The 52621-nt window shown below is 64.1% G+C and carries 52 protein-coding genes and 2 pseudogenes; 25 read left to right on the top strand and 29 right to left on the bottom strand.

Annotated elements, in window-relative coordinates; all coding sequences use genetic code 11:
* Positions 1–213: 213 nt before the first annotated feature.
* Together AC07FD_RS26900 and AC07FD_RS26895 are read right to left on the bottom strand one after the other, a co-directional pair.
* Complete coding sequence (locus AC07FD_RS26900) at positions 214–354, bottom strand: hypothetical protein (protein WP_478352308.1); 141 nt, start codon at positions 352–354, stop codon at positions 214–216.
* A 50-nt stretch (positions 355–404) separates the two neighbouring features.
* Positions 405–734, bottom strand: coding sequence for a hypothetical protein (locus AC07FD_RS26895; RefSeq protein ID WP_478352307.1), 330 nt, complete (start codon positions 732–734; stop codon positions 405–407).
* On the opposite strand from AC07FD_RS26895, the gene ku reads away from it, so the two are divergent.
* Together ku and ligD are read left to right on the top strand one after the other, a co-directional pair.
* Entirely contained in the window at positions 733–1605 is an 873-nt protein-coding gene (ku, locus tag AC07FD_RS26890; protein ID WP_478352306.1) for a non-homologous end joining protein Ku, read from the top strand. The genes AC07FD_RS26895 and ku overlap by 2 nt on opposite strands.
* 13 nt (positions 1606–1618) lie before the next feature.
* A complete protein-coding gene (gene ligD, locus AC07FD_RS26885; RefSeq protein WP_478352305.1) occupies positions 1619–4168 on the top strand; it encodes a DNA ligase D in 2550 nt (849 codons plus the stop codon).
* A gap of 61 nt (positions 4169–4229) precedes the next feature.
* Here ligD and AC07FD_RS26880 read toward each other — a convergent pair whose 3' ends face one another.
* Entirely contained in the window at positions 4230–4904 is a 675-nt protein-coding gene (locus AC07FD_RS26880; protein ID WP_478352304.1) for an ArsR/SmtB family transcription factor, read from the bottom strand.
* Positions 4905–4972: 68 nt separating this feature from the next.
* Between AC07FD_RS26880 and AC07FD_RS26875 the strand changes: the two genes are divergently transcribed.
* From AC07FD_RS26875 to AC07FD_RS26865, 3 genes are all read left to right on the top strand, one after another.
* Positions 4973–5182 (top strand): DUF1127 domain-containing protein, encoded by a 210-nt coding sequence (locus AC07FD_RS26875; RefSeq protein WP_478352303.1) that lies wholly within the window; start codon positions 4973–4975, stop codon positions 5180–5182.
* 97 nt (positions 5183–5279) lie between these two features.
* Positions 5280–5612: an NIPSNAP family protein gene (locus AC07FD_RS26870; RefSeq protein WP_184872816.1), complete on the top strand. Its 333-nt coding sequence runs from the start codon at positions 5280–5282 to the stop codon at positions 5610–5612.
* Positions 5609–5953 carry an antibiotic biosynthesis monooxygenase family protein gene (locus AC07FD_RS26865; RefSeq protein ID WP_478352302.1) on the top strand — a complete coding sequence of 115 codons (345 nt, stop codon included), beginning with the start codon at positions 5609–5611 and terminating at the stop codon, positions 5951–5953. Before AC07FD_RS26870 ends, AC07FD_RS26865 begins: the two co-directional genes overlap by 4 nt.
* A gap of 163 nt (positions 5954–6116) precedes the next feature.
* Here AC07FD_RS26865 and mbfA read toward each other — a convergent pair whose 3' ends face one another.
* Entirely contained in the window at positions 6117–7100 is a 984-nt protein-coding gene (gene mbfA, locus AC07FD_RS26860; RefSeq protein WP_478352301.1) for an iron exporter MbfA, read from the bottom strand.
* A 174-nt stretch (positions 7101–7274) separates the two neighbouring features.
* Between mbfA and AC07FD_RS26855 the strand changes: the two genes are divergently transcribed.
* Entirely contained in the window at positions 7275–7598 is a 324-nt protein-coding gene (locus tag AC07FD_RS26855) for a hypothetical protein (protein ID WP_478352300.1), read from the top strand.
* 382 nt (positions 7599–7980) lie between these two features.
* Positions 7981–8958, top strand: a complete 978-nt coding sequence (locus AC07FD_RS26850; RefSeq protein ID WP_478352299.1) for a threonine/serine dehydratase — start codon at positions 7981–7983, stop codon at positions 8956–8958.
* Positions 8959–9070: 112 nt separating this feature from the next.
* On the opposite strand, the gene AC07FD_RS26845 is transcribed toward AC07FD_RS26850, so the two are convergent.
* From AC07FD_RS26845 to AC07FD_RS26830, 4 genes are read right to left on the bottom strand one after another with little or no spacing between them, the layout of a single operon-like run.
* On the bottom strand, positions 9071–10207 hold the full coding sequence (locus AC07FD_RS26845) for an ABC transporter permease (RefSeq protein ID WP_478352298.1): 1137 nt from the start codon (positions 10205–10207) through the stop codon (positions 9071–9073).
* On the bottom strand, positions 10204–11124 hold the full coding sequence (locus AC07FD_RS26840; RefSeq protein WP_478352297.1) for an ABC transporter ATP-binding protein: 921 nt from the start codon (positions 11122–11124) through the stop codon (positions 10204–10206). The genes AC07FD_RS26845 and AC07FD_RS26840 overlap by 4 nt, the downstream gene beginning before the upstream one ends.
* Complete coding sequence (locus AC07FD_RS26835) at positions 11121–12074, bottom strand: HlyD family secretion protein (RefSeq protein WP_478352296.1); 954 nt, start codon at positions 12072–12074, stop codon at positions 11121–11123. Before AC07FD_RS26835 ends, AC07FD_RS26840 begins: the two co-directional genes overlap by 4 nt.
* Before the next feature lie 13 nt (positions 12075–12087).
* A complete protein-coding gene (locus AC07FD_RS26830) occupies positions 12088–12780 on the bottom strand; it encodes a CerR family C-terminal domain-containing protein (RefSeq protein WP_478352295.1) in 693 nt (230 codons plus the stop codon).
* Positions 12781–12884: 104 nt separating this feature from the next.
* On the opposite strand from AC07FD_RS26830, the gene AC07FD_RS26825 reads away from it, so the two are divergent.
* The 3 genes from AC07FD_RS26825 (at position 12885) to AC07FD_RS26815 (ending at position 15222) form a co-directional block, all read left to right on the top strand.
* Complete coding sequence (locus tag AC07FD_RS26825) at positions 12885–13358, top strand: CYTH domain-containing protein (protein WP_478352294.1); 474 nt, start codon at positions 12885–12887, stop codon at positions 13356–13358.
* On the top strand, positions 13355–14296 hold the full coding sequence (locus AC07FD_RS26820) for a CHAD domain-containing protein (RefSeq protein ID WP_478352293.1): 942 nt from the start codon (positions 13355–13357) through the stop codon (positions 14294–14296). The genes AC07FD_RS26825 and AC07FD_RS26820 overlap by 4 nt, the downstream gene beginning before the upstream one ends.
* Before the next feature lie 98 nt (positions 14297–14394).
* On the top strand, positions 14395–15222 hold the full coding sequence (locus tag AC07FD_RS26815; protein ID WP_478352292.1) for a C40 family peptidase: 828 nt from the start codon (positions 14395–14397) through the stop codon (positions 15220–15222).
* A 71-nt stretch (positions 15223–15293) separates the two neighbouring features.
* On the opposite strand, the gene AC07FD_RS26810 is transcribed toward AC07FD_RS26815, so the two are convergent.
* Both AC07FD_RS26810 and AC07FD_RS26805 read right to left on the bottom strand, forming a co-directional pair.
* Complete coding sequence (locus AC07FD_RS26810) at positions 15294–16664, bottom strand: adenylate/guanylate cyclase domain-containing protein (protein WP_478352291.1); 1371 nt, start codon at positions 16662–16664, stop codon at positions 15294–15296.
* Between the two features lie 353 nt (positions 16665–17017).
* Positions 17018–17818, bottom strand: coding sequence for a helix-turn-helix domain-containing protein (locus AC07FD_RS26805; RefSeq protein ID WP_478352290.1), 801 nt, complete (start codon positions 17816–17818; stop codon positions 17018–17020).
* Between the two features lie 113 nt (positions 17819–17931).
* Between AC07FD_RS26805 and AC07FD_RS26800 the strand changes: the two genes are divergently transcribed.
* The 4 genes from AC07FD_RS26800 (at position 17932) to AC07FD_RS26785 (ending at position 20913) form a co-directional block, all read left to right on the top strand.
* Positions 17932–18786: an SMP-30/gluconolactonase/LRE family protein gene (locus AC07FD_RS26800; protein WP_478352289.1), complete on the top strand. Its 855-nt coding sequence runs from the start codon at positions 17932–17934 to the stop codon at positions 18784–18786.
* Positions 18787–18875: 89 nt separating this feature from the next.
* On the top strand, positions 18876–19256 hold the full coding sequence (locus AC07FD_RS26795) for a nuclear transport factor 2 family protein (RefSeq protein WP_184872803.1): 381 nt from the start codon (positions 18876–18878) through the stop codon (positions 19254–19256).
* An 18-nt stretch (positions 19257–19274) separates the two neighbouring features.
* A complete protein-coding gene (locus tag AC07FD_RS26790; RefSeq protein ID WP_478352288.1) occupies positions 19275–19877 on the top strand; it encodes a DNA-3-methyladenine glycosylase in 603 nt (200 codons plus the stop codon).
* Positions 19878–19986: 109 nt separating this feature from the next.
* Entirely contained in the window at positions 19987–20913 is a 927-nt protein-coding gene (locus AC07FD_RS26785; protein WP_184872801.1) for a DMT family transporter, read from the top strand.
* Positions 20914–20925: 12 nt separating this feature from the next.
* On the opposite strand, the gene AC07FD_RS26780 is transcribed toward AC07FD_RS26785, so the two are convergent.
* The 6 genes from AC07FD_RS26780 to AC07FD_RS26755 all read right to left on the bottom strand — a co-directional run bounded on the left by AC07FD_RS26780 (position 20926) and on the right by AC07FD_RS26755 (position 27131).
* On the bottom strand, positions 20926–21399 hold the full coding sequence (locus AC07FD_RS26780) for a VOC family protein (protein ID WP_478352310.1): 474 nt from the start codon (positions 21397–21399) through the stop codon (positions 20926–20928).
* 186 nt (positions 21400–21585) lie between these two features.
* Positions 21586–22734: an amidohydrolase gene (locus AC07FD_RS26775; RefSeq protein ID WP_478352287.1), complete on the bottom strand. Its 1149-nt coding sequence runs from the start codon at positions 22732–22734 to the stop codon at positions 21586–21588.
* A gap of 127 nt (positions 22735–22861) precedes the next feature.
* On the bottom strand, positions 22862–23758 hold the full coding sequence (locus tag AC07FD_RS26770) for an aminoglycoside phosphotransferase family protein (RefSeq protein ID WP_478352286.1): 897 nt from the start codon (positions 23756–23758) through the stop codon (positions 22862–22864).
* Between the two features lie 226 nt (positions 23759–23984).
* Positions 23985–25118, bottom strand: a complete 1134-nt coding sequence (locus tag AC07FD_RS26765) for a substrate-binding protein (RefSeq protein ID WP_478352285.1) — start codon at positions 25116–25118, stop codon at positions 23985–23987.
* Positions 25119–25188: 70 nt separating this feature from the next.
* A complete protein-coding gene (locus AC07FD_RS26760; RefSeq protein ID WP_184872797.1) occupies positions 25189–25461 on the bottom strand; it encodes a hypothetical protein in 273 nt (90 codons plus the stop codon).
* Between the two features lie 92 nt (positions 25462–25553).
* A complete protein-coding gene (locus tag AC07FD_RS26755; RefSeq protein ID WP_478352284.1) occupies positions 25554–27131 on the bottom strand; it encodes an HD domain-containing phosphohydrolase in 1578 nt (525 codons plus the stop codon).
* 200 nt (positions 27132–27331) lie between these two features.
* On the opposite strand from AC07FD_RS26755, the gene AC07FD_RS26750 reads away from it, so the two are divergent.
* Positions 27332–27751 (top strand): DOPA 4,5-dioxygenase family protein, encoded by a 420-nt coding sequence (locus AC07FD_RS26750; protein ID WP_478352283.1) that lies wholly within the window; start codon positions 27332–27334, stop codon positions 27749–27751.
* Here AC07FD_RS26750 and AC07FD_RS26745 read toward each other — a convergent pair.
* From AC07FD_RS26745 to AC07FD_RS26715, 7 genes and pseudogenes are all read right to left on the bottom strand, one after another.
* Complete coding sequence (locus AC07FD_RS26745) at positions 27748–29013, bottom strand: RNA polymerase sigma factor (protein ID WP_478352282.1); 1266 nt, start codon at positions 29011–29013, stop codon at positions 27748–27750. The two genes, AC07FD_RS26750 and AC07FD_RS26745, sit on opposite strands and share 4 nt — an antisense overlap.
* A gap of 115 nt (positions 29014–29128) precedes the next feature.
* Positions 29129–29500 carry a YciI family protein gene (locus AC07FD_RS26740; RefSeq protein WP_478352281.1) on the bottom strand — a complete coding sequence of 124 codons (372 nt, stop codon included), beginning with the start codon at positions 29498–29500 and terminating at the stop codon, positions 29129–29131.
* A 191-nt stretch (positions 29501–29691) separates the two neighbouring features.
* A complete protein-coding gene (locus AC07FD_RS26735) occupies positions 29692–30189 on the bottom strand; it encodes a GNAT family N-acetyltransferase (RefSeq protein ID WP_478352280.1) in 498 nt (165 codons plus the stop codon).
* A 208-nt stretch (positions 30190–30397) separates the two neighbouring features.
* Positions 30398–32112 (bottom strand): annotated as a pseudogene (locus AC07FD_RS26730) (SulP family inorganic anion transporter).
* A 67-nt stretch (positions 32113–32179) separates the two neighbouring features.
* Positions 32180–32458 carry a helix-turn-helix domain-containing protein gene (locus AC07FD_RS26725; RefSeq protein WP_477392663.1) on the bottom strand — a complete coding sequence of 93 codons (279 nt, stop codon included), beginning with the start codon at positions 32456–32458 and terminating at the stop codon, positions 32180–32182.
* 285 nt (positions 32459–32743) lie between these two features.
* Positions 32744–33463 (bottom strand): phosphatase PAP2 family protein, encoded by a 720-nt coding sequence (locus AC07FD_RS26720; protein WP_095083840.1) that lies wholly within the window; start codon positions 33461–33463, stop codon positions 32744–32746.
* A 14-nt stretch (positions 33464–33477) separates the two neighbouring features.
* Positions 33478–33819, bottom strand: a complete 342-nt coding sequence (locus AC07FD_RS26715) for a hypothetical protein (protein WP_478352279.1) — start codon at positions 33817–33819, stop codon at positions 33478–33480.
* Positions 33820–33988: 169 nt separating this feature from the next.
* Here AC07FD_RS26715 and AC07FD_RS26710 point away from each other — a divergent pair, with 169 nt between their 5' ends.
* Positions 33989–35380 (top strand): sensor histidine kinase, encoded by a 1392-nt coding sequence (locus AC07FD_RS26710; protein WP_095083842.1) that lies wholly within the window; start codon positions 33989–33991, stop codon positions 35378–35380.
* Positions 35377–36039 carry a response regulator gene (locus tag AC07FD_RS26705; RefSeq protein ID WP_095083843.1) on the top strand — a complete coding sequence of 221 codons (663 nt, stop codon included), beginning with the start codon at positions 35377–35379 and terminating at the stop codon, positions 36037–36039. Before AC07FD_RS26710 ends, AC07FD_RS26705 begins: the two co-directional genes overlap by 4 nt.
* A 211-nt stretch (positions 36040–36250) precedes the next feature.
* On the opposite strand, the gene AC07FD_RS26700 is transcribed toward AC07FD_RS26705, so the two are convergent.
* The gene (locus tag AC07FD_RS26700; protein WP_478352278.1) at positions 36251–36790 is read right to left on the bottom strand and encodes a hypothetical protein; all 540 of its coding nucleotides are present in this window, start codon (positions 36788–36790) and stop codon (positions 36251–36253) included.
* A gap of 315 nt (positions 36791–37105) precedes the next feature.
* Positions 37106–37612, bottom strand: a complete 507-nt coding sequence (locus AC07FD_RS26695) for a hypothetical protein (RefSeq protein ID WP_478352277.1) — start codon at positions 37610–37612, stop codon at positions 37106–37108.
* A gap of 322 nt (positions 37613–37934) precedes the next feature.
* On the opposite strand from AC07FD_RS26695, the pseudogene AC07FD_RS26690 reads away from it, so the two are divergent.
* Positions 37935–39937, top strand: a pseudogene (locus AC07FD_RS26690) (PhoX family protein).
* A 131-nt stretch (positions 39938–40068) separates the two neighbouring features.
* Positions 40069–40293, top strand: coding sequence for a hypothetical protein (locus tag AC07FD_RS26685; protein WP_379094209.1), 225 nt, complete (start codon positions 40069–40071; stop codon positions 40291–40293).
* On the opposite strand, the gene AC07FD_RS26680 is transcribed toward AC07FD_RS26685, so the two are convergent.
* Complete coding sequence (locus tag AC07FD_RS26680; RefSeq protein ID WP_478352276.1) at positions 40285–41475, bottom strand: flavin-containing monooxygenase; 1191 nt, start codon at positions 41473–41475, stop codon at positions 40285–40287. The two genes, AC07FD_RS26685 and AC07FD_RS26680, sit on opposite strands and share 9 nt — an antisense overlap.
* 349 nt (positions 41476–41824) lie before the next feature.
* Here AC07FD_RS26680 and AC07FD_RS26675 point away from each other — a divergent pair, with 349 nt between their 5' ends.
* The gene (locus tag AC07FD_RS26675; protein WP_478352275.1) at positions 41825–42862 is read left to right on the top strand and encodes a phosphatidylglycerol lysyltransferase domain-containing protein; all 1038 of its coding nucleotides are present in this window, start codon (positions 41825–41827) and stop codon (positions 42860–42862) included.
* Between the two features lie 13 nt (positions 42863–42875).
* Here AC07FD_RS26675 and AC07FD_RS26670 read toward each other — a convergent pair whose 3' ends face one another.
* Positions 42876–43637, bottom strand: a complete 762-nt coding sequence (locus tag AC07FD_RS26670) for an ABC transporter permease (protein ID WP_477280725.1) — start codon at positions 43635–43637, stop codon at positions 42876–42878.
* Entirely contained in the window at positions 43634–44560 is a 927-nt protein-coding gene (locus AC07FD_RS26665; protein WP_478352309.1) for an ABC transporter ATP-binding protein, read from the bottom strand. The genes AC07FD_RS26670 and AC07FD_RS26665 overlap by 4 nt, the downstream gene beginning before the upstream one ends.
* A gap of 269 nt (positions 44561–44829) precedes the next feature.
* Here AC07FD_RS26665 and AC07FD_RS26660 point away from each other — a divergent pair, with 269 nt between their 5' ends.
* Together AC07FD_RS26660 and AC07FD_RS26655 are read left to right on the top strand one after the other, a co-directional pair.
* On the top strand, positions 44830–46191 hold the full coding sequence (locus tag AC07FD_RS26660; RefSeq protein ID WP_478352274.1) for a cytochrome ubiquinol oxidase subunit I: 1362 nt from the start codon (positions 44830–44832) through the stop codon (positions 46189–46191).
* 10 nt (positions 46192–46201) lie between these two features.
* On the top strand, positions 46202–47206 hold the full coding sequence (locus tag AC07FD_RS26655) for a cytochrome d ubiquinol oxidase subunit II (protein ID WP_478352273.1): 1005 nt from the start codon (positions 46202–46204) through the stop codon (positions 47204–47206).
* Positions 47207–47259: 53 nt separating this feature from the next.
* Here the strand turns inward: AC07FD_RS26655 and AC07FD_RS26650 are convergent, their stop codons facing one another.
* A complete protein-coding gene (locus tag AC07FD_RS26650; RefSeq protein WP_478352272.1) occupies positions 47260–49854 on the bottom strand; it encodes an ATP-binding protein in 2595 nt (864 codons plus the stop codon).
* A 215-nt stretch (positions 49855–50069) separates the two neighbouring features.
* Here AC07FD_RS26650 and AC07FD_RS26645 point away from each other — a divergent pair, with 215 nt between their 5' ends.
* From AC07FD_RS26645 to AC07FD_RS26635, 3 genes are all read left to right on the top strand, one after another.
* Positions 50070–50342 carry a DUF4242 domain-containing protein gene (locus AC07FD_RS26645; protein WP_478352271.1) on the top strand — a complete coding sequence of 91 codons (273 nt, stop codon included), beginning with the start codon at positions 50070–50072 and terminating at the stop codon, positions 50340–50342.
* Positions 50320–50583, top strand: a complete 264-nt coding sequence (locus tag AC07FD_RS26640) for a hypothetical protein (RefSeq protein ID WP_478352270.1) — start codon at positions 50320–50322, stop codon at positions 50581–50583. The genes AC07FD_RS26645 and AC07FD_RS26640 overlap by 23 nt, the downstream gene beginning before the upstream one ends.
* Positions 50584–50890: 307 nt before the next feature.
* Positions 50891–52531 carry an ABC transporter substrate-binding protein gene (locus tag AC07FD_RS26635; RefSeq protein WP_478352269.1) on the top strand — a complete coding sequence of 547 codons (1641 nt, stop codon included), beginning with the start codon at positions 50891–50893 and terminating at the stop codon, positions 52529–52531.
* Positions 52532–52621 lie beyond the last annotated feature (90 nt).

Below are 52621 nucleotides of genomic sequence, written 5' to 3'. Positions count from 1 at the left end.
GGTAACTCCAGTCTCCCCGGTCCGGTCCGAATGGACAACCTCCTGAAAGCTCACAACTAGGACACTAAGCCAGCCGGAGGCGGTATCAAAGCCGAGGCGATGTCGCGCGCCGCCTGTCGGCGAGAGCGGGACGCTCGGCGCGATAGGTGGTGGCGCGGGATTCGGCGGCCGGCCGGCAGATCCGGCTGTCGTGGCGGCTCTCGAAGGTCATGGTTAGCGCGCGCCAAGCGAATTGCCACGACGGGCGCTGGCCGGGCCAGGGCCGCGCATGTAGTAGCGCTCCGGCCGATAGGTCGGCGCAACGAATTCGCGGATGGCGGCGGCATAGCCGATGAGGTGCGTGAGGAAGTTCATTTTACCTGTCCCTGTCCCGATTTTCGGATGTCCCTTCCGAATTGCGGGCATCATAGCGTCGAGGCGTGAATAGTCGGTGAACACGATGTTAATATCTGGTCGAAAAGGCCCTGGTTCGTGGCCGGAATGCGGCTGATTCGGGGTCTTTCCGTGCGGTTCGTCGACATTTCGGCCAATGTGACTTTTGCATCACATATGTTTCGTTTGAATGTCGCCTGCGCGCGGTTCTGTTTCAATTCTTGCCGCGCTCGGGAAATTTCCTTGCTGGCCGACGCAGCGCCGGAAATCCCAGCCTGGCATGCTGACAGGGATCGGTGACGGAACTGGAACAGGTTCCAGTCGTTCTGGATTTCGAGACCTGTTGCGAAGGGAATTGTCATGGCGCCGCGTCCGGCCTGGAAGGGTTATCTGAAGCTGTCGTTGGTCACCTGTGCCGTCGAATTGACCAACGTCGTCACCCAAGCCGAGAAGGTCTCGTTCCGGGTGCTGAGCCGCAAGACCGGCAACACCGTGAAACGCATCTATGTCGATGCGGAAAATGGCAAGCCGTTGCGCGAGGGGGACGAGATCAAGGGCTATGAAGTCGATGACGGCGACTTCGTCCGCATCGAGGAAGATGAGATCGAGGCGGTGCAGATCGAGTCCTCGCACACGATGGCGCTCGACGGTTTCGTCGACAAATCCTCGATCGAGCAGATCTATCTCGACACCCCCTACTATGTGACGCCCGCCGACAAGGTGTCGGAAGAGGCTTTTGCCGTCATCCGCGATGCGATGGCGGACAAGAAGATGGCCGGGCTGGCGCGCATCGTGCTCTACAACCGCGAACGCCCGGTGGTGATCGAACCGCGCGGCATGGGCATGGTGCTGACGACGCTGCGCTACAACAACACGGTGCGCGAACCGGACTCCGTCTTCGGCGAGATCAAGGATGTGAAGACCGACCCGGAGATGACCGATCTGGCCGAACGGATCATCGACAAGAAGAAGGCGAAGTTCGATCCCTCGCAGTTCGAGGACAAATACGAGAACGCGCTGCTGGAGCTGATCCGCGCTAGGAAGGCCGGCAGGAAGGCGCCAAAGGCCAAGGCAGAGCCCAAGCCGTCAAACGTCGTCAATCTGTTCGACGCGCTGAAGAAGAGCCTGTCTTCGGATGCCGGCGCATCGAAGGCTTCCACGCCGGCAAAAGCAAAACCGGCGGCCAAACGCACCAAGCCGAAAGTCGGCGCGTCCAAGCGCAAATCGGCCTGAGGATCAGAGACCAATGGTCAGCCTCGAACAGTATCATTCCAAGCGTGATTTCAAGAAGACATCCGAACCGGCCGGCAAGGTCGCGCGCGGCGAGAACGCCAAGGCGGGCGGCATCTTCGTCATCCACAAGCATGCGGCGACACGGTTGCATTACGACCTTCGCCTGGAGCAGGACGGCGTGCTGTGGAGCTGGGCGGTGACGCGCGGCCCGAGCCTGGACCCGCATGAGAAACGGCTGGCCGTGCATGTCGAGGACCATCCGATCGACTATGCGCCGTTCGAGGGCACCATTCCCAAGGGCGAATATGGCGGCGGGTCGGTGATCGTCTGGGACGAGGGTACCTGGGTTCCCGAAATCGACCCGGCCAAGGCGATGAAGAAAGGCCATATCAGCTTCGAACTCAAAGGCCACAAGCTGCATGGTCTCTGGCATCTGGTGCGGCTGAAGCCGCGCGCGGGCGAAAAGCGCGAGAACTGGCTGCTGATCAAATCGGACGATGCCGCGGCGCGCCCTGGCGAGGACATTCTGAAAGAGGCGCCGGAATCGGCGAAGTCGGGCCTGACGATCGAGGAAGTCGGCGAAGGCAAGGCGGCCAAGGGCGAGAAGCCTGATGTCTGGCATTCCAACAAGCCGGCCGCCGGCAAGGCAAAGACCGACACGCGCCTCGACTTCGTCGAACCGCAGCTTGCGACGCTGGAGCGAGACGCACCGCCGGGCAAGGACTGGCTGCACGAGGTCAAGTTCGACGGCTATCGCATGCAGGCGCAGATTGCCGGCACGGAGGTGCGGCTGCTCACCCGCACCGGCCTCGACTGGACGGAAAAGTTCGGCGACGAAATTACCGCGGAACTCGCCAGCCTGAAATACAGCGACGCCATCATCGATGGCGAGGTCGTCGTGCTGGCCGACAGCGGCGTGTCGTCCTTCGCGTTGCTGCAGGCCGACCTCTCCGCGAAACGGACAGATCGCTTCATCTACTATGTGTTCGACCTGATGCGGCTCGATGGCAAGGATTTGCGCGGCGAGCCGCTGGTCGAGCGCAAGCAGGTCCTGCAGGACCTGCTTGGCAAGCAGCCGGAGAACTCGGCCGTCCGTTTCAGCGACCATTTCGCCGAGCCCGGCAAGATCATGCTGGAGCATGCCTGCCGCATGGGGCTAGAAGGCGTCGTCTCCAAGCGCGCCGATGCGCCCTATCGCAGCGGGCGCGGTCCGTCCTGGGTGAAGTCGAAATGCACGGCGCGACAGGAATTCGTTATCGGCGGCTATTTGCCGTCGGACAAGACCGGGCGCGGGCTGCGCTCGCTGCTGGTCGGCTATCACGAGAATGGCGAACTGCACTATGCCGGCCGTGTCGGCTCCGGCTTCTCGGCCAAGACGGCCACCGATCTGAAGACAAAACTCGATGTACTGAAGGCGGAGCATTCGCCCTTCGACAAGGCCGTGCCGAAAGGCAAGGGCCTGGTCTGGGTGAAGCCCGAACTGGTCGGCGAAGTGGAGTTCCGGAGCTGGACATCCGACCGTATAATACGCCATGCCTCGTTCCAGGGATTGCGCGAGGACAAGCTGGCGGAGGAAGTCGTGCAGGAAAAGCCCCAGTCTGCGGCAGGGAAGTCTTCGACCGGGGAGGCTTCGACAGGCAAGGCAGGCAAGAGCCCGCCCACGGCGAAGCCGGTATCAGGCAGCGCTGGCAAACCTGCCGGAGCGATGACGACCAGCGTGAAGCTTTCCCACCCCGACAAGCTGCTGTGGCCCGGGGAAAAGATTTCCAAGCAGGGCCTGCTCGACCACTACGCGTTGGTGTGGCCACGCATGGAACAGTTCATCGTCAACCGACCGCTCAGCCTGGTCAGGGCGCCAGACGGCGTCGGCGGCCCGCGCTTCTTCCAGAAACATGCCTCGGCCGGCATGAGCGACAAGATCGCCCGGATGAAGGACCCGACCGACGGCGAGGAGATCCTGTTCATCCGCGATTTCGACGGCGTCGCTGCGCTCGTCCAGTATGGCGTGGTCGAGATCCACATCTGGGGCTGCACCGTCGATGCGCTGGAACAGCCGGACCAGATCATCTTCGATCTCGATCCCGATGAAGGCGTCGACGTCAAGGCGGTGCGCGAGGCCGCACTCGATATCAGAGGCAAGCTTGATGAGCTGTCGCTGCCGAATTTCGTCAAGACCTCAGGCGGCAAGGGTTATCACGTCGTGATGCCGCTGAAACCATCGGCGGACTGGGACGCAGTGAAAACCTTTGCGCATGATTTTGCCAAGGCGCTGGAACAGGCCTCGCCCGACCGCTACACGGCGACGTTGTCGAAAAAGGCGCGCACGGGAAAGATCTTCGTCGACTATCTGCGCAATGGCCGGGGCTCGACGACGGTCGCGCCCTATTCGTCACGCGCCAAGAAGGGCGCCACCGTGTCGATGCCGGTGACCTGGGCCGAGATAGAGGCGGGACTGGCGCCGAATGGTTTCCCGATCGGCGACAAGACGACGCTGAAGCAGCTGGGCGAAGCCGATCCGTGGGCGGATTTCTTCAGGCAGGGGAAGGTGCTGAGGCGGGGTTGATATCTCCATCCGTTCGTCATCCTAGGGCGGAGCGAACGTAGAGCGGAGCGCAGACCACATCTCAGCCCAAAAACACCCTCTCGAAAGCCTGCTTGCCCGGCGGTGAGAAGATGACCGCGCGGCTGTCCTTCTCGCGGCGCGCCCATTTTTCGGCGAGGATCTTGTCGAGGATAGCGGCACCCAGCGTGCCGGCGAGGTGCGAACGGCGCACGCTCCAGTCGAGGCAGGCGCGGCAGACCGGCCGGCGCGGCTTGGCATCGACATCGATGCCGATGGCGGCGAAATGCGATGTCGCCGATGGCCCGAGCCTGATCTCCTTGTCGTCGCGCAGCAGGATTTCCTTTTCGACGAAACGGTCGAGCATCGCCACCGCCTGTTCGCCGGCGAGGTGGTCGTAACAGACGCGCGCCACGCGCATGGCGCCGTCACGCGGGCCCGGCCGCACGCGCTTTGGCCCAACGGCTTCCGCGACGCCGGTGATGGCCTCGATCATGCCCGCCACCTGGGGTCCAGCGAGGCCGTAATAACGGTGCCTTCCCTGGCTCGCCAATGTCAGCAGCCCGCCCTCCATCAACTTGGACAAATGCGAGCTCGCAGTCGGCAGCGACACGCCGGCCTCGAGCGCCAGTTCGCTCGCCGTCAGAGCCGTGCCGCCCATCAGGGCGTTGAGCATGTTTGCCCGCGCCGGATCGCCGACCAGGCTGGCGATGCGGGCGATGTCAGGTCCTTCACGCATAGTTCGTTCCTCATCGAAGCATTCTTGTCAGGTAAGCATTATTCTCAGGCCAGATCAAGGAGACGACGATGACAACCGCTTCCATTTCCGCACCGCTCCCCAGCCGCCGATCGTTCCCGTTCGTCACCTGGTTCCGTTTGCGGCTGCTGGCTCGCTGGCATGACCGCCATGTCCAGCGCCTCGACCTCGCCGAGATCGACGATCATTTGCTGCGCGACCTCGGCCTTTCGCCGGAAGACGTGCGCCGTGAATGCGCGAAATCCTTCTGGCAGGCATGACCCGCAAGGGAATTGCCTAGCACATCGACCCTGGGGATGCTTCGACCCCGCTCGAAATGTCGCCGCAAGAAGACAGCAACCCGCCAAGGAGACCGCCATGACCATCACCTGCTTCATCCGTTATGAGATCGACCCGTTCGGCAAGGCGGCCTTCGAGGAGTATGCCCGCAACTGGGGCCAGGTCATTCCGCGCTGCGGCGCCGACCTGATCGGCTATTTCGCGCCGCATGAGGGTTCGGCGACGACGGCCTACGCCGCCTACAACATCGACAGCCTGGCGGCCTACGAGGCCTATCGCGCCCGGCTTGCCGCCGACCCTGCCGGCAAGGCAAACTACGAGTTCGCCCGCCGCGAAAAGTTCATCCATAGGGAGGATCGCATGTTCCTGAAACTGGCTTCCGGCCCACACGCGAAACTGGTGCTGCCGTGATCGCCGTCATCTTCGAGGTCGAACCGGCGGCGGGCAGGCGCGATGCCTATCTCCGCATCGCTGCTGACCTGCGCCCTTTGCTCGACGGCATCGACGGGTTTGTCTCGATCGAGCGCTTCCAGAGTCTCTCCGACCCGAACCGCATCCTGTCCTTATCGTTCTGGCGCGACGAGGAGGCGGTCAAGGCCTGGCGCAACACCGAGGAGCACCGGCAGGCGCAGAAGGCCGGCCGTGGGGGTATCTTTGCCGGCTACCGTCTGCGTATCGCCCATGTCGTGCGTGACTACGGCCTGACGGAGAGGGCCGAGGCGCCGGTGGATAGCCGCGCAGTGAATGGATGAAGGTTAGCGGGTAGGTGTCGGCGTTGCCCCTCATCCGCCTGCCGGCACCTTCTCCCCGTAAGGGACGGGAGAAGGGAAGCGCTCCAACGCTGGCGACCCCCTCTCCCCGTTCTTCACGGGGAGAGGGTAAGGGTGAGGGGCGGCGCCGACCCCTGTCGTCAAATTAAGCATTCCCGATCAGCACGCCGGCCGCGAACACCAGCGCGCCGCCTAGCACCACCTGGAAGGCCGCGCGCAGGAAGGGCGTCTGCATGTAGCGGTTCTGGACGAAGGCGATCGCCCACAATTCGAAGAACACCACCACCGCGGCGACCGCCGTCGCCGTCCAGAACTGCGGGATGAGATAGGGCAGGGCGTGACCGAGCCCGCCGAGAGTTGTCATGATGCCGACAGTGAGGCCGCGCTTGATCGGCGAGCCGCGGCCCGACAGCTTGCCATCGTCGGATGCGACCTCGGTGAAGCCCATCGAAATGCCGGCGCCGATCGAGGCGGCGAGGCCGACAAGGAGCGTCTGCCAGGTATCATGCGTGGCGAAAGCCGCGGCGAAGATCGGCGCCAGCGTCGACACCGACCCGTCCATCAGCCCGGCCAGCCCCGGCTGCACATAGGTGAGGATGAACTGGCGCTGCTCGGCAACGGCCTCTTCGTCCTTCACCTCGCCCGGCACGTGCTTTTGTTCCAGACGCTGCGCCAGCGTTTCGTGGCCCTGCTCGGCCACCGCCAAATCGTCGAGCAGTTTCCGGGTGGAAGCATCGGTGGTGCGCTTGGCCGCCTCGACGTAGAACAGATAGGCGCGCCGCTCCATTGCCTCGGCCTGGCTGCGCACATGCTCGATGCCGAGCGGTCTCACCAGCCAGTCAGGCTTGCGTTCGAAGTAGCCTTTCACATGTTCGCGCCGGATCAGCGGAATGCGATCGCCGAAACGCCGGCGGAAAAGCTCAATCAGCGAGTCGCGATGGCCATCCTCTTCCTCGGCCATCTCCTCGAACACCTTTGCCGATTGCGGAAAGCTTTCCGCCAGTCCGTCGGCGTAGGCCCGGTAGATGCGCCCGTCATCCTCTTCGGACGAAATGGCCAGCGCCAGGATCTCCTGTTCGGAGAGCGATTCGAAGGGACGGCGGCCGAAACCGAAAACACGGGAAAGCATGAGGAATTCACCCTAGTTTAGAATGGTTCTAAACTATGGTTTGATGTGCTCCAGGTCAATGCGCGCCTGGGTCGCGGTCAACAATTGTTGAAGCCCGCGCGCGAGCCGCACCTCTTCATTATCAGCGAATGTTCACCTATATTTGGCGCTAAGCTAAGGAAAAGGATTCCGCAGATGACGGCAAAACAGCCCCCGCAACATTATGACCCCAAGCCCGTTCTCAATCTCATAGCCAGCATCGAGGCCGATCTGCAGCGCCTGAAAGGCCTGGTCGAGCAGCAGGTCGAGAAATTCGATCCCGCCAACCCGCACAACAAGGCCCCGGACGGCAAGTTGACGGAGGAAGGCGTCGAGTGCTGCTACCGCATGTTCGACGAAGGCAAGTCGCGCTATTCGGTCGCCCAGCAGATGAAAATCTCCTTCGCCGCCGCCACCCACCGCTTCAACAGCTGGCGCAAGCTGGGTGGCACCAGGCGGCAGCGGGCGTTGTTGGGATAAGCAACATGGCTTCGTCATCCACGGGCGAAGCAAGGAGCGAAGCGACGCAGCGCAGACCCGAGGATCCATGCCGTGACGGCGAGGAAGAACCCAACGGCGCAGAATAGAGCTTGTTCTGTAGCCTCTCCGCCCTGCACCAAGCTTGCACCGCCGTCGCGCGGAGAGATATCACGGCAAGGATCCCAGGGTCTCCGCGACGTCGCTTCGCTCCTGCTCCGCCCAGGGATGACGAAGTTGGATGGCTTCGGCCAATTTCGAAGGTTGTCGCTGAAAAGAGGTCTGACTGTTTCGGGGTTGATTTTGTAACCGTCACATTTTTTCGTTGGTGTCGCGCGGCCGTTTCCGTGCACCATGGTCGGACCATCTTTTCGCAGGATCCGCCATGGCCACCCCTCCCGGCATAGAAGACATCCACCGCGCCGCAGCCCGGCTTTCCGGCCTGATCGTCGAAACGCCGTTGATCGAATCGCAGGAGTTGAACAAGCGCTTCGGTGCCCGCATCCTGTTCAAGCCCGAGACGCTGCAGCGCACCGGCTCTTTCAAGTTCCGCGGCGCCTACAACAAGCTCTCCTCACTCAGCGAAGAGGAGCGCAGCCGTGGCGTGGTCGCCTTCTCGTCGGGTAACCACGCGCAGGGCGTCGCGGCGTCGGCGGCGATGTTCGGCGTCAAGGCGGTCATCGCCATGCCGGCCGACGCGCCGGCGATGAAAGTCGGCAATGTCCGCAAGATGGGGGCCGAGGTGGTGCCGTTCGATCGCTTTCGCGACGACCGCATGACCGTGGTGGGCCCTTACATCGAGAAAGGCATGGTTTTGGTGCCGCCCTTCGACGACCCGGCCATCATCGCCGGCCAGGGCACGATCGGCCTCGAATTGATGCGCCAAGCGAAAGCGCTTGGCGCCAGCCTCGACGCGGTGGTCATCCCTTGCGGCGGCGGCGGCCTGTCGAGCGGCATTTCCGTCGCCGTCAAGGACGCCTCGCCCAGCACTTCGGTTTGGGCGGTGGAGCCCGAGCATTTCGACGACACCCGCCGTTCGCTGGCCGCCGGCGCCAGGGTTTCGAACGAGCCGGGCCACAATTCGATCTGCGATGCGATCCTGACCGCCGAACCCGGCGTGATCACCTTCGAGATCAACCGCAGGAACCTAGCCGGGGCCATCGCCGTCTCCGACAAGCAGACGGCACAGGCGATGCGCGATGCCATGGCCTACCTCAAGCTGGTGGTCGAACCCGGCGGCTGCGTAGCGCTGGCGGCACTGTCATCGGGCGAGATCGAGCTCTCAGGCAAATGCGTCGCGGTGGTGTTGTCTGGCGGCAATGTCGATTTCAGGACTTATGCGGAGATCATGGCGGCGGCGTAGGCGAAGAACGCGGCCGCCCAGAAAGGAAATCGTCCGTCGCGATCCTTCGCGCCCCCCTCTGTCCCGTCGGCCTCCAAAACTTCCTCAAAAGCTTACGCCACCGGCGTGGCATCTAATCCAGCGTCCGCCTGAACCGGACCAGGGCGACGCCGGCAAACAGTGCCACGAACACCACCAGCCAGCCGATCTCCGTCGCCACCGCCGGCAGTTCGGCGCCCTTGAGCATCACCGCGCGGATGATGCGCAGGAAGTGTGTCAGCGGCAGGATCTCGCCGAAGACCTGCGCCCAGCCCGGCATGCCGCGATAGGGGAACATGAAGCCGGACAGCATGATCGACGGCAGGAAGAAGAAGAAGGTGAGCTGCAGCGCCTGCATCTGCGTGCGGGCGATGGTCGAAATCGTATAGCCGAGCAGCACCAGCGCCAGCACGAAGATCAGCACGGCGGTCAGCAGCAGCAACATCGACCCGGTGAAGGGGATGGCGAACAGAAGCTTCGCCGCCGCCAGCACCACCACTACTTGCACGCCGCCGACCGCCAGATAGGGCAGTACCTTGCCCAGCATGATCTCGAGCGGGCTGGACGGCATCGCCAGCAGGTTCTCCATCGTGCCACGCTCGGTCTCGCGGGTCAGCGCGATCGAGGTCATCATCACCATCGTCATCTGCAGGATGACGCCGAGCAGGCCGGGCACGATGTTGTATTGCGAAATGCCTTCCGGGTTGTAGCGCCGGTGCACCACCACTTCGAGCTGGCCAAGTGCTGCCTCGGCGGCCGCCTCCTGCATGCCGCGCGCCCTGAGCAGCGCCTGGCTGGCGACGGTGCCGAGCGTCGAGATGGCGCCGCTGGCGACAGCCGGGTCGGTGGCGTCGGCCTCGATCAGGATCTGCGGGCTGTCGCCGCGCTCGACCCGCCGGGCAAAATCGGCGGGGATGGTGACGACGAAGGCGACATCGCCGCGCGACATCAGGAATTCTGCATCGGCCGCACTCTGCGAGACATGGTCGAAACGGTAGTAGCCTGTCGTCTGCAGCGCCGAGACCATGGCGCGCGTGTAGGGGTCGCTGCTGGTCGCAACCAGCGCGGCCGGCAGGCTCTTCGGGTCGTTGTTGATGGCATAGCCGAACAACACGAGCTGCATCAGTGGCACGCCGAGCATCATGGCGAAGGTGATGCGGTCGCGCCGCATCTGGATGAACTCCTTGGTTAGCAGCGCGCCAAGGCGGGCGAAGGAAAAGACGCTGTTCATGCCATGTTGTCCTTCGAGCCGGACATGAACTGGATGAAGACGTCCTCGAGACTGGTTTCGCCCGGCGCCACCGTCACGCCCTTGTGCTCCTTCTCGACATCGGCGAGCGCGGCTTCCAGCTTCTTCCGGTCGGAACCGACGACATGCAGCGTCGCGCCGAACGGCGCCACCTGGTCGACCCCGGGGCGGCCCTGAAGCGCTTCAGCCACCTGGTCGAGCCGTGGGCCCTGCAGGACGAACGTGGTCAGCCCGGCATTTTTCACCACCTCGGCGACGGTGCCGGTGGCCAGCATCTTGCCGTAGGAGATATAGCTGATGCGGTGGCAGCGCTCGGCCTCGTCCATGTAGTGGGTGGAGACCAGCACGGTCAGCCCGCCGCTGGCGAGGCGATGGATCTCGTCCCAGAATTCCCGCCGCGCCTTCGGATCGACGCCGGCAGTCGGCTCGTCGAGCAACAGCAGCTTCGGCTTGTGCATGATGCAGGCGGCCAGCGCCAGCCGCTGCTTCCAGCCGCCCGACAAGGTGCCGGCCAGCTGGTTGCGGCGCGTCGTCAGGCCGAGTTCCTCGAGCGTGCGGGCGACATGCTCCTCGACCGGCCTCAGCCGGTAAAGCCGCGCCACGAATTCGAGATTCTCGCCGATCGTCAGATCCTCGTAGAACGAGAATTTCTGGGTCATGTAGCCGACTTCGCGCTTGATGCGCAGGCTGTCGGTGCGGATGTTGAAGCCGAGCACCGTGCCTTCGCCCTCGTCGGGCGTCAGCAGGCCGCACATGATGCGGATGGTGGTGGTCTTGCCCGAACCGTTGGGGCCGAGAAAGCCGACGATCTCGCCTTCGGCGACCGTCATCGTCACATGGTCGACGACGGTCTTGTCGCCAAACCGCTTGACCAGGCCATGGACGTCTATGGCGTTCATTTTCCGCCATCCGCGAGATCGACATCGACGATCTGGCCCGGCTGCAGCGGGCCGGCGTCGCCCTCTGGCCGTGCCTCGACCAGATAGACCAGCTTCTGCCGGTTCTCCAAGGAATAGATCACCGGCGGGGTGAATTCGGGATCCGGCGAGACGTAGCTGACCCGTGCCTTCACGTCCGGGCCGCAGCCGTCGCAATGGACGCCGAGCAAGGTGCCGACCTTGACCGAGGAGAAGGCGGCTTCAGGGATGTAGACGCTGAGCTTTACGGCGCCGTCGGGCAGGATCGAAATGACCGGTGAGGTCGGGCCAGCGGTGTCGCCCGGATTGCGGATGACATCGTTGACGCGGCCCGGCGACGGCGACCCCAGCACCCGCTTCGACAGCCGCCACCGCGCCTGCTCCAGGGTTGCCTGCGCCTGCTTGACCTGGTTGTCGGCGGCCTTGATCGTCTCCGGGCGCGCCGGCAGGCCGCCGACAGCGAGATTGGCATTGGCCTGGCCGACCTGCGCGTTGGCTGTCTCCAGCGTCGCCGAAGCGGTGTCGAAATCGGCCTGCGTGCCGGCGCCGCGCTTGAACAGATCGGCGGCGCGGTCGTATTTGCGCTTGGCGTCGGCGGCCTGCGCGCTGGCCATGTCGACCTCGGCCCTGAGCACCGCGATCTCTTCCGGGCGCTTGCCGATCTGCAGGTCGGCCAATTGCGCCTGGGCCTGGGCTAGGCCGGCCTCGGCCTGGGCGACCGCGATCTTGGCATCGGCGCTTTCCAGCGTCACCACGGTCGTGCCGGGCACCACACGATCGCCGCGCTTGACGGTGACGGTCTCGACCTGCGCCACCTCGATCGGCGCCAGCAGCACATAGTCGCCCTCGACATAGCCGACGGCCAGCGGCGCTGCCGGCGCACAGGCGCTGAAAAGCTGCGCGGCGAGCGGCAGCGAACACAGAAAGCTCATGGTCTTTGCCCCTTCATCCCTGGCCCTTGCGGGCAGCCAATATGGCCTTGAGATTGCCCGATGTGACCGCCACCACCTTGGCTGCCTCGGCGGCGCCAATGTCGTTCCAGCCCATGCGGCGCATCACCGCCTCGCGGCCGATGCGGAAATAGATGACCTGGCCGATCAGCGTGAACACGGTGAGCCTCGTGGCCTCGCTTTCGGCCGGCTCTCCCGTCGCCTGCTCCCAGAGCTGGCACAGCCGGCGGTGCGTCGGCTCGAACACGCCGTCATAGATGCGGTCGAGCGCTGCCGTCGGATGCGACAGCTCGCGCAACACGAACTGCACGATCTCGCCGGCCTGCGGGCTGGCAACGACAAAGCCGACCATCCGCTCCAGCGCCGCGAAGAGCAGCGCTTGCGCCGCCTCCGGACTGGCCGGTCCCGTTGTGGGTGTCTGCACATTTCCGAGCGCCGGGCCGGCAACCGTCTGGATGGTCTCGACGATAAAGTCGGCGGCGGCGGCGCGAAGGCCCTCCTTGCCGCCGAAATGATAGGCGATCGAGCCGATATTGGCTTGCGCCTCGGCCGCGATCTGGCGCGTCGAGGTGCCGTCGAAACCCTGCCGTCCGAACAGTTTCAGGGCCGCATGGACGAGAGCCGCGCGCGTCATCTCGGCGGGTGACGTCCCGCGGCGGGGACTTCCGGTGTCGGGCAACTTGATCATGAGCGCACTTTAATCAAACGATTGATTAAAGTCAATCGATTGAGTCAAACTTGTGTACGCAACCATCTTGCCACGACCGGCCGTTAACGCTTTAGTGCGCGGCCATGGGCAAGGAAGTCGAACGCAAATTCCTGGTCTCCGGCACAGCATGGCGGGATCTGGTCGAGGCGGATATCCGCATTCGCCAGTTCTATCTTGCCGCGACCCCCGGTCGAACCCTGCGCATCCGCATCAGCGACGACGCTTCCGCCAAGCTGACACTCAAATTCGGCAGCAGGGCGCGCGTGCGCGACGAATTCGAATATCCGATCCCGCTGGCGGACGCCATGGAGATGCTGGCCTTCGCGCTCGGACGTGTCATAGAGAAGACACGCCACCATGTTAGCCATCGCGGCTATCTCTATGAGGTCGATGTCTTTGGCGGCCCTCTGGCGGGACTTGTGGTCGCCGAACTTGAGACGCCGGAGGATGTGCCTGCCGAAATGCTGCCTGACTGGCTCGGCCGCGAGGTCACTGGCGAGTCTGAATTTTACAACGCGTCGCTCGCCCTCGGGGGGATTCCGGAGATCGCCGCATGAGTTTTCGCATCGATCCGCGCCTGCCGCTGACCGGCGAGGTCAGGCGTATCCTTGCCGAGGAAATCGGCAAGGCATTGGCCCATCTTGAGGCCGCGCGCAGCCGGCCGGAACAGGGGCTGCACAAATGCCGCAAGCGGCTGAAGAGCGCGCGCGCCTTGCTGCGGCTTGTTCGTTCCGGGGACGACACATTCTGCGAGACCGAGAACCAATGCTACCGTAACGTGGCGGGCCTGCTTGCCGGGCCGCGCGAGGCGACGGCGCTGATCGAGACCATCGACCGGCTGGCGGCAGGCTTTCCCAAGGAGAGCGCCGACGACGGGCTGGCGGCGGTGCGCGACAGGCTGATCGCCCGCCAGCATGAATTGCACGAAGGCCCGGGGCTCGACGCGGCAATTGCTGCTGCCACCGCCGCTTGCGAGGAAGGCCTGCACCGGATCGAAACCCTCACTCTGCCCGATCAGCCGGAACAGGCCGCCGATGTGCTTGCCGAAGGCGCCCGCAACACGTTGCGCCGGGCCAGGAAAGCGCTCGACAAGGCCGGATCGCGCGGCGCGGCCAATGATTTCCACGATCTGCGCAAGGCGGCCAAGACGCACGGCATGCATCTGTCACTCCTCGGCAGGCTATGGCCGACGCCGATCAAGGCCAGGCGCAAGGCGGTCGACGCACTGGGTGAGCGGCTGGGCGACCTGCATGATCTGTTCGTCATGCGCGACCTGCTCGAGGCCGATGACCGTCCGCTCGGACCGGCCGAAGACACCAGGCTCCTGGGCAAGCTTCTGAAGCGGTCGGAAAAGCAGCTGAAGAAGTCCTGCCTGGCCGAGGCAGCCGAGCTGTTCGGCGACAGTCCCAAACGCTCGACACGCAAACTGGCCCGCAAGGCGCGCGACGATCTGGCCGAGGCGGCCCAAGACGATCTTATCGCAACCACCGGCTGACCGTCCTCTCCCTTCTCCCCTCGTGGAGGGGAGCTGACGTCGGCGCAACCACCCTCCCGCTGGAACCCAGCGCCTGCCCGTGCTAATCGGCATTTGGCATGACCGAGCTCAGAGACACGCTTCTGGATCGACTTGGCCGCCGGCTCGCCGGCGCGCTGCAGGAAGAGTCTTCCGGCTACGAACCCTATACCCCGTCCGATGCCGAGACGCTGCGCCGTGCGCTGGAGCCCGGCGACATCCTGCTGATCGAGGGCAACCAGAAGATCTCGGCGGTGATCAAGTACCTGACCCAGTCGACCTGGTCGCATGCGGCCCTTTATGTCGGCGACGCGTTGCCCGAGCCGCAAGACGGAACGGAGCGGCCGCGGCTGATCGAGGTCTCGATGGGCGAAGGCTGCGTGGCCGTGCCGCTGTCGCGCTATCGCACCTACAACACCCGCATCTGCCGGGCGAGCGGCCTGGCGCCGGAGGACCGCGACAGGGTCGTCGCCTTCATGGTCGGCAAGCTCGGCCTGAAATACGATCTCAAGAACATCCTCGACATGCTGCGTTATTTCCTGCCGGCACCGCCGGTGCCGGTGCGCTGGCGCCGTCGCATGCTGGCATTCGGCTCCGGCGACCCGACACGGGCCATCTGTTCCTCGCTGATCGCCGAGGCCTACGGCCAGATCCGCTATCCGATCCTGCCCGAAATCACCCGCGCGCCCGGCCGTGCTTCGGCGCAGTCCAACTATTCACGCAGGGAAATCCTGCATATCCGCCACCACTCGCTCTACACGCCGCGCGATTTCGACCTGTCGCCCTATTTCCGCATCGTCAAGCCGACGCTGGAATATGGTTTCGACTACCGGGCGGTGACGTGGGACGACAAGGCAAGCTCAGACGCCGCAGCCGCAAAGGCTGGGGCAATCGCCTCAGACACGTGATGGACATGCCCCTTATGGCGCGGCCCACCGCCATCCAGCCGGGATGCAGGCGTTTCACATGGCGGCCTACATTACGCCGAAACCGCACCCTGGTTTTCGGCTCTATGTTCGATCCAGACATGGACCGGTTCGTCCCGGCCCCGGATGCTCACCGGTCCATGATCGCGCGCATTCAACTGTGTCGTGGGCGATTCCGCCTTCGCGGCGTCAATCAGTCCTGACCCAAAGCAAATATTCGCCCGGAGCTCACGGCATAGTGATTGCAAACGGCTGGCGACGTTGACGGTGTCGCCAACCACCGCGAAGGACAGATTGCGCTCGCTGCCGACCGCGCCGATGACAACTGCGCCATATTGTGCACCAATCCGAACGTCCAGCGGCGGGTATCCCCTGGACACCCGCTGTACATTCCAGTCTTCGAGAGCGGCGACCATCGCTTCAGCGCACTGGATGGCCCGAGTCGCGTCGTCATGGCTGGCTTGCGGAACCCCGAATGTCGCCATGATGCAATCGCCGATATAGTTATCGACGGTGCCATGGTGATCGAAAACGACCTGTTCCATGCGACGGTGGAACTGACGCAGAAGTTCGAACACTGCTTCGGCCGGATGATCCTCGGAATAGTGTGTGAAGCCGACGATGTCGGCGAACAGCACCGCGATATCCTGCCTGCGGACCGGGCCGAAGGGCTCGTCATCGGTGGCGAGCTGGTCGACGACATTGGGCGAAAAATGCCGGGCGAGATTGGCGCGGGCGCGCTCTGCCTTCACATAGTCTTCCGACAGATGTCGGGAACGAAAGACGACCAGCGCCATGATCGCGCCGATAATCAGCACAACCAACACGTTGGTCGCCTGCGCAAATGTATCGACGAAATTGGGGTTGAGATAAAGGTTCAGTCGCTCTGTCATCGGCAGCGAATAGAGGTTCGTCGCCGGAATGACGGTTCCCGGATGATAAATCACCCATCCCACCCCGATCGCCCATGTCAAGGCCGCGAGCGCGCCAAGATAGAGCGCCAATCGTGTCGAAAGGGTCAGCGCGCCAAGGCATACGAAAATCAGCAGGAATTTGAAGCTGCCCTCGCGCAGTTGCATCGCGGCCGGCGCGACCTCCAGGGAAAACGGGTTGGGCGTTACCAGCAGAACGGTCAACAGAATGATGTCCAGCGTACCGACGAGGTAACCGATCCACCATCGCGCCGTGCGACGGCGCGCAAAGAGAAACTGGATCAGGCCGATGAGCTGGAACAGCACGAGGCCCGTCAGCACGAAGAGCAGCGAAGCATCCCAGCGGCTGATCAATGAAAAGAAGCAGGCGATCACAGCGAGCGATGCCGTACGCGCCCAGAACTGCAATGCAGCACCCTGGCGTTCTGCGCGCGCCCGCAAATTTTTCAGGCGCGAATGGCGGCGAAGTTCAAGTGTTGGCGCGGTCGGCATAGGATCACTTCGATTTCACGGGGGTCGTGCCACGCATTCGGCAAACCCGCCCTCTACAGTCTGACAAATCAGTGCGCGAACTCTATCATGAATGTGATTTCATTCTGAAACGCGGCTGCAGAGAGCAATAATATCCGGAAAAAAGATCATGGTGAAAACCGAAGCAGGACAGGCGGAACCTCCCTGTTCAGGTCACCAAAAAACCGCAGCGCCCGGCGTTATTCTCTGCATGGATGCGTTCGGCCGGCGCTGGGCGGCATGGCGGAACGCTGGGCTGCAGAGGGCTATACCGTGTTGGTGCCGGATCTGTTCTATCCCAACGCGCCCTATCCTGCTCGGGATGATTGGCCGTGTCAGGCCGGTAACGGGCGGCGTCCCTTTGCAGGGGCGGCGGGCCGATCGAACGCTCCGGCATCGCGCGGATGCGGCCCAATCGGCATGATCGCCGGAAACGGTGTTGCACCAAACGCGAACGTCCATTTGTAGCCGACCAATCCATCCTCCGGCGTGGTGTGCTGGTCGTGGTGGGCAAGCAATTTGACACGCCCGGCGAGCTCCTCCGCCTCGCGCCGCACCATCTCCGCCGTCTCCGGCCGCATCCGCCTGGAGAAGCTGACGAAGGTTGCTTCCCGCTCGAGATGGGTGATGGCCCAGCCGATGAAATTCTTGTTGGTCATCTCGAACAGGGGCCTCAGCGGCCCTTCGAAATTCCACTGGATCGGCGTCTCGACCAGCAATCTTGCCGTGAGACCCCGGCCGAGGGCGATCAGACCGAGTTCCTCCAGATCGCGCAGATAGAGGAACATCGAGGCCTCGCTCAGGCCTTGCGAGCGCATGATGCCTTCGGGGGTGAATTTTTCCGACAGCATGACGAAGATGAACAGCAGCGCCGGCCGGCCGGCGAGCCTGCGCTCGATGTCCGGCGCGATGTGGTTGACCGGCCCCGGCCCGCGGTTCATCGAGCCGAGAACGTTTTCCAGTTCGACCCCGGCCGCACTGCAGATCTCCATCAGCCGGTCGAGCTTGCAGTTGCGCTCGTGGAAGATGCGCTTCACCGTCGGTTCGGAAACGCCCATGCGTTCGGCAAGCTGGCGATAGGTGACGCCTTTGGCCCTCAGCGTCCGCTTCAGTGCCTCGAAGATCAAACCGTTCATCGGATGCACCTCTTGCCGGCAGTTTGGTATCGATTTACGATACTAGCGGTAATCGGCCTTTTCGGAAAGTATCGAGAACCGTAGCTCTTCCCCGTCATCACAGGAGAGCACTCATGAACCGCTTCATCCCCCTTTTCGCAGTCATCGGCATCGTGGCGGCGCCTGCCGCCCAGGCTGGCGAGCTCTGGCGCGCGACAGGCCTCGAACAGCCGGAATCGGCGATGTTCGACGCCGCCAACAACCGCATCATCGTCTCCAACATCGTCGGCAATCCCGGTGATGCCGACGGCAATGGCTATCTCTCGGTGCTGTCCACTGACGGCAAGACGGTCACCCGGCACTGGACCGACGGCATGGATGCGCCCAAGGGCATGGCGATATCGGGCGGCAAGCTCTATGTCGCCGACATCACCAAGGTCCGCGTCGTCGATCTCGCCAGCGGAAAACTGGTTTCCAGCATCACGGTACCGAATGCGGTCTTCCTCAACGACATGACATCAGACCGATCCGGCAAGGTCTATGTCACCGACATGCTGGCCGACGCCATCTACCGCATCGACGGCGACCAGCCGGAGCTGTTCGTCAGGGATGCGGCGCTGGCTTCGCCCAACGGCGTCTTCGCCGACGGCAGCCGGCTGATCGTGGCCTCCTGGGGCAAGGGCATCAAGCCCGATTTCAGCACGGCCGAACCGGGCGGGCTGCTGTCGGTCGATCTCGCCAGCAAGGCGGTTTCGCCTCTGCCCGGCGCGCAGAAATTCGCCAACCTCGACGGCGTCATCGCCATCGGCGACACCATCTACGCCACCGCCTACATGACCGGCACGCTCTACCGCTACCGTGCCGGCGCCGCTCCCGAAACGCTGGCGCATTTCAAGCCAGGCAGCGCCGACATCGGCACCGACGGCAAGTCGACCATTTTCGTGCCGCTGATGAATGAAGGCGAAGTGGCTGCACTGACACTCGACTGAGAGCTGTCTCGCGGTATTGTTAGCCGGCTCGTCCCGGCCCAGGCCGGCATACGATACGCCGGCCCCATCGGCGGTGAAGGAGTTTCGATATGGACGACGGGGAGATTCGCGCGGCTCTGGATCGCCATTGGGCGGCCTCAGACGCGAACGATTTCGAGGCGGAGCACGAGATTTACCGGGAGGATGCGGTGCTCGATTATCCGCAATCGGGCGAGCGCATCCGCGGGCGGCGCAAGATTCAATCGTCTCGCGCAGCACAGCCGAACCGGAAGCGCTTCACGGTGCGGCGGATCACCGGTGCGGGCGACCTCTGGGTCACTGAATATGTCCTGGCCTATGACGGGCGGCCGTCCTACACGGTGAGCATCATGGAGTTCCTCGATGGCAAGGTGGCCCGCGAGACGCAGTATTTCGGCGATCCGTTCGAGCCGGGGCCTTCGCGCGCGCAATGGGTCGAGCGGATTCCCTGAACCCTGGCCGCCATAAGGATGGTCATCCAACGCCCACTCGCCCGCCCGGAGCTGCCTAACGATACGGCCGCTCTCGCCCGCTATCTCATAGGCAAGGTGGTGGTGCGGGAGTTACCGGAAGGCATCGCCAGCGGCCGCATTGTCGAGACCGAGGCCTATGTCGTGGGCGATGCCGCCGGGCATGGCTACCGGGGGATGACCCCGCGCAACCGTTCGCTGTTTCTCGAGCCCGGCCACGCCTATGTCTATCTCGCCTACGGCATCTCATACATGCTGAATGTCTCGAGCGACGTGCCCGGGATCGGAACCGGCGTCCTGATTCGGGCGCTCGAGCCGCTCGAAGGCATCGCCATCATGCGGCTCAATCGCGGCATCGAGCGCTTGCGCGACCTGGCGCGAGGACCGGGAAGGCTCGCCACGGCGTTGCGGATCGATCGTTCGCTCGACGGGCTCGATCTTTGCCAGCGCGGCCCGCTGTGGCTCGGACATGGTGACGACGACGAGCCCGGCGAAATCGGGCAGAGCACCAGGATCGGTATTTCGCGGGACGCGAGCCGCCTGCTCCGATTTTACGTCAGGGGGAGCCCGTTCGTCAGCGGTCCGAGATCGCTCAACGAATAGGGAGCACCACCCCCTGACTCGGCGGACAAAAAGCCGGTCGGGATTGGACCGCCATATGGACGGGGCTGCCATCTGGTCCTGCCGTTTCCTCTGAGATATCCGGCTGCACATGAGTGAAGCCGTCAAGACCCCCAGCCTGGCCGGCGCCGTTGCCCCGATGACGCCGGTGCTGGTGTGCGCGTTCGCGATCTTCCTGCTGTCGGGGATGGATGCGGCGATGAAGACCCTGGTCATCGCCGTCGGCGTCTACAACACCGTGCTGTGGCGCAGCATGGTCGCGACCGTCGTCGCCGGTGCGGCTTGGTCTGCTGGGCCGCGCTCAAAGCCAACCCTTGCGGTGCTACGGTTGCATGCGCTGCGCGCCGCTGTCGTCGGCATCGTCCTGATGTGCTTCTTTTGGGGTCTGGCCAGGCTGCCGCTGGCGGAGGCGATCGGGCTCAGCTTCGTCGCGCCCCTGTTCGCCCTCTTCCTCGCCGCGTTGTTGCTGGGCGAACGAATCCGACGGCAGGCGATCTGGGCATCGCTGGCCGGCATTGCCGGCGTCGCGATCATAATGGCCGGCCAGTTCGGGCGGGAAAGCTATTCGCAGGATGCCATGCTGGGCACGGCGGCGGTGCTCGTATCGACGGTGTTCTACGGCTACAATCTGATCCTGGCGCGGCAACAGGCGCAGTTGGCCAAGCCAGTCGAGATCATGTTGTTCCAGAACCTTTGCGTGGCCATCCTCCTCGGCCTAGCCGCGCCGTGGCTCGCGGTGGCGCTGCCGACCAATCTTTGGCTTCCCCTGGCCGGGGTAACGGTGCTGTCGCTTGCCGGGCAATTCCTGATGAGCTGGTCCTACGCCCGCGCCGAGGCGCAATATCTGATCCCGACGGAATACTCGGCCTTCATCTGGGCGATCGCGCTTGGCTGGTTCTTCTTCGACGAGGCGGCGACCTGGACCACGCTGACAGGAGCATGCCTGATCGTCGCCGGCTGCCTGATCGCGGCACGCGCAAACCCGAAGCTTGCCGAGCCGATCGAGGCGACAGTCTGACAGGGCCTGTCGTCAGTTGCGCCGCGCGGCCTCGATGGCGGCGACGTCGATTTTCTTCATGTCCATCATCGCATCAAAGGCGCGTTTTGCTTCATCGCCGCCGGCAGCCATCGCCTCGGTCAGCACGCGCGGCGTGATCTGCCAGGAGACGCCCCATCTGTCCTTGCACCAGCCGCATGCGCTTTCCTGGCCGCCATTGCCGACGATGGCGTTCCAGTAGCGGTCGGTCTCCTGCTGATCGTCGGTGGCGATCTGGAACGAGAAGGCTTCGTTGTGCTTGAACACCGGCCCGCCATTGAGGCCGAGGCAGGGGATGCCGGCGACCGTGAATTCGACAGTCAGCACATCGCCCGCCTTGCCGGACGGGTAGTCGCTGGGCGCACGATGGACGGCACGCACCGCGCTGTCAGGAAAAGTCTCGGCGTAGAAGCGGGCTGCAGCCTCCGCATCCTTGTCGTACCACAGGCAGATCGTGTTCTTGGCAATTGCCATTGCTTGTCCCTTTCCCTTTTGTATCAGTTGCGGCCCGATTTCCCACGCACCCCGGCGACGATTCACAGTCGGCCTCGACGGTGCGAACACAGAAATGCGCTCATGCCATCGGATGTTCCGTCCACGAAACGATGTTCCTGTGAGCCGGGTTTCCTCCATTCGAGTTGACCGTGGCCGGCGTTAGCCAAGAAGGTTTCGCAGCGTCCGCATGAATACTTTTGAACCGATCGGGATCAGGTCGTCCGGAAAATCATAATCGGGATTGTGCAGCGCCGGGTGCCGTTCGCCCGCGCCAAGGAAGAACATCGCCGATGCCGCCTTGTGGCCGAACACGCCGAAATCTTCCGAGGCACGCATCGGCAGGTTTTCTTCGCCGTGGGGGACGCCCTCCTCGTCGAGTGCTCGCCGCAGATGCTCCACCGCCTCCGGTGCGTTGACGCTGGCCACGAACACCTCATGATAGTCCCACCGGGGCGACAAAAGATGCTCGGCGGCGACGCGCGTGACCAGGGCTTCCGCGGCGGCGCATAAATTGGCCATGCGGTCGTCGCGCCGGGTGCGCAGCGTCGCCCAGATCTCGGCCTGGCCGGGCGCGATGCCGAACACGGCTTCGCCCATCTCGGCATGGGTGACGGTGACCATGCTGAAGTCGTCGTCGGCAAAAGTTCCGCTGCCGAGCGCAGGCAGGGCCGGCATCAGCCGGCTGATTGCCATCATGGGCGAGATGCCGGTCTCGGGCATCGACGAATGCGCGGTCTTCCCCTCCAGCACGATGCGCATGCCGCGCGAGGCACAGTTCACCACGCCCGTCTTGAGCCGGACCTCGCCGAGCGGCACGCCCGGCAGATTGTGCAGTGAGAACGCGAGATCCGGCGCAATAGCGCCGAAGCGCGGATCGGCGACGACGCCGGCCGCGCCATTGCCGGTTTCTTCCGCCGGCTGGAACATCAGCACGACACGGCCGCGGGCCGGCCTCTCGCGCCCCAGCTGACGGCCAAGTGCTGCCAGGATCGCGGTGTGTCCGTCATGGCCGCACATGTGCGACTTGCCAGGCACCAGCGATGCATGTGGCGCGCCCGAAAGTTCGTGGATCGGCAGCGCATCGAGCTCCGAGCGGAACAACAGCGTCGGTCCCGCCTTGCCGCTTGCGTAGACCGCCGCGACGCCGTGCCCGCCCAAGCCGGTGAGCACCTCGTCCGGCCTCGTATCGGCGAGGAAGTCGACGACCTCTTTCGCCGTCCTCTCCTCTTCATTCGAGATTTCCGGACGCTGGTGCAGCTGGCGCCGCCATGCCGTAAGCTCGACGATGTCTCGATTGGTCAAGGTCACGTTGTCCGTCTCCGCTTACGCTCTGCATAACACACGCAGCGAAACTTCCGCCAACCGACAGAGGCGGTCAATCCGCAGCGGTCGTGCCAGAGCGAGTTCCGGAATGGCGCGCCCCGACTACCAGAGTTCAGATGTCAGGATCATCGAGAATGCGAGAGATCGTGCTGCGCCCAAGCGCACTCATGGCGGGGTTGGTGCGATGGTAATACCAGACGAGACCCATTGCCTGCTGGAATGCCCAAGCTGCACCACGCATCCACCAAAGGTCCTCAACTTGAAGGCCGCGCCGAAAGGTCGCCCTTCGCTCGCGGTCCAGAAGATGCCACGCGACGACCAAATCCAGCGACGGGTCGGCTGGACCGAAACTGCCGCCATCAAGCACACCGACAAGACGCTCGCCCTGCACGAGAAGGTTTGCTGGGATAAGGTCCTTGTGACTCATCACGACAGGCCCAGCGGATGGCAGCTCGCGGAAGCGAGCCCACAAATCGCGCAGTCTGATCACATCGAGAAGGCCCTCGCTGTTTTCAAAGCAAACATTCATCCAATCGTCATGATCGGAGAGTTGTCCACCACGTCCTTGCCCATCGAAGGGTCGGCCCCGTGTGTCCGCTTGGCGCAACGATGCCACGAGGTGTGCAAGGTCCAGGGCGAACGCCGTCGATGCACTTAGCCCTTGCGGCGTGGCGACCTCGCCTTCAATCCACGTTTGCAATGCCCATGGCATTGGATAGTGGGGACCTGGCCCGCCGAGCCCAATCGGTTGAGGCGTCGGAAACAGGCAATGTTCTCCAAGCTCGACCATGGCGGCGGCCTCCGACCGAAGCATATCGGCGCATTCGGCCGGACTCATCGCCCGCAGTGGGAACCGCGCCGTGCTCTTCGAGCCAATGCGGAAGATGGCATTGACGGTTCCCGACGATCTGACTGGGGTGATGTCCTCATGACGATACTGGGGAAACTGATCGCGGATCATCTGGCGGGCGATATCGATGTCGATATCCACCTGATCGTCATGCATCATGAGTTCTCGTCCTGCCGAGCTCGGCATGAAGGGTACATCGTTTGGTGATTTTAGCGAATGCAGGGACCAAGGTCCGCTTCCAAGTCTTCGCACTAGATCCCAAAATGTCTGGAACAGGCGCTTTTCAGACCGGCAGCCCAGGGCCGGGAACGGACTGGCGGCTTTCGGTCTTGGAGCCGCCGGTCGCCCGGCCCGAAACAGGAAGCCGCCCCCCGCCGCCGCCCAATCACCCCGCCTTGCTTGGCTGGAATTCGTCGCTAAGCACGCGCTCGTTGGGATCGATCGGACCCAAGTTCTTGACCACCCGGAATCGACCGCCCTTCGCCTGTGCGATGTACATGTTCATGCGAACATGGTGCTGGCCCGGAACCATTTCGGCCGGGCCGCCGGGCCCCTCGCTTATGCGGGCGTGATCGAGCGCCCGGATGACCGCGTCGCGCTCCACCGTGCCGGCTTCCTTCGCCGCCGCTTCCCACATCCTGATCGCGCGGTAGTGGCCCGTGCAGCCGCTGCCTGCGGTCAACATCGCGCTGCCGGGGAATCGATCGCTGTAGCGACGCAGGAGCGCGCGGCCAAACGGATCGTCGAGTTCCTGGTAATAGTCGAGGCAGCTGTAGAGACCCTCGATCTGCTCCGACGGCACAAGGTTGAAGAAGTTCTCGTCGAAGTAGGTGCAGACGATCTTGCCGCCCCGCTTGCCAAAACCGGCCTTGTGCAGTTCGTCAAGGAATGGCGTCAGGCCCGGCGGGACGATGGTGTTGAAGACCACGTCGGCGCCGCTCGCCATGATCTGCTGCACCGTTCGCCGGAAATCGACGGTGTCGAGCGGAAAATACTCCTCGCCGACGATCTCGCCGCCGTTGGCGCGCACCACCCGGCTTGCCGCCTTGTTCAGCAGATGGGGCCAGATGTAGTCGGCCGACGGAAAATAGAACCGCTTCGCCCCGGTGCTTTTCATAAGCCATGGGATCAACGGTTCGACCTGCTGCGCGGGCACCGGACCCGTGCAGAAGATCAAGGGATCGTTTTCCTGTCCCTCGTACTGCTCGGTGTAGATATAGAGCGTCCTGCCTCGCGTTACCGCCTCGCTCTTGATGGCCTGGCGGGTCGAGCTGTAGATGCCGCCAACGACCACATCGACCTTGTCGACGTCGATCAGTTTCGCGGTCCTTGCCTTGGCAACGCTTTCGACGGTTTCGCCATCCTCGATGACCAGCTTCACCGGCCGGCCGAGAAGACCGCCCCCGGCGTTGATGTCGTCGACGAGCATTGTCGTGAGATTCGCGTTGGCGATGCCCATGAAGGACAAGGGGCCGGTGAGTTCGGCGATAAGGCCGATCTTGATGGGTTTCGGATCCATTTGATTTCTCCAAATCTGGGCGGTTGGTCAAGCGCGCCGCCGGACGCCAGGCGGCGCGCAGTGCGGGACCTCAGGCCTCGTAGTGGCCGAGCAGCAGTGCGGCCTGCGGCTTGCCGACATGGCCGGCTTCCTGCAGGATCGCCGGCACCTCCGGATCCGACACGAAATTCTTCCAGCCCTCGGCATCCCAGTCGAAGATGGCCCAGACGCGGTCCGCCTCGCTGGGGTCGCGGAACACGGTTGCGCCGTTCGAGCCGTGCAGCCGGCGCTTGTCGGCGCCCTTGGTCGAAAAGATCCGGATGAAGCGGTCGACATCCGCCACCTTGGTCGTTGCGAGAAGCATCGGTTTACCCTCCTATCAGTCGCGGCCACCATTGATCCGTCGACAGGATCCACGATGCGCGCACTGGAGCAGGCGCGCATGGGGTGGATTCCCTATGCCTGCGTTTCGCCCGGTCGGATAAGGCCGTGCTCGACCGCGTAGAGCGCGGCGGCGGCGCGGGTGGTCACGCCGATCTTTGAATAGACGCTCTGGATATGGTGGTCCGCCGTCTTGGGCGAGATGTCGAGCCTGCGTGCCGCCTCCTTCGCGGTGAGGCCAGCGGCGATCAGGCGCAGAACCTCGATCTCGCGAGGCGTCATGCCGGCCAGCGCCCGCGGCGGCACCCGGCGCGATGGCTGCCCGGCGAAGGACAACACGGCCTCGGCGGCGTCGGGGCAGATGCAGCCCTCACGAACGGCTGCGCGCAACTGTGCCGCCGCCGCCTCACTAGGCAGCGCCTTGCGGTGCGGACGTTCCTCCCGCGACGTCTGGAATGCTTCGGCAGCAGCCAGGATCCTTGCCGCAGGCGACAGGTCGGAAGCGCCGACCTTGCGGTGATAGCCCGAGCCATCCAGACGTTCGTGATGGCGAAGCACAAGGGCGCCCATCGCATCGCCTTCGCGGCCGAACGAGGCCAGCGCCCGTTCGCCGTAATAGGCGTGCAGCTGTGCCGCGTCGCGCTCGCGAACCGACAGCGGGCCGTTGCGCATCCAGGTCGCCACCGGCACCACCAGTTCGCCGATATCATGGATGCAGCCCGACCAGCGCAGCGCGCGAACGTCAGCGGCGGGCAGCCCGATCCCTTGTCCTGCGCCCTCCGCCAGTTCCGCCACCATCCGCGAATGACCATGCGTGAACGGCATGCGCATGTCGATCATGTCGGCGATGGCGAGGAAAGCCTCATCGCAAGCCGCCTCATCCAGGGTCACCGGCGGATCGGGCTCGAGCGACAGGATCGTCTCGCGGTCGACCGTCGTGCCGATGCCCTCCATCAGCGCCGCCGCGTTGGCGGCGACGAGCTGGGCCAGTTCTGCTTCGTATGGGCCATCGCTGCGACTGGCGATGGTCTCGGCCATCCCGTCGATGCCGACGGCATCGCTGAGCGCAATCGCATCCTGCGCCAAAGTGATCAGGCGCACGGCCGGCAGGACATCCTCGCCGCTCAGCCCGCGCGGCAGGCCTTTGCCGTCCCAGCGTTCGTAGATCTGTCCAAGATTGCGCCGGATCTCGTCGGAAAGGCCGAGCCGCTCGCCGATCCGCTGCGCGACCTCGCAATGCGCTGTCAGCACCGGGCGGGCCACCGCAAGCGCCTGCGACATCGCGGCCTCGATCGCCCTGGCCTGCGCGTCAGGCTCGAGATCGTAGTAGAACCGCTTGAAGGCCTGCACGAAGACCCTGCCCAGTTCCGCACGGTTGCCCATATCGAGACCGACAAGATCCTGGCGGAGTGCGATTTCGTCGCCGAAAGTGGCCGATAGCAGGTCCGTGTCGGCATTGCAGCCGACATAGCGCAGCATCGACTGGTGGTAGGTATTGCGCCGAACCTCAACGGAAACACCCGCAACCTCGGCGATCCGCATTGCAAGCACGCAGGATTTCAGTGCGAAGTCGCGAGAATGGCCGGTGGCGAGGTCCGAAGCATAGGCCAGGACCATCATGAAGTCCGCGCGGCGTATCGAGACGTCTGTCATCGCACACCCCCAGTGAGCCCCATGCTAGTCCCGCGTGCCGTCAACACCTAGGGGAAAAATCCCAGGCCTGACGTGCTATCCTGCAATAAACTGGACCGAACTCGAACGAACCCGCACCGGTTGCGGACGCCGCACCGGTTGCAGACAAGGCGTCCTTGCTTGGGGTACAGTTCTGACGCAAGCGACAGGAGACTATCGAGGTGAACGAAGACGCCGCCAGTCCAAGGCCGCTCGCGGAGATTGCCAGCTATCATGCCCACATCTACTACGACGGGCAAAGCGAGCGACACCATGCCGAATGGCTGCGTCTTCGCATCGGAGAGCGTTTCCGCGTACGCCTGGGCAATTGGCATGAGCAGAAGGTTGGCCCGCATGATCGGGCAATGTACCAGGTCTCATTTGCGAACGAAATTTTCGCTTCACTCGTCCCGTGGCTGATGCTGAACCATAGGGGGCTCAGCATACTCATCCACCCGAATACGACCAACGCGCGGCGCGACCATCTGGTCGACCCGATCTGGATCGGACGGCCGCTGGCGGTGAACGGCGATAGTCTTCCGGACGATCACGAGGCGGAAGAGGCGCTGCCGCCCAACACCAACCCGTCCCTCTCGGCCTAGCAATTCTCAGCGCAAGCGTCCGCGCGGGCGAGGAGAAAGGCGGCTTCCCGCATGTTGCGGGTCAGCCTGGCCGCAGTCTCGAATTCGGAGCGGGCCTCGGCCAGCCGGCCGGCCCGAAACAGGAAGTCGCCCCTCGCCGCCGGCAGTGGCGCATAGTTACGCAGCGCGGCGGTGTCGACAATCTCGTCCACCAGCCGCAGGCCCGCTTCGGGCCCGAAAGCCATGCTGTGGGCGACCGCCCGATTGAGATCGACCACCGGCGTGGGCATCACGGCCCGCAGCCGGTCGTAGAGCGCTGCAATGCGGGGCCAGTCGGTATCGGCCGGGCTGCGTGCGCGCGCATGGCAGGCCGCGAGTGCGGCTTGCAGTGCATAGGGGCCATCGCCCCCGAGCGTTTCGGCGCGAGCCAGCGCGTCAAGGCCCCGGCGGATCAGCAATTGGTCCCAGCGTGCGCGATCCTGCTCGGTCAGCGGCACCAGGGCACCGTCCGGGCCAATGCGTGCCGGCAGGCGCGATGCCTGGATTTCCATCAGGGCCAGCAGGCCGAACACTTCGGCATCCTCGGGCATCAGCCCCGCCAGCATGCGGCCCAGCCGTTGCGCTTCCCGGCACAGGCCCGGCCGGACAAGATCGTCGCCCACTGTGGCGGCATAACCTTCATTGAAGATGAGGTAGACGACCTCCAGCACCGAGGAGAGCCGCGCCGTGCGTTCGGCGCCGCGCGGCACCTCGAAACTCAATCCGGCCTTGCCGATCGTCCTCTTGGCGCGGACGATGCGCTGGGCGATCGTCGCCTCAGTCGAGAGGAAGGCACGGGCGATCTCGTCCGTCGTCAGACCGCCGATGACACGCAGCGTGAGCGCGGCGCGGGCGTCGGCCGAAAGCACGGGATGGCAGGCCGTGAAAATGAGGCCAAGCAGCTCGTCGCCAAGATCGTCGTTCATGGCCGCTTCGATCATCCCGGGCGTGTCGTCGACTTCGCCGTCCTGCTCGCGCGCGATCTCCTCATGCTTGCGCGCGCGCATCTTGTCGCGACGGATCGCGTCGATGGCGCGGCGCTTGGCCACCGTCATCAGCCAGGCGCCGGGATTGGCCGGAACACCGGTTGCGGGCCATTGCGACAGGGCAATGACCAGGGCGTCCTGCGCCAGTTCCTCCGCAAGGTCGACATTGCGCACGACGCGGGCCAGACCCGCGATGAGCCGGGCCCGTTCAATGCGAAAAATCGCTTCGATCGCCTGGTGCGTCTCGCCTGCTGTCATGCCGCCGCATTGTCGGCCAAAGTCACAAGGCAGGCAAGAAGGCTACGGCCGACAGTCGCTAGTGCCGCTGAGTTTCACGGGTCCGGCCATGGATTTTCATGACCTCCGGCGTCAGCTACTCCTGCCAATCGGCCATCTCGTACAGCGGCCGGATTTCGATCTCGCTCGGTCCCGGCATGGGATTGGGGCAGCGCTTCACCCAGGCCACCGCCTCGTCCATGTCCTTGACTTCCCAAAGCCAGAAACCGGCGACCAGCTCGCGGGTCTCGGCGAAAGGCCCGTCGATGACCCTGCGGCCGGGACCTTCGAACGCAATACGCTTGCCTTTCGAGGAGGGTTTGAGGCCATCGGCGGTGAGAAGGATGCCGGCATTGCGCAGCTCGTCATTGTACCTGCCCATCGCCTCCATCATCGCCATCGTCTCGGGCGTGGGGACAAAGCCCTTTTCGCTGTCTTCGGTCGCCTTCACGAACACCATCACACGCATCGTCTGTCTCCTGTTTTGAGCCGGCCTCATCGGCCTCGCATCGAAACGACGAACGGGGTTTACGGAAATCGACATCGTCCCGCAAATTTCTTCGACGGTTGGGGCGCGCAGGCCGCTTCCGGGCCAGGGATCGAAGTCGGCAATGGTCAAAAGCCGGAAGCGGACACCCGAAGAGAAATGGCTGCGAGCCGCTAGCCCCCCAGGCCTGGCTCGGCAGGTCGCGATACATACTCGGGAAACTCCGCGGCGCCTCGGCTCAGGGCCTTCACCATGAGAAGGCCGTCATCAAAGAAGCCGTTTCGAACATAAAACTGGTGCGTGGGTTCCTTGCCAAGCACCATGGCGATACGAAAGACAGCGCATCCAGTCCGCTCGCCCTCCGCCTCGATCCACGCCATCAGCCTGCTGCCCGTGCCAAGGCGGCGCAGCGTCGTGTCGACCACCACATGGTCGGCTTCGATGTACTTCCCGCACCAGAGCTGAATGCCCGTCCAGAAGCCGGAGACACCCACCATCCGATCGCCGACATAGGCCGCGATACAGCGGTAGTTGCCCCGCGCGAGCATGGCCGACAGCCGTTCCCGAAACGCCGCTTCGTCCAGATGCGAGTGGCTCAGCCGGTACACCGGATAGATCGAGAGTATCTCATCGAGCCCATTGAGTTCACGAATAACCACCTCGTCGGCCACGACAGCCCTCCTCCCTGTCGTTCCACTTTGCGGTCGATCCCGGCTGCGGTCCAGTGGGATCATCCAAATCGGGGGATTGAGCCAGTGACCGCTTCGGGACAAAAGCGGGGCGTGGCGATCGGCGCTGACGGCGGAGAAGTTTCACCTGACCAAGTGGCTCCCGGCCGGCAAATCCCGACCACTACTGCGTCTCTCGTTTCCCGTTCAGCTACGCCCGTGCGTCGCTGATCGAGGCGGCATAGGTCACCAGCGGCCGCTTGACGCCGTGGTTGATCAGCATGCGCCGTGTCTGCGGCGAGGCGCCCGATATGATGAAGCGGACACCGGCGCGCCTGGCCTTGTGGGCGGCGCCCTCGATGACATTGGCCGCGGTCGAATCGAGGAACGGCACGGCCGAGCAGTCGAGGATGAAATTCTTGCGCTGGTCGGCGATGCGGTCGAGCACAGTGCCGACAGTCGATGCGGCGCCGAAGAAGAACGCGCCGGAGATGCGGTAGACGACGGTGTCGACGTCGCTTGCCTCGCTGGCATCATAGGCGCTGCCGCTGCTGTCGGCGACATCCTCCTGCACCAGCGGCAAGTCGGCCTCGACCGCGATCGACTTGGCCATGCGGTCGATGAACAGGATCGACCCCAGCACGAAGCCGACGACGATGCCTTCGGTCAAGTCGCGGAAGACGACGAGCAGGAAGGTCACCATCAGCACCAGCGCGTCGCCGCGCGACGCGCGCAGCAGCGTGGCGAAAGCCTGCTTCTCGAACATGTTCCACCGCCAGAACGCCGGCAAGGGCGGCAAGCGGGATGTAGCTGGCTAGCGGCGCGGCCACCAGCATCAGCGCAAGCAGGATGGCGGAGTGGATCATGCCAGAAATCGGTCCATGCGCGCCGGCCCGCACATTGGTCGCCGTGCGGGCGATGGTGCCGGTGGCGCAGATGCCGCCAAACAGGGCCGAGGCGATGTTGGCGAAGCCTTGCGCCACCAGTTCACAGTTGGAACGGTGCCGCCGCCCGGTCATGCCGTCGGCGACTACGGCCGACAGCAGCGATTCGATCGCGCCGAGCAGGGCAAAGGCTATGGCATCCGGCAGCACGTCAATCATCCTGCCCAGGCTCACCGGCGGCAAGGCAGGCATTTGCAGGCTGCGTGGGATGCCGCCGAAGCGGGTGCCTATCGTCTCCGCTGGCAGCGCAAACAGCGCCACCACCAGCGAGGCCAGGCCGATGGCGATGAGCATGGCGGGCCATGTCGGCCGCCAGCGCTTCAGGCCGGCGATGGTGACGATGGTCAACACCGCCACGAAGGTCGCGGCGAGGTTGATGGTGCCGGCCGCCTCACCGATCGCCATCAGCTTCGGCACCAGCGGTCCCGGCTCCTTGCCGGTAAGTTTCAGTCCGAACAGTTCGACGATCTTGTCCTGAAAAGATGATGACGGCGATGCCGGCGGTGAAGCCGACCGTCACTGGATAGGGGATGAACTTGATGTAGGTGCCGAGGCGGAGATAGCCGATGGCGAGCAGGAAAACGCCGGCCATCATGGTCGCCAGCAACAGCCCGTCGACGCCGATCCGGGCCACCGTTGCTGCCACCAGCACGATGAAGGCGCCGGCGGGCCCACCGATCTGGAAGCGGCTGCCGCCGAGCGCCGAAATGATGAAACTGCCGATGATCGAGGTGTAGAGGCCACGCTCCGGCGTCACGCCCGAGGCAATCGCGATCGCCATCGACAGCGGCAACGCGACGATGGCGACGGTCAGGCCGGACATGAAGTCGGCCTTGAACTGCGGCAGATGGTAGCCCTCGCGCCAGACCGTCACCAGCTTTGGCGTGAACAATTCGGAAAATGTCGGCTTTGCCGACCCTTGGGCCGACTTCTGGGCCGACCTCTGGTCCGGTTGATGCACTGCCTGCTGCGCCTGATCCATGGACTGGTTTCCGCTCCAGAAGGCGGCGGGATCGTCGGCAGGACTGTCGGCGGTCGCCGTCGCGACTTTATGCCGGCTCAGCCTTCGGATCCGGCAGCACGACAGGCTTGAGGCGCACGCCCCTGCCGCCGCGCTCGCTGGTCTGGTTCTCGCCGATCAGCTCCACCCCGGCCTCATCGAGAGCCTGGATGACCTTCATCAGCGTATCGACCACGCCCCTGACCACGCCGTCGCTCGCCTCCATCCGCTGGATGGTCGGAAGCGAAACCCCGGCGCGTTCGGCGAGCGACTTCTGATCGATGCCGGCCAGCGCCCTTGCGGCGCGCATCTGCGCGGCAGTGATCATCGGCCGAAATCCCCGTCTGAGTCTGCGGCTATAGCGTATAATACCATCATTGTGATGTTTCAAGCATCAACATGAATGTCTGATACGTAAGCGCCTGTTTGTCCATTTTGTCAGATACTTCCTGGGGACTTCGAGCTAGGGTGTTCCATCTGGGGCAGGGGGTAGCGCGGTTGAATCTTTTCAGGAGCTTCATGACATCGGCATGCGTGCTGTCGGTGGTTCTTTTGCTGGCAGGCTGCGGGCATGGGCTGATCAACCGACTGATTTGATTTCTGCCCGGGGCCGTCAATCTGCAATTTCGCTTTCGTCGTTCAGGCGGCGTCCGCGTCCCCGCTGCAACGCGCGGGCCGCCAACCAGCACAGCATTGCCCAGGCGAAGCCGGCGCACCAGCCGGCCAGCACATCCGACGGCCAGTGGACACCGAGATAGATGCGGCTGACGCCGACCAGCAGCGTCACCAGCACGGCGAGCGACAACACATAGATCTTCGTCACCCTTCCCGGCAGGAAACTCGCCGCCAGCGAGCCGAGCGTCAGATAGGTTACCGCCGACAGCATGGCGTGACCGCTCGGAAAGGACAGCGAAGTTTCGTTGACCAGATGCGAAACGAGTTCGGGCCGCGGCCGGTCGACACCGAGTTTGAGCAGGCTCGACAGCACCTGGCCGCCCGCCACCGCGACGAAGATGAGCAGCGCCGTTGCCGGACGGCGGATCAACAACAGATAGACGATCGTCGCCGCCGTGATCAGCACCAGCACGGCCGAGCTGCCGAGGCTGGTGATATCGCGCATGGCGCCTTCCAGCCAAAGCGGGCCGATCGGCACACCCGGCTGGCCCGGCTGGCGGAAGGCGAGCAGGATTTCGGTGTCGAAGGCGTGCGGCGTGGTGGCCCGCGCCACCTCCATCAACTCCTCGAACCCCCACAGGCAGCCGGCGATGACCAGGCCGGCCAGCAGCACCGGGAATTCGATCCGGTTCAGCAGTGCATTGGCGGCGTTCTTCATCGGCAACTGGCCCGTTACAACCGCCCCTGCAGATAGGGTCCGAGCGTGATCAGCGCCACGGCGGCGATCGCCAGCACGATGCCGGTCGCCTGCAGCGTGTTGACGCGCTCGCCGAAGAACATCAGGGCGACGACATTCACCGAGACCAGCTGGATGACGGCCGAGAGACTGAACGACACCGACATGCCGAATTGGCGGATCAACCGCAGCATGACCAGATTGCCCAGCGAATAGAGCGCCAGCGTCAGCAGGATCTTGCCAAGGCTCGGCGCCATGCCCCACTGCTTGGCCGCCATCGCCGCCAGCAGGAAGATCACCGTCGAAAAGCCAAGCTGCAGCAACCCCGAAAAACTCAACGTCCTGTCCCCTCTCGAAGCGGATCGCGCCGCGTGTATCGCGGACTTGTTTCCGAAGCGCGCCGGGACGTCAAGCGACGTTGATCAAACGAAGGCCTTGGCAACGGCAGGATGGAAGCTCAAAGTGCCGGCATCGCCCAGCCTGTCGATTGAAGGGCGGTCGGGGGCCATGATTCGCATTCTTCAAAACTTGTTGCGACGCTGGAGCGAGCTTTCCCTCGCGCTGCAATTCCTCGTTGCCGGCGGCTTTGGCCTTCTGGCCGTCATGCTGGTGGTGGGCGCCTGGGTGACGACACAGATCCGGGACGGCGTCATTCGCAATTCGGCTGCCACGACGGCGCTCTATGTCGACAGCGTGATTGCGCCGCTGCTGCCCGACCTGCGCAAGAGCCAGGAACTCAGCGATAGCGTCAAACAAGCGCTCGATGAGACGCTCGGCCAGGGCGCGCTCGGCAAGCGCATCGTATCGTTCAGGCTCTGGCGCCGTGACGGCATGGTTCTCTATGCGAAGGAGGCGGGTTTGATCGGCCACCGCTTCGATCTGAGCCCCGGTCTGCGTTCCGCCTTCCAGGGCAATGTCGTCGCCCAGTTCGATACGTTCGACGAGAACGAAAGCCAGGCGGAGGCGATCGGCTTGCCGTTGCTCGAGATCTACAATCCCGTGCGCGAGCCGTGGTCCGGCGAAGTGGTGGCCGTCACAGAATTCTATGAGGTCGCCGACGACTTCAAGACCACCCTGGCTTCCGCTCTGCTGTCAAGCTGGCTGATCGTGGCCGGCGCGACCCTGGCGGCATTTGTGCTCCTGTCCGGCATCGTCCTGCGCGGCAGCCGCACCATCGACGACCAGCGCGGGGCGCTGCGCCGCCAGGTGTCGGAGCTGCAGGGCCTGGTTGCGCAAAACAACGCCTTGCGGGTTCGCGTGCAGCGGGCGTCCCGCCGCGCCACCGCGCTCAATGAAAGATACCTGCGCCGCATCGGCGCCGACCTGCATGACGGTCCGGCCCAACTCGTCGCGCTGGCGGCGCTGCGCATGGACAGTCCGGTATTTTCCGGCGATGGCCATTCGAGCGAAAGCCGCTCGACCGAGGTTGCGATGATCCGCAAGACGCTGGAGGATGCGATGCGCGAAATACGCGGCATCTGCACAGGCCTCGTCCTGCCGCAGATCGAGACGGCTGCCACAACGGACATCCTGCGGCTGGCCGTCAACGAACACGAGATGAGGACAGGGACGTCGGTGACACTCACGCTGGCCGGACACTTGCCAGAGCCCGGTGCCTCCGAGAAGATCAGCATCTATCGTTTCGTGCAGGAAGGGTTGAACAATGCCTATCGCCACGGGCGAGGCAAGGATCAGGCGGTGAGTGCGGGGATGAAAGGCAGCAGGCTTTTCGTTGAAGTCTCGGACGGCGGGCCGGGCTTCGATCCGGCACGCGTCGAGGGTCTCGGGCTCGCCGGGCTCAGAGAGCGGGTCGAAAGCATTGGCGGCCAGTTCGAAACCTTGACCGGGCCGCACGGCACGCGATTGGTGATCCGCCTATCGGTCGAGGAGCAAGCATGATCGGCGCCATTCGCATTGCCATTATCGACGACCATCCCCTCTTTCGCGAGGGCGTGACGCGCAGCCTGACGGAAATCGGCGGCTTCGAGATGGTTGGCGAGGGCGCCACGGCGCAGGATGCCGAGCGCATCGTCTCGACCGTACGGCCGGACATTCTGCTGCTCGATATCTCCATGCCGGGCGGCGGTCTGACCGCGGTTGCAAGCATCCTCGCCAGCCATCCCGCCCAGAAGATCGTCATGTTGACCGTTTCGGAGGCCAATGCCGACGTGACCAGGGCCCTGAACGCCGGGGTGCGTGGCTATGTCCTCAAGGGCGTCGGGTCGCGCGCGCTCGCAGACATCCTGCACAGCGTGGCGGCCGGGGAAAGCTATCTTTCGCCGACGCTGTCAGCCCGCCTGCTTTCGGATCTCCAGTCCCTGCAGCCGACCGACGGCATAGTGGACCGGCTGCGGCAACTCACCGAGCGACAGGCAGAAATTCTGCGACTGGTGGCGGAGGGCCTGAGCAACAAGGAAGTTGCCTTGCGGCTGGAGCTGCAGGAGAAGACCGTCAAGCATCACATGACCGGCGTGCTGTCGAAGCTCAATGTGCGAAACCGCACCGAAGCAGCCTTGATGATGCGTGAGTCGCGCGACCGGGACCGGAACCATTCGTAGAGGCTTCGGCCATCCCGAGAGCGGCTCACCGTTTCACGGAAACGCCGAACAGCTCTATCAGGCGCGCTTTAAGTCTTTGTTTTTATGCATGTCGTTGCCTCTACCTCTGGGCGACATACATCAGCCGGAAACCGGGTGACAAAAGAGAGGTCACCTCCGCCGGGGGCGGCGGAGGTGACGTGTGAAGCCGGCCGTTGCCTGTTGGCCAACTTCACAACGCTTTGAGGCGGCTGACATCCGCCGGCGTGGCTCCGCGATCGATGATCGTGCGCCCGAGCGAATCCTCCATCCTGAAACGGCCATTCTCGATCTTTTCCATTATGCCGTCGGGGTGCTGGACCGTGATCGTCTTGCCCTCCACGTCGACCTCGTCACCGGTCTTGGCGTTGACATGGCGACCGTTACCATTTTCGTTCTGCCCCTGGTTGGATTTAGAGTTGCCGCTGGCGGTTCCGCTATTTCCTTTGCCGTTGTTTCCGTTACCGCTGCTATTGCCGCTGTTTCCGTTACCGTTACCGCCGCTATTGCCGCTGTTGCCGTTTCCATTGCCGCCGCTGTTGCCACCGTTTCCGCCACCGCCGCCACCACCATTGCCGCCGCCACCGCCGCCCTTGCCGGCCTGTGCGCTAGCGGCGTGGATTCCAGGAGCGGAGCCGTGGAGGTCAATCTGATAGGGAGCGATGGTCAGCGCCAGCGCGGCCGCCGATTTGAGCGCCAGCCGGCAACAACGGGTCGTGATCGATCTATGCATGGTGATCTCCGTCGATTGAGCTGGCGTGCCACCGTCGACGTTGGAGTTGCACCAGCATCGCCGAAAGAAAAGATACCCGAAAGCCGTATCCGACCGTTGCGCTTGTCACCCAGGACCTTTGCAAGCGCAAGATTGGACTAAAGTCCCAAGCTTGTGCTAATATATGCCTTGTATGGACGGCGGCGACCGCCATCGCCGACTGGAAGCTGGCTTACCTGATGCCGCCGAACATCAAGTCACCTCCGCCGGGGGCGGCGGAGGTGACTTGTCAAGCTGGTCGTTCCCCGGTTGATCTGCTTCACAGGGCCTTCTGCTTCACAAGGCCCGAAGACGACTGATGTCGTTTGCAGTCGCTGGACGTTCGACAATCGTGCGGCCGAGTGCATCTTTCATCTGGAAACGGCCGTTCTCGATCTCTTCCGTGATGCCGTCGGGATGCTCGACCTCGATCTTGTTGCCGTCTATTTCGACCCTGTCGCCGGTTTTCGCATTGACGTGATCTCCATCCTCGTCGTGACCTTTGCCGACCCCAGAATTGCCGGCTGCGCCGTGATCGTCGCCGGCGCCATTGTCTCCGCCAGCGTTTCCGGAGTTACCGTTTCCGCTACTGCTGTTGCCGCTCCCGCCACTCCCGCCGCTGCCGCTTCCGCCGCCACCTCCACCGCCACTGCCATGTCCGCCATCCTTGGCATGCGCGCTTGCGGCAACGATGCCGGGACCAGAGCCGTGGAAAGCGAGTTGACAAGGGGCGATGGCCAGCGCCAGTGCCGAGGTCGCCCTCAGCGCCAGCCAGCAACAGCGGGTCGCGATCGATCTGCGCATCCTGGTCTCCTCTTCGATCAGGCAGGCGGATTTCAGGCAGGCGGATTTCACCGCCGGCGTTTTCGCAAGGGACCCACCATCGCCGACATGGCGGCCTCGCGTAACCGGTCCACGACCGATGCGGTGTCGCCAAGGGACCTTTGCCGGGCCTGACAAGGGACCTTTGTCCCAATGCTACTTGCTGCTCGCAGAGTGCTTAGCGACGTCTCAGAATGCTGTCGCGGCTGAAAGGCTTTTGATGTCACGAAAATGTGACCAGGTGACTATAAGGGGTTGAACAGGCAACACGCTCCAGCCACCCGCAAAGCCAGAGGCAAGCCAGATGACCGAACACCGCTCCCCCGACGCCAAATTCCGCACCAGCCTGCTCGAGGAAAGCGCCGGCCCGGCCACCAATCCCACCGACAACCGCACCATGGGCGAGATCATCGCCGCGCGGTTCTCGCGCCGTGGTTTCCTGAAAGGCTCGCTGGCCGTCTCGGCGATCGCCGCCACCGTCAGCCCGCTGGCGCTGGTCAGCGCCGACCAGGCCCGGGCCGCCGAAGGCTCCGCCTTCGCGTTCGACGAGCTGGAGGCCGGCATCGACGACAAGCACCATGTCGCGCCGGGCTACGATGCCGATGTGCTGTTGCGCTGGGGCGATCCGCTGTTTGCCGATTCGCCGGAGTTCGACCCGACGAAGCAGTCGGCGCAGGCGCAGGCGAAACAGTTCGGCTACAACAACGACTATGTCGGCTACATCGCGATCGACGGTTCGGCCGAACACGGCCTGCTGGTCGTCAACCACGAATACACCAACCCGCATCTGATGTTCCCGGGCATCGTCAAGATCGTCGAGAAGGACGGCAAGAAGTCGGCCGACGTCGCACCGCTCAGCAAGGAACAGGTCGATGTCGAGATGGCGGCGCATGGCGGCACCATCGTCGAGATCCGCAAGGACGGCGGCAAATGGCAAGTGGTGTGCGACGGCAAGCTCAACCGCCGCGTTACTTCCAACACCGAAATGGCGCTGTCCGGCCCGGTTGCCGGCCATGACCGCGTCAAGACCAATGCCGACCCGTCCGGCACGAAGGTTTTGGGCACCTTCAACAATTGCGCCGGCGGCGTCACGCCGTGGGGCACCTATGTGATGGCCGAGGAGAACATCCACGGCTATTTCTCCGGCGAATTGCCCGAGGGCCACAAGGAAGCCGCCAACTACAAGCGCCTCGGCATTCCCGAAGGCGCCTATGAATGGGCGGCGCACTATGACCGCTTCGACCTGGCCAAGGAGCCGAACGAGGCCAACCGCTTCGGCTGGATCGTCGAGGTCGATGTCAACGATCCGACCTCGACGCCGAGGAAGCGCACCGCCATGGGCCGCTTCAAGCACGAGGGTGCCGAATCGATCGTCGCCAAGGATGGCCGCGTCGTCTTCTATCTCGGCGATGACGAGCGCTTCGACTATGCCTACAAGTTCGTCACCAGCGGTAAGTTCAATCCCAATGACCTCGCGGCGAACAAGGATCTGCTCGACGACGGCACGCTGCATGTCGCCAAGTTCGCCGAAGACGGCTCCGTCGAATGGCTGCCGATCGTCTTCGGCCAGGGACCGTTGACCGCCGAAAACGGCTTTGCAAGCCAGGCCGACGTGCTGATCGAGACACGACGCGCCGCCGACCTGCTCGGCGCCACCAAGATGGACCGCCCAGAGGACATCCAGCCCAATGCCGTCAACGGCAAGGTCTATGTCATGCTGACCAACAATTCGAAGCGCAAGGCAGACCAGGTCGATGCCGCCAACCCGCGCGCCGAAAACGCTTTTGGCCACATCATCGAGATCGCCGAGGATGGCGGCGATTTCACTGCCACCAAGGGCAAGTGGGAAGTGCTTTTGAAATGTGGCGATCCGGCGGTTGCCGATGTCGGCGCCACCTTCTCGACGGCGACGACGGCCAATGGCTGGTTCGGCATGCCCGACAATTGCGCGGTCGATTCAGCCGGACGCCTGTGGGTCGCCACCGACGGCCAGAGCCCAAAGACCACCGGCCGCACCGATGGGCTGTGGGCGGTCGACACCGAAGGCTCGGCGCGGGCAACCTCGAAACTGTTCTTCCGCGTGCCGATCGGCGCCGAAATGTGTGGCCCGCTGTTCGCCCCTGACGATCAGACCGCCTTTGTCGCCGTCCAGCATCCGGGTGACGGCGGCGAGGACTGGGAAGCGTTCGGCCGCCCGTCCTATATGAGGACCTGTCGACGCGCTGGCCCGACTTCAAGCCCGACATGCCGGTGCGGCCGGCGGTCGTCGCCATCACCAGACAGGGCGGCGGCAAGATCGCGGTTTAATAACAAGCACCGCAATCTCAGGGAGGGGTTTCGGCGAGCCGAAGCCCCTCTTTTTTTGCGTCAATCATTCAAGCCACGGGAAAGATTGGCAATTTACACATGGCGCCCTAGGTCTTTACCAGGAGATTGCCATGCCGAAGTCCGTTTATGACCGTGGCCTGCTCAAACCTGCCGAAGTCGCCACCTTGCAACGTGTGTTCGACGAAGCCTGCCGGCGCCGCGAAGCGCATCCCGAATCGGCCGAGGCTCGCGAACTGGCTCTCACCCTGCTGGCGCTCCACAATGCCGGCATGGTGGAAGAGGACATGCTGATGGAGGCTGTCGGCTTCCGGAGGCTTGAGCCCAAGTCAGCGTGAAGCGCCGGATTGGTCGGAGGTGCCAGCGGAACTGGCAATCCGTTTGGTGATCGCCTTGGCCATGATGCCGGCGTTGGCGAAGCAGCCGCGAATGCTCGGCCGCATGCCGGTGAACCACAGGCCGGGCAATTTTGGATCGGCTTGCCCGCCGTTGAAGAGCGGAACGCCCTTTTTGTCGAGGACGCCGAGCTTGCCGACCATGGGCTCCAGGCCGGTGCGGTAGCCTGTCGCGGCAATGACGATGTCGGGATGGATCAGGTTGCCATTGGCAAGGATCACGCCGTCGCGAGCGAATTCCCGTATCGCCGGCACCACAACGATCTTGCCGGCCTTGATGGCGCTGACGGCGCCGTCATCGGCGGCGATCGCGGTATAGTCCGAGGTCAGGCGGCTGGCGCCACCCGAAGGCGCGGGCGGCATGCCGAATTTGGTCAAGTCGCCGAAAACCAGGCGCTGCGCCGCCGCCATCACCGCATCGGCGACCCGCAAGGGCAAGCGCGCTATGAACGGCGAAAGCCGATGCACGGCGATCTTGCCGATCCGCTTGGGCAGCAGCGCGGGGCCGTTGCGGGCCGACAGCCAGATGGCGGCCGTGTTTATGCCGGCCAGATGATTGAGCGTATCGAAGCCCGAATTGCCGGCGCCGACGACCAGCACGTTCTTGCCGGCATAGTCCCGTGCGTCGCCGAAATCCGCCGCGTGGATGATGCGGCCGGCGAAACCCGTCATGCCTTTCCATTCGGGAATGAAGGGTTGCCTGTCGCGGCCGGTGGCGATGACGACATGGCGGGCCAGGCGCAGTCCGGCGCTGGTCAGCAGCGCCCAGTGATCGCCCTTGAAGACGATTTCTTCGACAGCAACGCCAAACTGCACCGGGAGCCGGTTCTCCTCCCTGAAATCATTCATATGGCGGATGACGACAGTCTTATGCGGAAAGGCAGGCGTGCCCTGGGGATAGGCAAGACCGGGCAGAGAAGACAGATCGCGATGGGTGTTGAGATGCAATTGCCGATGCCGCCGGTGCCAGGGCTCGGCCAGGCGGCTTTCCTTTTCCAGGATCGCCGTGGGCACGCCGGCGTTCATCAAGGCATGTGCGACGGCCAGCCCGGCGGCACCGGCGCCGACGACGATCGCCGGCTCGACCGGTTCGTTCGTCACCGGTCTGATGGTCGTTTCAGCCATTCCTTCTTTGATCTCCATTCGACCCTTCCGACGCCACGCTTCCCGTGGTCGCCAAGGGAGGCCGCGGCGGCTCGATCCTGCGGTTGATTTATATATCGCGAATCGAACCCGAATTTCGAGCATGCGCCGTCCGCGATTGCGCACTATATGGCATATGCGCGATATCAGCGGTAATCAGGTCGCGGCAATGTGATTGATTCGAGGCCCTGGGGCTGGCGGGTCTCTGCTATTCCCCCACGTGCATGCCCGAAATCGAGTCGATTTCCGGGGTCATGCGCAGAATCAAAGTGTTACAGCACCTTTGCGCGTCCTGGGCGCGGCGCTGTAGGCGGCTCGCGGAATTTCGACCATGCCCTCCTTGCGGATCTATTTCGACAAAATCCTTGAGGACGTCGCGCCAAAGGTGGCGCGGCAGAGGCTGACCCATGTCGAGCGCCTGGCGCTTGTTCGCCGCCATGGTGACTTCTCGCTTGCCTATTCGACCGCCGTGCAAGGCAAGCTTTCCTATTTCGGCGACGCCGACGGCTACATCGCCTTCGGCACCAAGATGGGGCGCCATTTCGTGCTCGGCGATCCCGTGGTGGCTCCAATGCTGCGGCCCGATTACATCAGACGCTTCGTCGAAACCGCCGGCAGCCCGTGGTTCGTGCAGATCGGCGAGGAGACGGCGCGGGTGCTGGCCGGGCTCGGCTACAAGATCAATCGCCTCGGCATCGACACCCGCCTCAACCTGCCCGACCATGATTTTTCCGGAAAGCGCAACGAGACCGTACGCTATTCCGAGCGCTGGCTGTTGAAGAAGGGATTTTGGTTCGACGAGGACAAGCGGACCGTCCATCTCGACGAAATCGCCCGGCTTTCCGAAAACTGGCGCGGCGACCGCATCGTCAAACGCTGGGAGATGGGCTTTCTCAACCGCCCCTTCGCCGACCATCTCGGCACCGACATGCGCCGTTTCGTCCTTCACGGCCCCGATGGCGGACTGGTCGCACTGCTCGACTTCGACCCGCTGTTTCGCGACGGCAAGGTGATCGGCTACACCACGGCGTTCAAGCGCAAGCATATCGACGCCTCGCCGCACGCCGAGATCGGCCTGACCAAATTCGCCGTCGACCGTTTCCGCGAGCAAGGCATCTCGGTAGTCACTCTCGGCCTGTCGCCGATGCTCGATGTGGTCCCGAGCGGGTTTGCCGAAAGCGATTTCTGGCGCAATGCCTTCCAGCGCGCCTACTCTTCGCCATGGGTCAACCGCCGCAGGTTCAACCTGCAAGGCCAGGCGGCGTTCAAGCGCCGCTTCCACGGTGTCGAGGAGCCGGTCTACATAGCCTTTCGCAAAGGGACATATGTGGAGATGCTGGGGCTGCTGCGGCTGGTCAAGGCGATTTGAGATCTGAGATTCGTCAGTTCCTTAGCCGGTAACCTGTCCTGAAGATCCAGGCGACGATCGCTATGCAGGCCAGCAGGAAGACGATCGTCATTCCGAGGCTGACGCCGACCGAGACATCGGACTTGCCGTAAAAGCTCCAGCGGAAGCCGCTGATCAAATAGACGACCGGGTTGAACAGCGTCACCGTGCGCCAGATGCCGGGCAGCATGTTGATCGAATAGAAGCTTCCGCCGAGGAAGGTCAGCGGCGTGATGATCAGTAGCGGCACCAGCTGCAATTGCTCGAAACTCTTCGCCCAGATGCCGATGATGAAACCGAACAGGCTGAAGGTCACCGCCGTCAGCACCAGGAAGGCAACCATCCAGAACGGGTGCTGGATGGTCAGCGGGACGAATAGCGAGGCGGTGGCCAGGATGATCAGGCCAAGCAGGATCGACTTGGTCGCCGCACCGCCGACATAGGCGATGACGATCTCCAGATAGGAGACCGGCGCCGACAGGAGCTCGTAGATCGAGCCGACGAATTTCGGGAAGTAGATGGCAAAGGAGGCGTTGGAGATCGACTGCGTCAGCAGCGACAGCATGATCAGCCCCGGCACGATGAAGGCGCCGTAGCTGATGCCGTCGATCTCGGTGATGCGCGAGCCGATGGCCGAGCCGAAGACGACGAAATAGAGCGACGTGGAGATGACCGGCGAGACGATGCTCTGCAGCACGGTGCGGAAGGCACGCGCCATTTCCATCCGGTAGATCGCCCATACCGCACGCAGGTTCATGGCTCTCTCCTCACCAGATTGACGAAGATCTCCTCGAGCGAACTGTTTTGCGTGTCGATGTCGCGGAACTGGATGCCGCCGGCCTCGAGATCGCGGATCAGCGAGGCGATGCCCGGCCGCTCGGCCTGGTTGTCATAGGTGTAGGTCAGCTGCCCGCCATCCAGCGACAGCTCCAGCGCATAGCGCGAGAAGGTATCGGGAATGGCCGTCAGCGGGCTGCGCAGCTCCATCACCAGGCGCTTGCGGCCGAGCTTGCGCATCAGTTCGGCCTTGTTCTCGACCAGGATGATCTCGCCGCGGTTGATGACGCCGACGCGGTCGGCCATCGCTTCGGCTTCCTCGATATAGTGGGTGGTGAGGATGATGGTGACGCCGTCCTCGCGCAGCCGACGCACCATCGCCCACATGTCCTGGCGCAGTTCGACATCGACGCCGGCGGTCGGCTCGTCGAGGAACAGGACGCGCGGCTCATGCGACAGCGCCTTGGCGATCATTAGCCGGCGCTTCATGCCGCCCGAGAGCGTAATCGCCTTGGCGTCCCTCTTTTCCCATAGCGACAGATCGCGCAGCACCTTCTCGACGAAGGCCGGGTTGGCCGGCTTGCCGAACAGGCCACGGCTGTAATTGACAGTCGCCCAGACGCTCTCGAAGGCGTCGATGGTCAGTTCCTGCGGCACCAGGCCGATCAGGCTGCGCGCGGCGCGGTAGTCCCTGTTGATGTCGTGACCGTCGACGGTGACGGTGCCCGACGAACGATTGACGATGCCGCATACGATCGAGATCAACGTCGTCTTGCCGGCGCCGTTGGGGCCGAGCAGCGCGAAGATCTCGCCGCGCTCGATCTCGAGGTTGACTTCCTTGAGCGCGGTGAAGCCGGTGGCGTAGGTCTTGGAGACCCCGGAAATGGACAGGATGGAGGGCATGGCTGAAAACGGCTGCTTGAGGGAGGTCCCCTGATATAGGCTGAATGTCAGTGCGTGCAACCGCAAGTCGACGCCGCTGCTGACAGTTCTCGACAGTCGTCGCAGGCCGGCCAGTGCGGGCCGGCGGCGGTTGCAATCCGACACGGCAGCAGCACGCATGCGTCATCTTGCCCGGGCGCTGCGGCGTTCCGCCTCGCGGCGGGACGCCGCTTTGACCGACAGGCGCGACGGGCTTATTCTTGCCACATTAGAAGCAGCCGGAGCCCACCATGGACCCGCTCATCCTGTCGCGCATGCAATTTGGCGCGAATATTTCGTTCCACATCCTGTTTCCGACGATCACCATTGCGCTTGGCTGGGTGCTGCTGTTCTTCAAGCTCCGCTACAACGCGACAAACGATTCCGCCTGGATGCGTGCCTATTTCACCTGGGTGAAGGTGTTCGCGTTGTCCTTCGCCATGGGCGTGGTGTCGGGCGTCACCATGAGCTTCCAGTTCGGCACCAACTGGCCGGGCTACATGGAAAAGGTCGGCAACATTGCCGGGCCGCTGCTGGCCTACGAGATCCTCACCGCCTTCTTCCTCGAAGCGGCTTTCCTCGGCATCATGCTGTTCGGCTTCCGCCGCGTCTCCAACCGCATCCACACGCTGGCGACGGTGCTGGTGGCAGGCGGCACAACCCTCTCGGCGTTCTGGATCATCGCGCTCAATTCCTGGATGCAGACGCCGGCCGGCTTCGAGATACGCGATGGCGTCGCGCACGCCGTCGACTGGTGGGCGATCGTCTTCAACCCGTCGATGCCCTACCGGCTGGTCCACATGCTGCTCGCCTCCGGCCTGACGGTGTCGTTCCTGATCGCCGGCCTGTCGGCGCTGCGCTATCTCTATGGCGACCGCTCGGAATCGATGTGGAAGGCGCTGCGCACCGGCGTCTTCACCGCGGCGATCCTGATCCCGATCCAGATCTTCACCGGCGACCAGCACGGGCTGAACACGCTGGAGCACCAGCCGCAGAAGATCGCCGCCATGGAGGCCAACTGGAACACCGGCCCCAACGTGCCGCTGGTGCTCTTCGCCCTGCCCGACGAGGCGGCGAAGGAAAACAGGTTCGAGATCGCCATTCCCGACGGCGCCAGCCTGGTGCTGCGGCACCGCACCAGCGGCGTGGTGCCGGGGCTGAACGACTATCCAGGCAACCATCCGCCGGTCTTTCCGATCTTCTGGAGCTTCCGCATCATGGTCGGCACGGGACTGCTGATGCTTGCGGTTTCCTGGTCGGCCGCCTTCTTCCTCAAGCGCCGGCACAGCCTGCCGAGGCCGCTCGCCATGCTGATGGTGCCGATGGCGCTGTCGGGCTGGCTGGCGACGCTGGCCGGCTGGTACACCACCGAGATCGGCCGCCAGCCCTGGCTGGTGACCGGCGTGCTGAAGACCGCCGACGCGGTCGGGCCGGTGGCGGGCAGCCATGTCGCGCTGACGCTCGCCATCTACCTCATCCTCTATGTGCTTTTGCTGATCGCCTATCTCGGCGTGCTGGTGCACCTGGCGCTGAAGGCGGCGAAGGACGGCGATTCATCGCCGCTGCCTGGCGTGATGAACGCAGCCCTGTCGCAGCCGGCGGCCGGCGAGTGAGGAGAAGACAATGACCTTCGACTGGCCAACCCTGCTGCCCCTGATCTTCGCCGGCCTGATGGGCCTCGCCATCCTGATCTACGTCATACTCGACGGCTTCGATCTCGGCATCGGCATCTTGTTCGCCGCCGCCGAAGACACCGAGCGGGACACGATGGTCGCGGCCATCGGTCCGTTCTGGGACGCCAACGAGACCTGGCTGGTGCTGGCCGTCGGCCTGCTCCTGGTCGCCTTCCCGCTGGCGCATGGGGTCATCCTGACCGCGCTCTACATCCCGGTGTTCGTGTTGCTGGTCGGGCTGATCCTGCGCGGCGTCGCCTTCGATTTTCGCGCCAAGGTGCCGAGCGGCAAGAAGCATCGCTGGAACCGTATTTTCTTCCTGGGTTCGGTCATCGCCTCGCTGGCGCAGGGCTATATGCTGGGCGTCTATGTGCTCGGCCTCGATGTCGGCCCGGGCGGCGTGGCGTTCGGCGTGCTGGTGGCGCTCTGCCTTGCCGCGGCTTACGCGGCGATGGGTGCCGCCTGGGTGATCTACAAGACCGAGGGCGATCTGCAGAAGAAGGCCGTGCGCTGGTTGCGCACCGCCCTTGTGCTGACCGCGCTCGGCATGGCCGCGGTGTCGCTGGCAACGCCGTTCGCCAGCCCGCGCATCTTCGACAAATGGTTCGTCTTTCCCGCGATGCTCTATCTGTCGCCGCTGCCGATCCTGTCGGCACTGTTGTTCCTGTGGCTGTGGCGGCAGACCTTTCATCTGCCCAGGCCCGACGACCGCCATTCGCTGACGCCGTTCCTGACGCTGGCCGCCATCTTCGCGCTCGGCTTTGCCGGTCTTGCCTGGTCGTTCTATCCATTCGTGGTGCCCGACAGGCTGACCATCTGGCAGGCGGCCTCTGCGCCGGAAAGCCTGGCCATCATCCTGGCCGGTACGGTGGTCGTGCTGCCTGTCATCATCTTCTATTCGTTCTATGCCTACCGGGTGTTCGGCGGCAAGGCGACGGATTTGACCTACGACTGACGGCCCTTACCGGTCGCCAGTGGCCTTCCTGCAGATCAAGCAGGCGCGGTGCTTCAGATCAGGCCTGAGTCGCGTGCCGCAGCCGTGGCTTCGCCACGGGAGATGGCGTCCAGTTTTCCCAGAACCGCCGAGACGTGGTGGTCGACCGTCTTCGGCGAAATGGCGAGGTGGTCGGCAATCCGCTTGTTGGAGAAGCCGCGCTCGATCAGTTGCAGCACTTCCATCTGGCGCAGGGTCAGCCCGGCGCTGTTTGCGCGCGTGGTGCGGCGCGGTCCCCGCGCGATGTGATTGACACCGTTTCGCCGCATGAGGTCGCGCACGTGCTGGGCGACCGGCCTGGCGCCGAGGTTTTCGAATATCTCGAGCGCCGAGCGCTGCGCCGCCTCATCGCCCTGAACCAGGGCAAGCCCACGTTCGAAGGGAGCGTCCATCGCGGCCCACAAATCCGCCGCCCCTTGCCAGTCGCCTTCCAGAAGCATCCGGTAGGGCGCGGCCATGCCCGACGTGTCGCCTGGGCCGATCGCCGGCACCAGCAAACGCCGCCAGCTGGCCAGTTCGGCAAAGACCGCAGGCTTCGGTGAAAGGCTTTCGGCAAGGTCTATCAGCCGCAGCGCCTCGTCCTCTTCCGCCTCGCCCAGCCATGCCTGTTCGGCGACGACCGCCGCATAGGGCAGCAGCCTCTGCAGCTCAGCACCCTTTTCGAGAAACCGCTTCATTTCCGCCAGAAGCGGCTCGGCTGAAGGATCGCCGCGGCGCAGGCGCAATTTCGCCAGAGCCACCAAGGCGGGATAGCGCACCAACGCGGCTGCATGGTCGTTGGTGACGACTTCCAGCGCTTCGGCAGCCGCCTCGTCCCATCGTCCGTAACGCAGCAGCAACTGCGCCCGCACGCCGCGCATGTAGTCACGCCAGGTCGCCAGGTCGTTCTCGACGCAATAGTCGATGCCGCGATCGAGAAAGGACTGAGCCTGGTTGTAGTCCAACTGGTTCATTTCACTGCAGGCGCAATTGGTGAAGGCACGCGCCACGTGTTCCTGGAAATTCTGCTCGAGCGCGATTTCGAGACTGCGGGCAAGGTGCAGCCGCGCGCTGGGCAGGTCCAGCCATTGTTCGGCAGCGCCGACATTGTTGAGCGCGTGGCAGACGATGTCCGGCCGATCCACCTGTTCGGCGAGCCTGATCGCCTTGTCGCCCAACGACAACGTCTCGTCGAGCCTTTCGGCCAGCATCGCCAGCTGCGAGAGATTGGAGTAGGCCATGGCCAGTTCCGGCCCGGCCGGTGCGGTCTCCAGCAACGCGACCGCCTGGGCGCCAAACAGATCGGCGGCCTCACGGTCGCCCATCAGATAGGCGAAACGCGACAGGCATCTGAGACTGTCGCCTTCCTTCAGCGTATTGCCCAGGGCGCGCTGCAGAGCGCGCGCCTGCTGCTGAGCCTCGATGGCCTCGGCGATCCGGCCGATCAGGTGGCATTCGAAGGCATAGTTCTCGTACAGGCCGGCGCGCTCTTCCATGGGCAGGCCGTCAGCCTGTCGCAAGGCGACCTCGTAGTAGCCGGCGGCATCGCGATGCGCGCCGATGCGGGAAGCCTCCCGGGCAGCGACCGGCGCCAGTTCGCGCACCGCCTCCAGATTGTGCGCCTCGACCGCATGGTGCACCAGACGCGCGGTGGCAATGTCGCGCTTTTCGAGCAGCGCTGTCAGGGCGCGCTGGTTGAACTCTCTTCTGTGGCTTGTCGTCAGCATCGCCTCGATGGCGCGGCGGGCGATTTCGTGCCGGAAGGCATAGCCGTCGCCCAGATCGTCCAGCAGCCCATTCGAGACGCATTCCGCAAGCTGGCCAGCGCTGGCCACGCCACACAGGCCCTGCAGGGCCCAAGCGTCGGCCCGTCTTGGGAACACCGACACCGCGTCGAGCATCGAGCGGGCGCCGGCCGACAGGCGTTCGGCGCGCGCGAGCACCGCATCGCGCACGCTGGCCGGCAGCGCTGTTTCATTTTCGGCGCTCAACAGTTCGGTGACGAAAAAGGCGTTGCCGGCTGTGGCCCGGTAGATGGCATCGCCGTCGCGACCGGCCGCATCGGCGAGCGACAGCACCGCTGCCTCGCTCAAAAGCGGCACGTCGATGCGCGCGACGCTGCTCGACGGGATTTCGCCCAGTGCGCGGCGCACGCGCATCTGCCCCTCACTGCGATCGGTACGCGCCGTCACCAGCAGCAGGATATGGGTGTTGGCAATGCGACGGCCGAGAAAGCGGACGAAGTCGAGTGTCGCGTCATCGGCCCAGTGCAGGTCCTCGATCACCAGCAGCGTTACGCCCGTCCTCGCCTCGAAGACATCCAGCGCGTCGGAAAACAGCGGCAGCCGCTGTCCCTGCCGGGCGTCGACCGCCTGCGGCATTGCCCATTGCGCGTCGCGCGCAAGATCGTAGAGCGGCCCGAGCGGATCGGGGATCGACAGGTCCTCGCAAGCGCTGCGGAAGATGCGCGCCTCCTGGCCGGCACCGCTGACGAAGGCATCGACAAGCGTCGACTTGCCGGCACCCGCCTCGCCCGACAAAGCCGCGACGTGACCACGGCCGCGCGCGGCTTCCGCCAGAAGATTGTCCAGTTGCGCCAGCTGTGGCTGCCGTTCCAGAAGCATCGTCATTCGCTCATGGTGATCCCGGTTGCCGCCACCCCAGCTCGACCGCCAGGATAGCCCGGGTCGGTATCTGCTTTGTGGCTCGAGCACTGAACGTCGTTAACATGGGGAATCGTCCCGCCAAACATAGGGAAAGGCTCCGATGCGCGTTCTTTGCGAGCGTGATCTTTGTCCAACCGCGCTCAAAATCGAGCGTGAAGCAATGGAAAGGGAAGCCTCCCATGCCCCGTTACCTGATTGAACGTACATTTCCGGATGGCCTCAACGTGCCGATGAACGAAGCCGGCGCCGAGGCGCTGGGCGGCGTCATCATGCGCAACGCGGAGAAAGGCGTGACCTGGGTGCAGTCCTTCGTGTCGCCCGACAAGAAGCACACCTTCTGCGTCTACGACGCGCCCTCGCCGGAGGCGATCCGCAGCACCGCCCAGATGAACTCGCTGCCGGTCGACAAGATCACGGAGGTGAGGGTTCTTGAACCCTACTTTTATCGCTGATGAAGATCCGATCGCTCGAGGCGGCAATGGCGACATGCCGGCCGGTGTCGCGGCCATGGCAAACAGCGGCCGCGCGCCCTCCTTGCCCGGCCGTCTATGGCGGATCGCGTTGGAGCTGCCCGCGCAACTGCTGGGCAAGCGCCGCTTGCCACCGGAAAGCGACCATCTGAGGCACGATATCGGCTTGCCGGAACGGCAGACGCGGCGGGACTGGCGAGACTACGACCGGTGGGATCGCTGAAGACCCCGCAGTCGACCAGACGCCGATGCTGGAGTTTGCGTGGCGCAAGGGACGCACAGGCGCGAGGCGCCCCCCTCTGTCCTGCCGGACATCTCCCCCTCAAGGGGGGAGATTGGCTGTCGCGTTCGCTTTCGCCATTTTCAGACGGCCTCCCCCTTGCGGAGCACCGCACAATCACTGCGGAAAACCGAACACTCCGCTACGTCACCCCGCTTTATCATCCGCCTCTCAGGCAATGGCGCCCCGGCGGTCGCGTCCGCCCCCGCGTCTGTCGACCGGCCGGGGCGCCCAACAAGAGGGAACGACGATGAAATTCATGCTGACCGACCGGAAATTGCACCCCCGGGCCAAACCCGTCGCCGACGATTTCAGGACGGGCGGTATCAACCGCCGCGAATATCTCGCGCTGATGGCCGGCCTTGGCGTCAGCGCCGCCGGCGCGCTGGCGCTCGGCGGCCTCGTCGCCACCCCGGCCCGCGCCGCCGAGCCCAAGCGCGGCGGCACCTTGCGCGTCGCCATGAACGTCAAGGGTTTCAAGGACCCGCGCACCTTCGACGGCGTCGAGATGTCGAACGTCGCCCGCCATTGCAACGAATATCTGGTGCGCTGGAACACCGACTTCTCCTTCGAACCCTGGCTGCTCGAAAGCTGGGAGGCGAGCGACGACGCCAGGACGCTCACGCTGCACGTGCGCAAGGGCATCTCTTGGTCGAACGGCGATGCCTTCAACGCCGACGATGTCGTCCACAACCTCACCCGCTGGTGCGACGCGTCCGTGGCCGGCAATTCGGTCGCCGCGCGCATGGGCGCGCTGGTCAACGCCGACACCAAGAAGCTTGTCGACGGCGGCATCACCAAGGTCGACGACTTCACCATCAAGCTCAACCTGCCCAAACCCGACATCTCGCTGATCGCCGGGATGGCAGACTATCCGGCGCTGATCATGCACCGCTCCTATGAGGGCGACGGCGATCCCCTGAAGGCGCTGGCCATCACCACCGGCCCCTGCGAGCTGGTCAGCTGGGATGCCGAGACCGGTGCCGAGGTGAAGCGCCGGGACAAGCCATGGTGGAAGGGCGAGTTCTGGCTCGACGGCATCAAATGGGTCGACTACGGCTCCGACCCCAATGCCATGCTGTCGGCCTTCGAATCCGGCGAGATCGACACCGACCACGAAACCGCTTCCGATGCCGTCTCGCAGACCGACAAGATGGGGCTGAAGAATTCCGAGATCGCCACCGGCTCGACCATCGTCGCCCGCTTCAATGTCGGCAACGCGCCCTATGACGACGCTAGGGTGCGCCGCGCCGCCCAGCTCGCCGTCGACAATTCGGCCGTGCTGAAGCTCGGCCTCGACGGGCGAGGAAAACCCGCCGACAACCACCATGTCGGGCCCATGCACCCCGAATATGCCGATATCGGCCCGGCCAAGCGTGACCTGGAAGGGTCGAAGAAGCTGCTCGCCGAGGCCGGCAAGGCCGACCACGAATTCGAGCTCATCTCGGTCGATGTCGAATGGCAAAAGAGCACCGGCGACGCCATCGCCGCGCAGATGCGCGAGGCCGGCCTGAAGATCAAGCGCACCGTGCTGCCGGCCGCCACTTTCTGGAACGACTGGAGCAAATACCCCTTCTCCTGCACCGAATGGCTCGGCCGGCCGCTCGGCGTCCAGGTGCTGGCGCTGGCCTACAAATCCGGCGCCGCCTGGAACGAGAGCGCCTACGCCAACAAGGATTTCGACACGCTGCTCGACAAGGCGCTGGCAACGCCCGACGCCAAGGCGCGCAAGGAGATCATGGCCGAGATCGAGCAGAACCTGCGCGACTCCGGCATCATCATCCAGCCCTACTGGCGCTCGGTCTACCGCACCTACCGCAAGGGCATCGAAGGCTGCGAACAGCACCAGGCGCTGGAGCAGCATTTTGAGAAGGTGTGGATCGAGGGGTGAGCCAGGCCGAGAGTGAAGCGCGATCTTCCCTTCTCCCCCTGTGGGAGAAGGTGTCGCCGCAGGCGACGGATGAGCGACTATCCGGAGTGT

Source organism: Mesorhizobium waitakense (assembly GCF_056431085.1).
Note: the sequence above shows the minus strand (reverse complement) of the source record. Positions and strands in the feature narration are given on the sequence as shown.

Bases quoted from the DNA above. Each gene is read 5' to 3' on its own strand.
- AC07FD_RS26815 (WP_478352292.1), top strand. From the start codon at position 14,395: ATGACCGAGCTCAGAGACACGCTTCTGGATCGACTTGGCCGCCGGCTC.
- AC07FD_RS26645 (WP_478352271.1), top strand. From the start codon at position 50,070: ATGCCCCGTTACCTGATTGAACGTACATTTCCGGATGGCCTCAACGTG.
- AC07FD_RS26635 (WP_478352269.1), top strand. From the start codon at position 50,891: ATGAAATTCATGCTGACCGACCGGAAATTGCACCCCCGGGCCAAACCC.
- AC07FD_RS26845 (WP_478352298.1), bottom strand. From the start codon at position 10,207: ATGAACAGCGTCTTTTCCTTCGCCCGCCTTGGCGCGCTGCTAACCAAG.
- AC07FD_RS26895 (WP_478352307.1), bottom strand. From the start codon at position 734: ATGACAATTCCCTTCGCAACAGGTCTCGAAATCCAGAACGACTGGAAC.
- AC07FD_RS26825 (WP_478352294.1), top strand. From the start codon at position 12,885: ATGGGCAAGGAAGTCGAACGCAAATTCCTGGTCTCCGGCACAGCATGG.
- AC07FD_RS26820 (WP_478352293.1), top strand. From the start codon at position 13,355: ATGAGTTTTCGCATCGATCCGCGCCTGCCGCTGACCGGCGAGGTCAGG.
- AC07FD_RS26900 (WP_478352308.1), bottom strand. From the start codon at position 354: ATGAACTTCCTCACGCACCTCATCGGCTATGCCGCCGCCATCCGCGAA.
- AC07FD_RS26675 (WP_478352275.1), top strand. From the start codon at position 41,825: ATGCCCTCCTTGCGGATCTATTTCGACAAAATCCTTGAGGACGTCGCG.
- AC07FD_RS26875 (WP_478352303.1), top strand. From the start codon at position 4,973: ATGACAACCGCTTCCATTTCCGCACCGCTCCCCAGCCGCCGATCGTTC.
- AC07FD_RS26855 (WP_478352300.1), top strand. From the start codon at position 7,275: ATGACGGCAAAACAGCCCCCGCAACATTATGACCCCAAGCCCGTTCTC.
- AC07FD_RS26765 (WP_478352285.1), bottom strand. From the start codon at position 25,118: ATGGATCCGAAACCCATCAAGATCGGCCTTATCGCCGAACTCACCGGC.
- AC07FD_RS26740 (WP_478352281.1), bottom strand. From the start codon at position 29,500: ATGCGTGTGATGGTGTTCGTGAAGGCGACCGAAGACAGCGAAAAGGGC.
- AC07FD_RS26760 (WP_184872797.1), bottom strand. From the start codon at position 25,461: ATGCTTCTCGCAACGACCAAGGTGGCGGATGTCGACCGCTTCATCCGG.
- AC07FD_RS26880 (WP_478352304.1), bottom strand. From the start codon at position 4,904: ATGCGTGAAGGACCTGACATCGCCCGCATCGCCAGCCTGGTCGGCGAT.
- AC07FD_RS26830 (WP_478352295.1), bottom strand. From the start codon at position 12,780: ATGATCAAGTTGCCCGACACCGGAAGTCCCCGCCGCGGGACGTCACCC.
- AC07FD_RS26700 (WP_478352278.1), bottom strand. From the start codon at position 36,790: ATGCATAGATCGATCACGACCCGTTGTTGCCGGCTGGCGCTCAAATCG.
- AC07FD_RS26695 (WP_478352277.1), bottom strand. From the start codon at position 37,612: ATGCGCAGATCGATCGCGACCCGCTGTTGCTGGCTGGCGCTGAGGGCG.
- AC07FD_RS26755 (WP_478352284.1), bottom strand. From the start codon at position 27,131: ATGACAGACGTCTCGATACGCCGCGCGGACTTCATGATGGTCCTGGCC.
- AC07FD_RS26650 (WP_478352272.1), bottom strand. From the start codon at position 49,854: ATGACGATGCTTCTGGAACGGCAGCCACAGCTGGCGCAACTGGACAAT.
- AC07FD_RS26660 (WP_478352274.1), top strand. From the start codon at position 44,830: ATGGACCCGCTCATCCTGTCGCGCATGCAATTTGGCGCGAATATTTCG.
- AC07FD_RS26725 (WP_477392663.1), bottom strand. From the start codon at position 32,458: ATGATCACTGCCGCGCAGATGCGCGCCGCAAGGGCGCTGGCCGGCATC.
- AC07FD_RS26840 (WP_478352297.1), bottom strand. From the start codon at position 11,124: ATGAACGCCATAGACGTCCATGGCCTGGTCAAGCGGTTTGGCGACAAG.
- AC07FD_RS26745 (WP_478352282.1), bottom strand. From the start codon at position 29,013: ATGACAGCAGGCGAGACGCACCAGGCGATCGAAGCGATTTTTCGCATT.
- AC07FD_RS26655 (WP_478352273.1), top strand. From the start codon at position 46,202: ATGACCTTCGACTGGCCAACCCTGCTGCCCCTGATCTTCGCCGGCCTG.
- AC07FD_RS26805 (WP_478352290.1), bottom strand. From the start codon at position 17,818: ATGAACGGTTTGATCTTCGAGGCACTGAAGCGGACGCTGAGGGCCAAA.
- AC07FD_RS26870 (WP_184872816.1), top strand. From the start codon at position 5,280: ATGACCATCACCTGCTTCATCCGTTATGAGATCGACCCGTTCGGCAAG.
- AC07FD_RS26680 (WP_478352276.1), bottom strand. From the start codon at position 41,475: ATGGCTGAAACGACCATCAGACCGGTGACGAACGAACCGGTCGAGCCG.
- AC07FD_RS26665 (WP_478352309.1), bottom strand. From the start codon at position 44,560: ATGCCCTCCATCCTGTCCATTTCCGGGGTCTCCAAGACCTACGCCACC.
- AC07FD_RS26705 (WP_095083843.1), top strand. From the start codon at position 35,377: ATGATCGGCGCCATTCGCATTGCCATTATCGACGACCATCCCCTCTTT.
- AC07FD_RS26850 (WP_478352299.1), top strand. From the start codon at position 7,981: ATGGCCACCCCTCCCGGCATAGAAGACATCCACCGCGCCGCAGCCCGG.
- AC07FD_RS26835 (WP_478352296.1), bottom strand. From the start codon at position 12,074: ATGAGCTTTCTGTGTTCGCTGCCGCTCGCCGCGCAGCTTTTCAGCGCC.
- AC07FD_RS26710 (WP_095083842.1), top strand. From the start codon at position 33,989: ATGATTCGCATTCTTCAAAACTTGTTGCGACGCTGGAGCGAGCTTTCC.
- ku (WP_478352306.1), top strand. From the start codon at position 733: ATGGCGCCGCGTCCGGCCTGGAAGGGTTATCTGAAGCTGTCGTTGGTC.
- ligD (WP_478352305.1), top strand. From the start codon at position 1,619: ATGGTCAGCCTCGAACAGTATCATTCCAAGCGTGATTTCAAGAAGACA.
- AC07FD_RS26720 (WP_095083840.1), bottom strand. From the start codon at position 33,463: ATGAAGAACGCCGCCAATGCACTGCTGAACCGGATCGAATTCCCGGTG.
- AC07FD_RS26770 (WP_478352286.1), bottom strand. From the start codon at position 23,758: ATGATGCATGACGATCAGGTGGATATCGACATCGATATCGCCCGCCAG.
- mbfA (WP_478352301.1), bottom strand. From the start codon at position 7,100: ATGCTTTCCCGTGTTTTCGGTTTCGGCCGCCGTCCCTTCGAATCGCTC.
- AC07FD_RS26800 (WP_478352289.1), top strand. From the start codon at position 17,932: ATGAACCGCTTCATCCCCCTTTTCGCAGTCATCGGCATCGTGGCGGCG.
- AC07FD_RS26785 (WP_184872801.1), top strand. From the start codon at position 19,987: ATGAGTGAAGCCGTCAAGACCCCCAGCCTGGCCGGCGCCGTTGCCCCG.
- AC07FD_RS26810 (WP_478352291.1), bottom strand. From the start codon at position 16,664: ATGCCGACCGCGCCAACACTTGAACTTCGCCGCCATTCGCGCCTGAAA.
- AC07FD_RS26670 (WP_477280725.1), bottom strand. From the start codon at position 43,637: ATGAACCTGCGTGCGGTATGGGCGATCTACCGGATGGAAATGGCGCGT.
- AC07FD_RS26795 (WP_184872803.1), top strand. From the start codon at position 18,876: ATGGACGACGGGGAGATTCGCGCGGCTCTGGATCGCCATTGGGCGGCC.
- AC07FD_RS26790 (WP_478352288.1), top strand. From the start codon at position 19,275: ATGGTCATCCAACGCCCACTCGCCCGCCCGGAGCTGCCTAACGATACG.
- AC07FD_RS26685 (WP_379094209.1), top strand. From the start codon at position 40,069: ATGCCGAAGTCCGTTTATGACCGTGGCCTGCTCAAACCTGCCGAAGTC.